The following is a 57,671-nucleotide window of genomic DNA, read 5'->3' on the forward strand; positions in this document are numbered from 1 at the left end:
ATTTTATTAAATTAAGTTCAAGTAAAAATGCCTCAATATCACTGGATGTAACGATATAGTCAAAATCCTCAATTTCAGCAACTAAGCGCTGTGTTTTCGCATTATGTGCCCCAGTAAAATAAGAGCGCACTCGATTTTTAAGCACTTTTGCCTTTCCGACGTAAATGACAATCCCTTGCCTATCCTTCATTAAGTAACAGCCAGAGTGGTCAGGCAATACAGCCAATTTTTCTTTTATACGATCATTCATGATTATCACCTTCAAAAAAACCGAATCCCTCTAGAAGGATCCGGTTTTGGAATGTAAGACTGACAAGCTTATATTAAGCGTGTTTAGCAAGTAACTCAGCAAGCGCTTCTTTTGGTTGGAAACCTACTGTTTTATCAACTGGTTCGCCATCTTTAAATACCAATAAAGTTGGGATTGACATAATGCCGAATTGAGCAGCTGTTTGTTGGTTTTGATCAACGTCTACTTTGACAATTTTCGCTTTACCAGCTAAGTCTGTATCTAGTTCTTCAAGAACTGGAGCGATCATTTTACAAGGTCCGCACCAAGTAGCCCAAAAATCTACTAATACTACGCCTTCTGCGATATCTTCTGTGAATGTTGAATCTGTTGAATGTACAATTGCCATAATTAAATTTCCTCCTTATATAAACCCTATGCTAGGATTATAGCATGTTACGTAGGTACGTGCGAAAAAAATGCCTACAGTTTTATTTTTCTTGCAAAACTTAGTCTTATCGCTATTTCTCACACTTACTTTAAACTGAAATTTCACCGCTATTTATTCTATTTTAGGTGAATTATATCTAAATTAAATAACTTCGCTGCATTTTTATAGTAAAACTTCTCTTTCACTTCTTTTTCCAATGGCCATTTTTCAATATCTTCAAGTAACTCCTTTATTGGTATACCTTTAGATAGCCAATTCGAGCCAAATAATAGCTGATCTTGAAGCGACGTATTTGCATATTGAAAAAAAAGCGCCAAACTACTAGCGGAAACATTGATATGTTGTGGTTTGAGTGCAGTAGAATCAATATATAAATTATCAAATTTTAATAATAACATAACCAAATCTTCCATCCACGGCCATCCCCCTTGACCGGCAATTATTTTTAAACATTTAAAATCCATCAATGGTGCTTCTAAATGTCTAGGATGATCAATAAAAACAGAGGTCTCTTTATAATAATTTATCGAAGAATGAATCCAAATTGGTTTTTCTAAAGCTTCGCATATTTCATAAAGAGGATAGTATCGTTTATCGTCAGCTGCTATACCATGATCATAGGGTGTAATAACGACTGCATCATACCCTTGTTTTGTTAGAGCATGCTTTACTATTTGTAAACTATTTTCTTTATGTGGATTAAAACCTGCAAAACCTATAAATTCACGCGGGTAAGTAGCTAATATGGTGGCCACTTCACTATGGTCCACCGGCTTATCATTTTTTGAACGATCACTATCTAAGTTATGAATAGCATGATATTGAATATTCGATTCTTTTAATAACATCCTAAAATTTTCGATTGAATAGATTGAATCCAATTCCTTAAATAATTGAATTAATACCGACTTTAACGAATTACTTTGTAATCGTCTTTGAAATTCAGTTGCTTCCCAGCCAGCTAATTTTGTCCAGCTTGGTATATGGCGCTGAATATAGTCGACATTTTTCATTTCAACCTCTGTAACGTCACCAAACTGCATTTGCGGCAAAGTGTTCGATACATCAATAATAAACATACTAGCACCCCTTATAAATTGGTTCTTCAATACAGGCAACTTTGTTTTATGTATATACAACGAATAATTATTGCTATCTTGATTTACTTTTAATAAAAAATAAACCAAAAGGAAGCGTGCACACTTCCTTTTGGTTTTTGTATAATTACATCGTTTACGCGTTAATTTTAAGTGCTTTAATTTCTTCAATTAACAATGGTACGACGTCGAATAGGTCGCCTACGATGCCATAGTCTGCTACTTTGAAAATATTCGCTTCTGGGTCTTTGTTGATTGCTACGATAATTTTCGAGTTAGACATACCTGCTAAGTGTTGAATTGCGCCTGAAATACCTGCTGCAATATATAAGTCTGGTGTAACAACTTTCCCTGTTTGACCAATCTGTAACGAATAGTCACAGTAATCAGCATCACAGGCTCCACGAGAAGCACCTACTGCACCACCTAATAACTTCGCTAATTCATGTAGTGGTTCGAAGCCTTCAGAACTTTTCACACCACGGCCACCAGCTACGACGACTTTTGCCTCAGATAAATCAACGCCATCCGTCGCTTTACGTACCACATTTTCTACGATTGTACGAAGGTTTGTAATATCTACTGTTAATTTTTCTGTCGAACCACCTTTACCTACTTGCTGATCTAGTGGTGCAATATTATTCGGGCGTACTGTGATGAACAATGGTTTGCTATCAGACACGACGCGTTCGAATGCTTTACCAGAATAGATTGGACGAATAAATTCTGCTGAATCACCTGAACCTTCAATTGAAGTAACATCTGAGATTAGCCCTGTATCAAGACGACTTGCAACTTTAGGGGATAAATCCTTCCCTAATGCGGTATGACCAAAGACGATTGCATCTGGATTTTCTTGCTCAACTACCGCTAGAAATGCTTGATTATAACCATCTGCAGTATAATATTTCAAATGAGGATGCTCGACGATTACGACACGATCTGCACCATATTCAAATAGTTCATCTGCCACTGCTGAAACGTCTGAACCGAATAATGCTACAACTACTTCGCCACCTTCAGAAATGGTTTTTGCCGCACCGATTGCTTCGAATGAGACATTTCTTAAAGAATTATCACGTGTTTCTGCTAATACAACAACTTTTTTAGACATATGTTATTCCTCCAATCAAATATTCGTAGTATGAGTTTTAGTACTAAATAACTTTAGCTTCAGAATGTAGTAGTGAAATTAGTTCTTTTGCTTGCTCTGCAATTTCGCCTTCTAATACGCGTCCAGCTTGTTTTTCAGCTGTTAAGAAAACTTCGACTGTTTTGATTTTCGGTTCAACATCATCTTCATCAAGATCAAGATCATCTAATTCTAACTCTTCAAGCGGTTTTTTCTTCGCCTTCATAATACCCGGTAATGATGGGTATCTTGGTTCATTCAATCCTTGTTGAGCTGTTACTAATAATGGTAGTGATGTTGTAAGCTCTTCAGAATCACCTTCCACATCGCGCACGATCTTCACATCGGTACCCGATAACTCGAAGCTTGTAATTGTTGTGACATAGTTAATGCCCAGTAGTTCAGCTAAGCGAGGCCCCACTTGACCAGACCCACCATCAATCGCTACGTTACCACCAAAAATTAAATCTACTTCCTTGTCTTTTAAATATTCAGATAAAATTTTTGCAACAGAGAATTGATCTAACGCTTCAACATCTTCTTCTGCATTAATTAATACTGCTTTATCTGCGCCCATAGCTAAAGCTGTGCGAAGTTGTTTTTCAGACTCATCATTACCAATCGTAATAACCGTCACTTCTCCACCGGCACTATCACGTACTTTAATCGCTTCTTCAATCGCATATTCATCATATGGATTGATGATGAATTCAGCACCATCTTCTTGAATTGAACCACCTGAAATTACAATTTTTTCTTCTGTGTCAAATGTTCTTTTTACTAAGACGTAGATATTCATATTTAGAGACCCCCTGAATAGTTTTATTTACCTTTAAAAATTGGTTGGCGTTTTTCGATAAAAGCTTCAATGCCTTCTTTTGCATCTGCCGATTTGAAAATCTCACCGAATGCTTGTGCTTCTGCATCGATGCCATCATAAAAGTTTTTTGCTTTTGAATAGGCCAATAGATCAATTGTTGCTTTCAAAGCTAATGGACTCTTTAATGCTATCTTTTTGGCGATTTTGAGCGTTTCAGCTAATAATTCTTCCTCTGGATATGCTGCAGTTGCTAAGCCTGCTGCAACAGCTTCTGAACCAGAGATTGCATCGCTTGTAAACATCATTTCGGCCGCTTTTGCGACACCGACATAACGTGGTAAGCGCTGCGTACCACCAAAGCCGGGAATAATGCCGAGAGAAAGCTCTGGTAAACCTAGCTTAGCTGTAGTGGAAACATAGCGAATATGACAGCTCATCGCTAGTTCCAAACCTCCACCTAATGCTGCGCCATGGATGGAAGCGATTACAGGTTTATTGGAATTTTCAAGTCTTTCAAATAGCGCCTGTGCTTTAGCTGCATGGTCTTCTATAGAAGGAACCTGTAAAAATTCTTTAATATCTGCACCTGCTGAGAAAAACCTACCCTCACCATGGATGACAACAACTCGAGTAGAATTATTGGCTTCAATACTGTTCATTGCTTCTTCGATTTCTCCGATTAAAGCTTGACTCATCGCATTAGCAGGTGGTCTATTAATCGTAATAATCGAAACCCCTTCGTCCTCTGTCACACGTAAAAACTCCATTGTTTCTCCCCCTTTGTAATCACTCTATGTAATAAAGAGTAGGGAGAAAATTACTCCCATACTCATTTTACGCTTTTATGCCATTTAATAACAATTGATATACCTTAGAAGCTTGAGAATTTAGGTCGAATTTGTGATCCTTCATTACCCATGAGGTTGTCACTTCATCAATTGTTCCAAATATTAATTGACGGGCTAATCGTATATCCATCTCTTTTGAGAAGGCGCCACTTTCTACACCTTCAACCAATATAGCATCTAGTTGATCTAAATATTCTTTAAGAATAGAGTTGATTTGTAGGCGTAAATCTTTATTGGACTGTCTCAATTCAAGCTGCGTTACGCGAGATAAAAAAGTATCATTTGATAATACTTTAAAATGATTTTCTATCATCAATCGGAGTTTTTCAGAAGGCGTCGTATCCTCTTGAATAATTTCCTGTAGGTTTTCGATAAATAATGACATTTTCTCTTGGAATACAGAAATCAAAATATCTTCTTTATTTTTAAAGTATAGATAGATTGTTCCGTCTGCCACGCCTGCTTGTTTTGCAATTTTAGATACTTGTGCTTGGTGATAACCATTATCTGCTATCACAATTACTGCTGCATCTACAATTTGTTTGTACTTTGGTTTTTCTTTTTTCACATTGTCACCACCAATAACCCTAAATATGAATGATTATTCATTCACTTATTATAATAGTATTTAAGTGTAGTAATGTCAAGTATTTTGATCATCTTTACACTTGTTGTTGTTTCTCTTTTTCTTCATCAATTAATGTTCTTCTTAATATTTTGCCGACCGCTGTTTTTGGCAGCTCATTTCTAAACTCATATATACGAGGTACTTTATATGACGCAAGACTCTTACGACTAAATGTATTCAGTTCACCTTCCGTAATCGTTGATCCTTCTTTTAAAACGATAAAAGCTTTTACGGTTTCTCCACGATATGGATCCGGTACACCAACTACTACACACTCGACAATATCTGTATGTTCATATAATACTTCTTCCACTTCTCGTGGATAAATATTAAAACCACCGGCAATGATGACATCTTTTTTACGATCAACAACATAGAAAAAACCTTCATCATCCATATAACCAAGATCCCCCGTTAATAACCAACCATCTTTTAAAGTCATCTCTGTATCTTCTGGACGATTCCAATAGCCTTTCATAACTTGTGGGCCTTTTACCGCGATTTCACCGATTTCACCGTTTGGTACTTGCTCCGTTGTACCGTCGGCAAATATTCGTGAATCTGTATCTGGCCACGGAATACCGATCGAGTTTTTACGTCGAATATCCTCATAGACAAGATTGGCATGTGTTACTGGAGAAGATTCTGTTAATCCGTACCCTTCAACGAGTTTGCCACCTGTCAACTCTTCAAATTTTTCTTGTACTTCAGCTGGTAATGAAGCTGAACCACTAATACATGCTTTAATAGAAGATAAATCGTATTTTGTAATATTCGGATTATTTATGAGACCAATATAAATAGTTGGTGCTCCAGGGAATAATGTCGGTTTTTGCTTTTCAATCGTCTTTAATACGGTCTCGCTATCAAATTTCGGTAAGAGGATCATTTTGGCATTTTTTAAGATGCTTAATAATAGCACAGTCGTCATACCATATACATGGAAAAATGGCAGTACACCCAAAATCGACTCATCATCGCCTCTAGAATCTGTCAACCATACTTCACACATTCTTACATTTGCTACGAGATTTTTATGCGTCAACATAACCCCTTTTGGAAAACCAGTCGTACCGCCAGTATATTGTAGTAATGCGACGTCCTCTTCACAATTGAAATCTAATTCAATTGGTTTTGTTGGCGATGTTTTAAGTATTTCAACAAATAAGTGATTAACGCCGCTATGCGATACTTCAACTTTAAAACCATTCTCACGTTTTTGTACAAAAGGATATAAAATATTTTTGGGGAAAGGTAAAAAATCTTTCACACTCGTCACAATAACATTTTCTAAAGTTGTCTGTTTGAATACTTTCATAATTCTTGGATAGAGCAGGTCTAAAGTTAAAATGATTTTTGCGCCAGAGTCGTTTATTTGGTACTCGATTTCACGTTCAGTATACAGAGGGTTCGTCATAACAACTACACCACCAGCATATAACACGCCAAAGTAACCAATAACAGCCTGCGGTGAATTTGGTAACATAATGGCTACCCGATCCCCTTTTTGAACACCTAATTTTTGTAAATAATTCGCAAATTTAAGCGCATCTGAGTAAACTTCTGTATAAGAAATGTCTTTCCCCATAAAATGAATAGCCGTTTTATTTGGAGTAAGCTTTGCTGCATCAGTTAAAAAATGCTGCAACGGCATTTCTTCATAATTGAGCGTTCCCGGAATATAATCTGGATAATGCTGTAACCATACTTTTTCAGTCATTTCACATCTACTCCTTCTATTGAATTATAGAAAACTAACTTTAACAATATAGTTATTTTGTGAGCGCTTCCATAAAATATATGTCCTATATGTCTGGCCTTCAAAGTTCATAGCTCCTAGGTCAACGATGTTCTACTTCTCAACAAACTACTATATACATATTACTTTACCACAAATGAATGACTATTCACATTGTAAAAGCGTATTATTTTCTATTTAAAAACATTTTTTTCTTCTATAAGTTGTTTTTTTACATAGATTGAGCGTTTGCACATTTCATTCATTTCTCCATTCCACAACCAATCTCCTTCCTTTTACTATCATTTTTCCCTTTATCCTATTATTACCAAACATATTATTTTATTAACATAAACTAATTTCTCACTACTATACACTGTTTGTTTCTCTCATTTAATTGACCTGCTTATAAAAGATTACCCTTCCTAAAAATGATTGACATAAGTAGAGGAATAAAGAACTTCTAACGATTAAAGTACCATGGCATGACGACATCATTTAGTAAAAAATATCGATCCATCATTTCAAGTTGGAATAGAAGAATGTACAAGCAATGTTTCATTGGTTTTTAACGATTTCACATGATACTATGTATAACGTAGTATCATGTGAAAGATAGTAATATTACACATATATTTTAGAGAACTTCAGCGTTTAAGGTCGGTTTAGGAGGTGATCGTATGGATGTACAATTAAAAAGAGGCCTATTAGAAGCTTGCGTATTAACAGTTCTCTCCAAAGAAGACTCTTATGGATACAAAATAATCAAAGATTTATCGGAGCATATTAAGGTTACTGAATCAACATTGTATCCAATTTTAAAACGTTTAGAGACCCAGAATTGCGTATCCGTTTATTCGATTGAACATAACGGTCGGTTGCGTAAATATTACACAATAGAGCAACAAGGTAAAGATAAAATCCAAGATTTTCTAGATGATTGGGCGTCCCTGTTAACTCTACATAAATTCGTTCAGGAAGGAGCAAATAGTGAATAAATTAGAATATTTATCCGAACTAGGGGCTAAGCTAAGAACCCTACCTCGCAGTGAACTCAACAAAGTCCTGTCATATTATTCAGAAATCATTGATGATCGTATGGAAGATGGCATGAGTGAAGTACATGCAGTATGTGGCCTTGGAGATATCGATGAGATCGCACAAGAGGCAATACTTGAAGCTACCCCTTTCTCAAACCTCATTATCCCTAGTAGATCACTTTCAACAGTAGATATTTTACTCTTAGTTATGTCGACCCCTTTAATCATTGCTTTATTTACACTGATCCTCGTTTTTTATGCAGGTATATGGTTATCAATCATCGGGCTATTTTTACTTGATCTTTCTTTTATATTGGTTGGGATAACGGGAATTATTGCTTCGATTGTCGATTTTAGTGAGAATAGTGCAATTCAGATTCTTATGTTTATTGTCAGTTTAATTGCTATTGGGATTGGCATCTTTGCCTATTCCCCAATTAAAGTGCTTTCCCAAAAAATAGTAGGGCTGACTACATGGTTCATGCGGAAGATTAAATTAAGATTATTTAGAAAGAGGGTATAAAGAATGAAAAAAATATTTAAAAAAATGCCAACAGTGATTATTATGCTTAGTTTAGTCATTAGTATTTCAGCTTGTACAACGAATTCAGATTCGCAGAAAAAATCGACTTCATTTGCAGAAAAAAATTATGCAATTGACGCGAAAAAAATTGAACAAATATCACTGTCTGCCAAAGGGCGTACAGTTGAAGTAATCGAATCGACCGACAAGAAGATTCATATCAAGTACTTTGAAAATGACAAAGAATTTTACGAAGTACATGTTACAAATAAAAATGAATTGGCGATGAAATTGGTAACAAATAAAAATTGGAAAGACTATGTGGGTTTAAATACTGAGAAAGCTCATCGTATTGTACAACTAGCTGTTCCAAATGGCATTTCTAGTGGAATAAAAATACGTACATCAAAAGGAAATATTACTTTATCTGATGTGAACTTAGATGGCGCAGTAGAAGCCATAACCTCAAATGGCATGATAGAAATTACAGATACAAAAGTGAATAAACATTTGAAATTAGAAACGAAAAATGATGACCTCGTTTTGTCCGGAGTAAGTGCAAAAAATTCCATCGATGCTACAAGTTCAAATGGTGATATACAAGTGAAAAAAGTTGCCGTTGAAGACGCCTTGAAATTAACAACGAAAAATGGTGATATCACAGGAACTATTATTGGCTCATATGATGCATTTAGTATTTCTAGTAATGCTTCTAAAGGTAAAAATAACCTTCCAGAAAATAAAAAAAATGGCGATACGAATTTAAACGTCACTACAAATAATGGTGACATACATCTTGAGCTTGTTGAATAATTTTTAAACTATTAGCGTATCTAAATAAACAGGATTCAAGATTATTGGTTTTGTTTGAGTAGTCAATCGCTCATATACTTTTAGTGGAGCCATTTCAATCAAAAAAGCTATTGTTTTGACAAATATTTTGTCAAAACAATAGCTTTTTATAGGACTACATCTTTTGTGAAATAGTTGTATTAAGGTCTACCAAAAGTGATATTTGTTTAAATAACCTCAATAAATAGGATAAAATTAAAGGCATTACCATGAATAATCCCCAAGAGGAGTACTCATAGATAATCCCTCGACTGAATTGCTTCAGTCACTTGAAATTAGAAACGACGATACATATAAACTACACCCACGATGATGAAGGCTACGCAGCATAGCAGTAAGACTTTAGATAATTTTTCCATTCGTCTTTCACCTGTGCCTCTCTTTAGGAAATACTTGCGCCAATTACAAAGGACAAACCAACTGAAATAGTCAATGATATGAATCCAACAGAGCGATTGTCTTTTTCAATTTCTTCATCAATTTTGAATGCAGGTGTTAAAAATTCATAGAGTAAGTAAGCAATAATTAATAAGACGAAACCAAACATGCCCCAACCGATCATTTCAAGTAGTGTATTATTCTTCTCTATTGAATAACGAAAAATATTACAAATACCGATTATTTTCCCACCTGTTGCAAAAGCAACTGCCATATTACCATTTTTTATTTCTTGCCAATTCTTATAGCGTGTCACCATTTCAAATAATGCCATCGCTAATACTAGGCATAATACAACAACACTAAAATAACCCGTCATTATGACTACAGGGTAGTTCCAAAAATCTGCTAGCATCCCATTTCCTCCATCATATGACTATTTTAGTTCTGCTATTGTCACACCGTAGCCGCCTTCACTTGCTTCACCAAAATTGTAGCTCTTCACGCGTGGATGGCGTTTCAATAATTCTTGAACCCCCTTACGTAAGGCCCCTGTACCTTTACCATGAATAATTGACACGCGGTGATAATTCGACAATAATGCGTCATCGATATATTTCTCTGTGCGCATGAGGGCATCTTCATAACGTTCACCACGTAAATCCAACTCAAGTTTTACAGCTTCGCGTCCACGAACACTTGAAACATTAACCGTTTGTTTTTCTTTTTCTGGTTTAATATACTGTAAATCATCTTCTTCAATCTTCATTTTTAGAATACCAATTTGTACAATCCATTCGCCATTGGATGTTTTATCGATTAGTACACCTTTTTGACCATAACTTACTACTTTTACTTCGTCACCTTTTTTAAGTTCCTGGGCTCTTTCATTTAGTTGACGTTGTTTTTTCAGTATTCTATTCTCTTTTGGTGCTGCCTCATCTAAACGTTTTCTAGCATCAATAATTTCATGCTCTTTCACGACTTTATTGGCATTGATACGCATTTTATGCAATTCATCGATGACAGCTTCAGCTTCTTGCTTCGCTGCTTCAACAATTTTCTTCGCTTTTTCTTTTGCTTTTTTATCTAATTCTTCTTTGCGATCTTCATATTCTTGTAAACGCGCATCCAAATCTGCCTGTAAGGTCTGGGCTTCAGCCAATAAACGTGCTGATTCTTCAGCGTCTTTTTCAGCAGCTCGACGAGATTCGTCCAATGAAGCAATCATCGATTCTACTTCATGCGTTTCCGTACCTACATAAGCTTTTGATGTTTCAATAATATGTTCTGGCAATCCAAGACGTTTTGAAATTTCAAAAGCGTTGGAACGTCCCGGTACACCAATGAGTAAACGGTAGGTCGGGCTCAATGTTTCCACATCAAACTCTACGCTCGCATTAATAACCGCATCACGATTATAACCATATGCTTTTAGTTCAGGGTAATGCGTTGTGGCCATAACGCGTGCACCTCGACCATGTACCTCATCTAAAATAGCAATGGCTAATGAAGCACCCTCTTGTGGGTCTGTTCCCGCCCCTAATTCATCAAATAATACAAGTGACTGATCATCGAATTTTTTCAAGATATCGACGATGTTTACCATATGACTAGAGAATGTCGATAAACTTTGCTCAATCGATTGCTCGTCACCAATATCAGAGAAAATTTGATCAAAGACAGCCATTTGTGAGCCATCAAGTGCAGGAATCGGGATACCCGCCTGTGCCATCATTGTAAAGAGACCAACTGTTTTAAGCGTAACTGTTTTACCACCTGTATTTGGCCCAGTAATGACGATTGCGGTGTATTCTTTACCAAATTCAATATCATTGGCAACCGCTGTTTCAGGATCGAGCAAAGGATGCTTCGCCTGTGTAATTTTAATATAACCGTCATCATTCATAAGCGGTTTTGAACATTTATTTGCTTGGCCAAATTTTGCTTTTGCAAAAATCATATCGATTTGTCCTAGAAGTTGTACGAGAACGAATAGTTCATGTGCGACTTCCTGTACTTTCGCAGACAATTCAGCTAAAATACGATCAATTTCTGCCTTTTCCTTCGCTTTTAAACTACTAATTTCATTGTTGGATTGTACGACTGAATCCGGTTCGATATACAAGGTTTGACCTGATGATGATTGGTCATGCACAACCCCACCATAATGACTGCGGTACTCTGCTTTTACAGGAATAACAAAGCGATCATTACGAATAGTAATAATGGTGTCTGATAACATCTTCGCCGCATTGGCCCCACGTGTTAAACTAGCCAATTTATCACGTACTCGCCCTTCTTGCATACGCAATGACTGACGAATTGAACGCAAAGCCACACTTGCAGAATCTGCAACATTGGCATTTTCATCGATACAACTATTAATTTCATTTTGTAAACCTGTCAGCATAGGAATTTCTTCCTTTTTTGCGATGAATGCAGGAATCGAAATATCTTCTAACGCAACGATATCCTCGATAAATTCTCGAAAGATACGGCTTGCACGAATCGTTGAAGAAATCTCCATTAATTCACTTGGACTTAATACACCGCCAATTTGTGCACGTTTTGATGCTGGACGTATATCAAAAATACCACCTAAAGGCACACTTCCTTTAACACGTAAGATAGATAGTGCTTCATCCATTTCGTCTAAAAGAGCGTTGACCTCTATCAACGTAACTTTGGGTTCCAATTGTTCAATGGCTACTTTGCCAAGTGTATTCGTACAATATTTTGATACTTTGTCAATTATTTTATCATATTCTAGTGTTTTCAATGCGCGTTGTGCGATCATTCAAAACACCTCCTCATCTAGTGTGTAAAAAGTCCATGAATTTCTCAAATGACCAAGTATTGACGATCATATCTTTGTGAAGCCAGGCTTTTTGTGCATATTTTGTACCAATTGTCATATAACGTAACTGCTCAATGGCGTGAGCATCTGTATTAATTGCCACGGGCACACCCGCTTCAGCTGCCATTTCAAGATGTGCAACACAGAGATCCAGACGATATGGATTGGCATTCAACTCTACTATTTTATTATATTTTTTTGCCCAAGCAAGGAGTTGTACCATATCTGGATTATAACCATCTCGTTGATGAATGACACGCCCAGTAGGATGTGCAATCATATGCACGTATGGATTTTTTAACGCATTATGCAAACGTTCCATAATTTGCTCCTGCGGTTGTGCAAAACTCGAATGAATCGATGCGATGACAAAATCTAATTCCTTCAATACATCATCAGAAAAGTCTAAGCTACCATCAGGTAGGATATCCATCTCCGTCCCTCTTAATAGATTAAATGTCGGATTGGCATGATTAAAACGTAGTATTTCTTCACGCTGTTTGGCTAGTCGCTCTGGTGTTAAACCATTCGCTACTTTCAAATACTGTGAATGATCTGTAATGACTGCATACTCATAGCCCTTTGCCATAAGTGCACGGCCCATTTCTTCCACTGTGTGCGCGCCATCCGACCATGTTGTATGCATATGAAGATCCGAACGAATATCTGCTTCTGTCACAAGCTTAGGTATCTCTGCATAACGCTCAAATTCTGCATTGCCTGCACGAACTGTTGGCGGCATAAATGGTAAATCAAAATGGTTGAAAAATGCTTCCTCTGATTCAAATGTTAATACAGAACCATCTTGCTGTTCCACACCGTATTCACTAATTTTCTCCCCGCGATCTTTGGCAATTTGACGCAAGCGGACATTATGCTCTTTTGAGCCAGTAAAATGATGCAATGCCGTAGCATATTCCTGTGGTGTTACAATGCGAAAATCAATACTCGGCCCCTCTTCACCAGGTAAAATGAAGGAAATTTTCGTATCTCCAGCGGCAACTATTTCAGCATAGGTCACTTTTTCAAGAAGCGCTTCTTTGACGGCTAATGCTGCAGTTGATGCAATCATATAATCGACATCCTTGCTTGATTCTTTCACACGACGATAACTTCCCGCAACAGAAAAACACTCAATTGCTTCAATTGTTGCTAAAATAGCATCTATATCTGCTACGACTTGCTCCAATTGCCAAACTGGATGTGTTTCTGAACGTTTGCCAAAAGTCTCTAGCTCTTTCAGAATTTTTTCCTCTGTTTTTTTTGCAAATCCAGCTAATTGTTGAACTTTTCCTTCTTCTGCTGCTTTTTTTAATGCTTCAGCAGAATCAATACCTAATTCTGCATATAATTTAGCTATTTTTTTGCCGCCCAAACCAGGTATTTTTAATAATGGTGGTAATCCAGCCGGTACTTCGGCTTGTAGTTGCTCTAATTCCGTCGATTTACCATGCTCTAAAAGTTCGGTAATGACAGCCGCTGTTCCTTTACCGATTCCTTTTAACGCTGTTACATCCTCTATTTCTTCCATGCTTCTCGCATCATTTTCAAGCGCTGCAGCTGCCTTGCGATAAGCAGATATCTTAAAGCTATTTGCACCTTGTAACTCTAAGTATGTAGCTATTTTTTCTAACACTTGTACAACTTGATTTTTGTTCATCTTCCTCATCCTTCCGAAAAAAAGAGCTACCCAACGAATTGAGTAGCTTCTTATTGATTACTTCACTTCAGTAGATCACACGGATTAATTCGTGTAGACAAACCAAATACTTTGTAAATATTTCGAAATAATCGGTGTGTACTCTAAGATTAACTTCGTTAATATTGAACTCTCAATATATTTTTGAATTGATTCGATCGGTAATAGTGCCAAAACATACAGCAAAATAAAGATCATAAAGTAGCCTTGGATAAAACCTAAAATTGCACCAAAGAAACTATTGAAAATCCCCAGTACAGGTACATGCTTTAAGAAATCAAATATAGAAGTGAAAATACTTAATGCAATTTTCACTAAAAAGAAGATCACCGCAAAAGCCAACAATTGATAAAAGCTCATACTTATATCTAAAGTGTCAGTCGCATATTTCAACACTGTATTTTCTGTAATTGCTGGGTATGGTACCCATAGTAGAAATTTTTCGGCTAATGGCTTAAAGTATATGTAGGCCACAACGAAAGCAACGATTAGTGTTACGAGATTAACAAGCTGTAAAATCAACCCTTTACGGTAACCTGATAGTAGAGCTGCTAAAAATAAAACTATTAAAATTATATCAATCATGTACGTCATCCTTTATTTTTTTCAGTTCTGCCTCTAGGGATTTGATCTTTTGTTGGAGCTTCAATGATTCATTGACAGTATTTGCTGCCGTTAAAACTGCCAACTGTGTGCTACTTAGCACAGGATTCATGAGCTTAATATTACGCATTTGCTCATCAACAGTGGCCGCAACCGCTCTCATATGTGCAGTTGACTCGGGTCCTATCATGTTGTATGTTTGACCATATATTTCAATGGAAATGCGATTTTTAGGACTCTCTTCCAAAAGTAACCCTCCCTTGAAAATCTTATTAATAATCATACCATGAAATGCTTAACAATGTGAACAACGATACGCAGAAAGGTGCTAACTAAATGTCTACTATTGTCATTCAATTACCAAGTGCTCAACAACAGAAGGTACATGAATATTATGAAGCTCAAAAATTAGATCGCAGCGGCCCTGGCATTATCTTCGCTGCAAAGAAAAATGGGACATCGATCACTTCTTACAAATCTGGCAAAGTCATGTTTCAAGGTGTCGAAGCCGAAAATGAAGCAACACGTTGGGGTTCTCCAAACACCACAACTAAAGTGACGTCATCCAAGGGTGATACGTTGCCTCCTCATTTTGCTAACAAGTCCGTTATTGGTTCAGACGAAACTGGAACAGGTGATTATTTTGGTCCGATTACAGTCGCAGCCGTCTATGTAGCAAGTGATCAAATTGAACTCGTAAAAGAATTGGGCGTAAAAGATTCTAAAATGTTAACAGACGATTTCATGCGCCAAATCGCCCCTGATTTAAAAGCTACATTAACGCATAGCTTGCTTATTTTACGAAATGATAAATATAATGAAGTGCAAGAAAAAGGCTGGTCGCAAGGTAAAATCAAAGCTATTTTACACAACCAAGCTATTCGTAAAGTTCTTGAAAAAATAGCACCAATTAAACCTGAATATATTTTGATTGATCAATTTGCAGAGCGCCCAATCTACTACCGTCATATTGCAAACGAAAAAGAAATTATTCGTGAGAATGTTTTGTTCGCAACAAAGGCTGAGCAGCTTCATCTATCAGTTGCAGCAGCCTCTATAATCGCACGTTTTGCATTTTTAGAGGAAATGGATAGACTAAGTACGGAAGTTGGTACAACGCTCCCTAAAGGCGCTGGTCAGATTGTCGACGAAAAAGCTGCTCAAATTTTACTAGCACGTGGCGAAGACTCTCTTCGTTCTATCACAAAATGGCATTTTGCTAACACAACAAAAGCATCGCGCATCGCTTCTAAAAAAAGAAAAGTATAAGATGCTTAAAACATTCGTTCATGAACTGTCACTGATACGTAGCATACCTATTAATCAGTGGCAGTTTTTTATCATTCTGATGCTTCAATCAAGGAAGAAATCATTCATATGTATGCACAACTAGGTAAAAGTATTATTTTGCATACACAAAAGCCGGTGTCGAGGGGGACACCGGCTTTGTTGATTGTTCAAAACAATCATGCCATTTTTCTATTGCTTAAAAACGAATTTTTAAAATACATGATTCATTTTTATTCTTTAATTGGCTCTTCAGCAGATAGTTCTACATCTTGTAAATTATCTGTTGAACTGTGTAAGTAATCAATATCCCAGTTTTTAACACGTTTGTTTACCGGAATTAACTCTGTACGGAAGTACATTGGAACTGTTGCTGCATTCTCAGACATAAATTGTTGCCATGTCAAAAATGCTTCTGAACGATATGCTGGGTCCAATGATTCTTTCGAGTCAATATTGCCTAACATTGTTTCAAGTTCTGGAGATGTATAACGGTTGTAGTTGAATGATGCTGCTTTAGAGTAAAGTCCGATTGGTGATGGGTCAGTACCTGTGCCCCATGCAGCCATATACATATCGATGTCTTTATCATCTGCTTTTACTTTATCGTAAAATGAGTTGAACTCGATTAAACGACCTGTAGTTAACTCAACTTTAAGACCTACATCTTTCCAGTTTTGGATATAGAATTGAGCGATTTTATTATCTTTATCAGAACCAGCCATACCTGCTAATTTAATCGTTAGTGGTTTGCCGTTTTTATCTTCGCGGAAACCGTCTTTATCTGTATCTTTATAACCAGCTTTGTCTAATAATTCTTCAGCTTTTTTCTTATCATACGAATAACCTTTTAATGAATCATCATAGTAAGCTGAGAATACTGGTGGAATTAATGAATTCGCACGTGAACGTAAACCATCATAGTAAACATCTGCTACTTGCTCGATATCCATAGCATATGCAATTGCTTGACGTAAATCTTTATCATTCATTTTCGCTTTTTCATCTACGATTACTTCTGATTTTTTAGAATCCCATTTACCAAGTTTGAAACCTAAGTAAGAATAAGCTAATTCAGGACGTCCTAGTATAGTAATATTTTTCAAATCTTTAATTGTTGCATAATCATTTGCTGGATAGTTTGGAACTGCTAAATCATATTTACCTGCTTTTAACGATGCTGCAATAGATGTTGAAGGAACAACTGAAATCACTACTTTGTCTAATTTCGGTTGACCTTTCCAATAATTTTTATTAGCAACCATTTCTACTGATTCGCCTTTAACAATTTTGTTAATTACGAATGCACCAAGAGTAGCTGGATTTTTACGAACTGCATCTGATTTTTCAAGATCTTTTACTTTAATATCTTTTAGTTGATGTGCTGGTGCTGCATAACCCCAAAGACCATCACCACCTGAGTAAATTGCTGGTGAGATTTTTTTGAATGAGATTTCGATTGTTTGATCATCCACTTTTTTAATACCTGAAATTGAATCTGCTTTGCCATCATGGTATTCTTTCGCACCAATAATATTTTGGAAATTCGTATCATAACGAACACCCGTATAATCTTTGTCACCAATGATTAAATACGGATAGATTAAATCTTCCGCAGTTAACGGCTCACCATCAGACCATTTAATATCTTTAGGAATCGTTACTGTTGCAACTTTTTTATCTTCATCAACTGCTAATTTACCGATTCCATCATCGCCGATTAAGAAATCTTCTTTAGTTGGGAAAATTGAGTTTGAAGTATAGCCCAAAATTTCAGCATCATATGCATCTTCGTATACTTCATATAAGAAAAGCCCTTTGAATGGTGCATCTGAAGATAGTGCAACTTTAAGAGTACCACCCTTAATACTCGCATCCTTATTCTCTGTTTTAAGTGGTAATGTTGATGTATTTACTTTTTCTTTTTCTTTCGTTTTGCCGCCGTCCTTGTCGCCGCCGCCACATGCTGCTAATACAAGCATGATCGCCGCAAGAACTGTCAGTAATAACCAACTTTTTTTCTTCATGTTATTTCTCCCCTATCCTATTCTCTGTTTTGAATCTGCTGCTCGACGTAATGCTTGTCCAACATAATTTATTGCCAGCATCAATATTAAGATTAATATTGACGCGGGTAACCATACCCACCAATAATTTTGTAGTACGATTGGATTGCTGGCTGCACCAACTAACGTTCCTAAACTCGGAACATCTGGCGGTAAACCAAAGCCTAAAAATGTAAGACCTGTTTCAATACCAACATTACCCGCAAAATTTAATGTAAGTTCTACGATTAGTAGTGAACTTATATTTGGTAAAATGCCTTTTAACATAATGGCAAAGTCTTTTGTACCCATCGTTTTAGAGGCGTTGACATAGTCACGTTTTCCCTCGGAGAGTACTTTACTACGGATCAGTCTAGCGGTACCTACCCAAAGGAAGGCACTCATAATCAGAATGAATGTAATAGCATTGAATTTTGGTACAATGGTTACAAAAACAATGATGATCATTAGCGTTGGAAGTGTAATATAAAAATCAATGATTCGCATAATAATCGCGTCCACTATTCCACCGAAATAACCGGCTGCAAGACCTGTAATGACACCCAGAACACCCGTAATAATAGTAATGGCAATAGCAATACCCATTGAATTTCTGGTACCTAAGATCAGCTGACCTAAAACATCACTACCACCTTGATCTGCGCCAAGTATGTAGCCATTTGTACCTGGTTCTGCAAATTCATCTAATAAACTAATCTTCATTAATGATTCTTTATCTATGAAAAATGCCCATATAAATGTAACGACAATAATAGCTACGAGTGCTATGAGCGATGTCATTGCTAACTTATCTTTTTTAAATTCACGCCATACAACTTTAAAACCAGTTGCTGGTACACCTTCCTCAGATGTTGCTACTACTTTTTCTTCTAGCTGTTGCATATTATTCACCTCTTTATCTTTGATTATTGGTTAGTCAATACGGATGCGTGGATCGACAATACTCATGACAATATCGGAAATTAAACTTCCTAATAATGATAGGAATCCAAATAATAATACGAGCGCTGTAATTACAGAGTAATCACGCTGTCCGAGTGATTGAATGAATAGTTGTCCCATACCTGGATAACCAAAGATTGTTTCGATAAAGATGGATCCACCCAATAGACCAGTAATCGTAAAGCCGATAAATGCAGCAATCGGTAATAATGAGTTCCGGAAAATATGCTTCGAATAAATTTTTTGCATCGGTACGCCTTTTGAACGTGCCGTTTTTACGTAATCCTGTGTTTTAGAGTCAATTACTTCTGAACGTAAATACTGGATTACCGTTGTCGTACCTAAAATTGCAAAGGTAACGCCCGGCAATATTAAATGATAGATTTTATCTTTATAATACGCCCATGTGCCTGGGTCATATTTAACATCGACCGTACCACTTGTTGGGAACCAACCTAATGTGTAACCAAAGAAGAATAAGAATATAAGTCCCAAGACAAAGGTCGGAATCGCATAGCTTACAAAACTATAAAACACTGTAATTTTATCGAACCAAGAATTTTGGAAACGACCTGCGAATATTCCAAGTGGGATCGCAATTAAATACAGTAAGATAACACTAAATAATGCTAACCATAATGTATTTAGTGCACGTCCCCCAATTAAGGTTGCTACGCTATCTTTAAAGGCATAACTATCACCAAAATCACCTTGTAATGCATTGGTAATCCAGTTCCAATACTGTACATACCAAGGATCATAGAAGCCTGCTAATTGACGTAGTTCTTCTTTCTATTGGCATCAGTTTGCGGTGTAATCATTCCTGTAAATGGATCACCCGGCATTAATTTTGCTAACCAAAAGATTAATAAACTTAATACGAATAGCTGAGGAATCATGATTAATACACGTCTGACAATTGTTTTCCACATATTAATTTGCCTCCGTTTCTAATGCTGACATCGCGACTCTATGCGTAGAAGACAGATTTTTTAATCCAAGTACTTTACCCTCTGCATCAAAGAATTTTGGTGCTTCAACTCGATAAGCTGCTTCGACTGCTTGACGAACTTCTTTACGTTCTTTTCGTGTGCTTGGTTCAATATTCGGAATTGCTGATAATAAACGATTTGTATAAATATGTTGTGGATTTTCGTAAATATCTTGTTTCGTACCGGTTTCTACAAAACGCCCTTTATACATGATGGAAATATGATCGCACATATGGCGTACGACACCTAAATCATGTGAAATGAATAAATAGCTCAAACCAAATTCTGTTTGGATATCTTTCATAAAGTTCAATACCTGTGCTTGTACCGATAAATCCAAAGCGGAAACTGGTTCATCTGCAATAATCATCTTCGGGTTACATGCCACTGCACGTGCGATACCTAAACGTTGTTTTTGACCGCCTGAAAATTCATGTGGATACTTAAGTAACGCCTCCTCAGACATCCCGACAATCTCCAACAATTCGATAATACGTCTCTTTTCTTCATGAGGAGATAAATTCATAAAATTACGAATCGGTTCAGCTAATACTTCTTGAATCCGCTTGCGTGGATTCATCGCTGATGTAGAGTCTTGGAAGATCATTTGAATATCTTTATTAAAACTATTATTACGATTGCGACGTTGATTTGTAACATCTTTTCCTTCATATGTAATCGTACCGGATGTGATTTTTTCTAGTCCGATAATCGCTTTACCTGTCGTTGACTTACCAGAACCAGATTCACCTACAAGACCATACGTTTTACCTTTTTCGAATTCCATTGTTACGCCATCAACTGCGTAAACATGATCAACGACTGTATTAAAAAAGCCACCGCGAATTGGGTAATGGACATTTAAATCTTTAATTTGCATGAAGCTCATGATGCAATCCCCCTTCTTCATGTTCAAAATGGAAATCCTTCCAACAAGTACAACGAACTAAATGATCCTTCGCTATTTCATGTAGTTGTGGATGATCTTCATGTTTTGATTCATCAATCCATGGAATACGTGGTGCAAAGCGGCATCCTTTACGATCCATCTTCACTAATGAAGGGACCATACCTTTAATCACTTCTAAGCGGTCATTATCACTATCAATTTGTGGAATAGAGTTTAACAACGACCGAGTATATGGGTGCTTCGGTGAAGCGAATAATTCCTCTACTGATGCCAATTCAATAATTTGTCCTGCATACATAACAGCTACGCGATCAGCTACTTCTGCCACCACGCCTAAATCATGTGTTATTAAAATAATGCCAGCATTTGTTTCTTCTTGTAAATCACCCAATAAATCTAAAATCTGTGCTTGAATTGTGACATCCAAGGCAGTTGTCGGTTCATCTGCAATCATGATTTTGGGTTTGCACGCAATCGCGATGGCGATTACGACACGCTGTCTCATACCACCCGATAATTGGTGAGGATACTGCTTAGCGATTCGTTCAGGATTATGAATACCAACTTGGTTTAACAGCTCTAACACACGAACCTGACGTTCTTTCTCTGTTTTCTTTGTATGGTATTTTAACGTTTCAGCAATTTGATCACCAATGCGCATTAACGGGTTTAATGCTGCTAGTGGGTCTTGGAAAATAAAACCGATATCATTACCACGGATTTTATTGAAGTCATCATCCTTCATATTAGCTAAGTTCAAACCGTTATACAGAATTTCACCATCGACTTTCGTATTTCCTTCTTGATGAAGTCCAACGATTGAAGTGGCTAACGTACTTTTACCGCAGCCTGATTCGCCTACAATGGCCAATATTTCATTTTCTTTTAACGTTAGATTAATATCTTCGATTGCAGCAAAGTATTGATCTTTAATGCGAAAACTCGTATGTAAGTTTTTAATGGTCAGTAATTCTTTTGATGTATTCAAAATATTTCCCCTTCCCGCTCAAGCTAGAATATTCCGACTATTCTGTAGCTATTTATACATTTTATGCATAAATTACGAATACCGAAATAAATTGTTTTTAAAAAATATAGTCCTCTACTTTTGAACCATATCTTTGTGATCGCTAAATACTCACTATTTAAATATTTTTGTTATTTTTCTTAATATAACACAATTATTAAAATAATCTATCAATTTTGTGAATATTTTTTATTTTTTTTGTAATTAATAATTGAATTATACAAATTTTGTCGTCCGGTGAAAAAAGTATAGCATATTAATTTACAGTAAAAAATCTTTTTTTAAAATAAAAATAAAAATAACCCGCAAAAAATAGCTAATTTTGCGGGTTATCAAGCATTTATTGTTTATCGTAATTCAGCATTTACTGTTTCAGTTAAAGCAGCAAGTACTTTTTCATGTACTTCTACCACTTCAACATCCGTTAATGTTTTTTCTGCATCAAAATATTTCAACGTAAAGGCCAATGATTTTTTATCATCTGGCATATTACTACCTTCATATAAATCAAAAACTTGTACTGACTTCAATAATTTCCCACCAGCATTTTTAATAACCGTTTCAATTGTCCCTGCTTCAATTGTACGATCTACTACTAACGCAATATCACGTGACATAGATGGGAAGCGTGGTACTGGTGTGTAAATAAGTGCATCAAGTGGCACTGCTGTAATTGTGGCAAAATTGATTTCGGCTACATACGTATCTTTTAAACCCAATTCTTTTTGTTCTTTTGGGTGTAATTGACCGAAGAAACCAACTCGTTTTCCATCCAATAAGATGCTTGCTGTACGTCCTGGATGTAGCCCATCAACTACTGCTGCTTCATACGAAATATGTTCACTAAGTGCTAATTTTTCTAATAAGCTCTCAATTACACCTTTTAATACATAAAAATCGACTGATTTTTGTTCACCCTGCCATGCATGATCCACCCATTTCCCTGTCATGACAAGCGATAAATGCTCCTCTTGGTGTGGTAATCCATCTTCTTCAAGACCTAAAAACACAGAACCAATCTCATACATGGCTACAGATGGTGCTTGGCGTGAAACATTATACACTGTAGAATCGATTAGATGTGGCAATAAGCTTTGGCGTAACGTGCTATGATCTTCACTCATTGGCATAAGTAGACGAGTCGTATCAGCTGTTTCTAACGCATATTTTTGTGCTAACTCTTGTGAAGTTAAAGAATACGTTAAAGCTTGATATAAACCACTACCTTCAAGATGATGACGCGTTAGACGACGTTTTGCTTGATAAGGTGTTAGACCCCCAGCTGTTGTTTCTCCCATTGGTACCGTTTTAGGTATTTCATCATAACCATAAATACGCGCAATTTCTTCCACGATATCTTCTTCGATTTTAATATCTTGGCGACGTGTTGGTGCATCAATGATCAATAGACCATTCGCTGTTTCAACATGGAAGCGAAGGCGATTTAAAATAGTAACCATTTCGTTTAATGAAATTTTCATCCCGAGACGAGCATTGATAAAATCTGGGGATACGGCGATACGAGCAGGTTTTTTATCTAGCTCATCGAATAATACCGTCCCTTCCAATACTTCACCACCGGCAAGTTCTGCCATCATTTGAGCCGCACGTTCTGCTGCTGGTAAAATACGGTTTGGATCAATTCCTTTTTCAAAGCGCGCACTTGCATCACTGCGTAAACCTAAATCCTTCGATGTATAACGAACTGATAACCCATCAAAATAAGCCGATTCAATTACGACAGTTGTCGTGTCAGCAGTCACTTCCGAATCAAGACCACCCATTACACCAGCAACAGCTACTGGCACTTTACCGTTTGTAATTACAAGATTTGTTGCTTTTAAAGAGCGCTCTTTTTGATCTAGAGTCGTTATTTTCTCCCCTTCATGTGCAAGGCGTACAACAATTTCTCCCGTACCAAGTGCATCGTAATCAAACGCATGTAAGGGTTGGCCATACTCCATTAAAATATAGTTGGTAATATCGACGATGTTGTTATGTGGACGAACACCAACTGCCATTAATGCTTGCTGTAACCACAGTGGTGACTCACCCACTTTGACATTTTGTACAACTTTTGCTGCATACATCGGATTTTGTTGCGGTGCTTCAACGGATAATGTTAAAACATCTGCTGCTTTTTTCGCTATAGTAGGTGCAACCGCTTTTGGCAAGGTAATATCACGCTCTAAAATCGCTGCAACTTCATATGCCACACCTAACATGCTCATGGCATCTGAACGGTTTGGCGTAAGACCTAGTTCTAGTACGATATCATCAAGACCCAATACTTCAACTGGATCTGCACCAACTGGTGTTTCAGCTGGTAGTATATAAATACCGTCAGCATAGGCTTTTGGTACAAGCTTACCTTCAATACCTAGTTCTTGTAATGAGCAAATCATACCATGAGAAACTTCACCACGTAATTTTGCTTTTTTAATTTTCCCACCTGGTAAATGAGCCCCTGGACGTGCCACAATTACTTTTTGACCAACGGCAACATTTGGCGCGCCGCAGACAATTTGGGATAATTCTTCTTCTCCAAAATCAACTTGACAAATATTTAATTTATCAGCTTCTGGGTGTTTTGTTTTTTCTTTAATTTCACCGACCATTAATTTTTTAAGACCAGCTGATAAGTAGTCAATACCTTCAACCTCGATACCTGAACGAGTAATTTTTTCTGCTAAATCCTGTGGCTCGATGCCTGAAATATCAACATATTTAGACAACCATTTTAACGAAACATACATATTGAGTTCCTCCTAATCTTCTGCTCTATTAAATTGTTCCAAGAAACGAATATCATTAGTGTAGAAATGACGAATATCTTCTACGCCGAATTTCAGCATTGCGATACGTTCTGCACCCATACCAAATGCGAAGCCTGACACTTTTTTCGGATCATAGCCAGCCATTTCTAACACATTTGGGTGAACCATACCGGCACCTAAAATTTCAATCCAACCTGTTTTTTTACAAACATTACAGCCAGATCCGCCGCATTTGAAACATGAGATATCCATTTCTACTGATGGTTCAGTGAATGGGAAGTAACTTGGACGCAAACGAATCTCGCGTTCGTCACCAAACATTTTCTTCGCAAAAAGATCCAATGTTCCTTTTAAATCACTCATACGAATATTTTCACCCACGACTAAACCTTCAATTTGATTGAATTGATGGGAGTGTGTGGCATCATCGCTATCACGGCGGAATACTTTACCTGGACAGATAATTTTGATTGCTTCCCCTTTTTTTGCTTCCATCGTACGTGCTTGCACGGGAGAAGTATGCGTACGTAACAGCGTTTCTTCTGAAATATAAAAAGTATCTTGCATATCGCGCGCTGGGTGACCTTTTGGTAAATTCAACGCTTCAAAGTTATAGTAATCTTTTTCAACTTCAGGACCTTCTTCAATTTGATAGCCCATACCGATGAATAGATCTTCTACTTCTTCAATTACACGTGTTAATGGATGTGCATTTCCTACTTTAACTGGACGTCCTGGAAGCGTGATATCAATCGTTTCTTTCGCCAATTGTTCTTCAACTGCCTGTTCTTCTAAAGTGACCATACGTGCTTCTAAAACACCTTGTACTTCCGCACGTACTTCATTTACTAATGCACCCATTTTAGGACGTTCTTCGGCAGGTAATTTACCCATTCCTTTTAATAAATCTGTAATCGGGCCTTTTTTCCCTAGGTAAGCAACGCGTACATCATTCAGTGCTTTGACATTGTCAGCACTTTGAATTTTTGAGAGTACCTGTTCTTTTAGCTCATTTAATTGTTCTACCATTGCCATAACTCTATTCCTCCTTTAACAATTGTTTAGGTATATCTAAACATAAAAAAACCCCGCCCCAAAAAAGGGACGAGGATTAGTCGCGATACCACCCTAGTTATTGCTTATACCATTACGCATAAACAATCACTCGATTGAATTAACGGCTCAAATACCGGCAAACCTTTACAGCCTATTTGCTGGTCCCGGTTGCTGCTCATGGGGTGAACTTCTATCGTAAGTGGATGTTAGTAGCTTTCAGTCTATGGCATACTATCCCTTGGTCATCTTTACAATATACTTTTCCCGATCAACGCATTTTTTTGAAAAATTATATGTCATACATATATAGTATAAACAATATGAAGCAATACTTCAAGAGTTACTCAGCTGTTGCAAAGTGATACATTACAATGCCTGCAGCGACAGCAACATTTAGCGACTCCGAACGCCCTAAAATTGGAATGATGACGTTTTGTGTCGTTTGCTGAAGTATTTCTGGTGAAATACCATTTCCTTCATTGCCCATAATAATAGCGAATTGCTTTGTTTTTTCCACTTTATGAAATTCAACAGAGCTGGCGTCTAGTGCTGTACCATAAACCGCGATATTTCGTTCTTTTAATATCGGAATCCACTGCATTAAATCTGCTTTAATAACTGGTAAATGAAAAATAGACCCCTGTGTAGAACGAATGGTCTTCGGATTAAATACATCTGCCGAACCTTTACCTATAATAACAGCATCTAACCCTGCCGCATCTGCAGTACGAATCATCGTACCAAGATTGCCTGGATCCTGTACCGAGTCGATTAAGAGAAATTTTCCCCACGAGTCATTCACTTCGGTAATCGGTTGCTTACATTGTGCAAAAATCCCCTGTGTATGCTCTGTTTCAGCCAGTTCTGCTGCGATTGCAGCTGTTACTTCAATCATATAAATAGTATCGATATTCCAAGAAGAAGGTATTTCTACATTTTCACGAACGATTAAGTTAATAACTTCTGTGCCATTGAGAGCTTCTTCTACTAGATGAAAGCCCTCCACTAAAAATTCACCTGTTTTATCTCGTTCTTTGCGTGTTGTCGCAAGTTTTTTCCAATATTTCACGAGTGAATTACTTGATGATTCTATACGTTTCATGCTGTTACCGCCTTTTACATCGTAATTACGATTTTTCCAAACTGCTGATTTTTCCGAAGTCGCTCCATTGCTTGCTGCGCTTGTTCTATTGGGTACACACGGTCAATGACCGGCTTCATTTTATGTGTAGTGATATGTGCTAAACATGCTCTAAACTCTACTCTACACCCTAAAGTTGTACCGTATAATGTGTATTGACCATAAAAAAAGTCGCGTAAATTGAAACTTGTCACATCTGCAGTTGTTGCACCGAATGTAACTAGTTTACCACCCTTTTTCAAAACAGCCAATGACCGATTAAAAGTTGCTGCTCCAACACTATCAATTACTGTATCAATGACTTCATCTTGCAATCGTAGCGACCAATCATCCGCCGTATTGATCGCTAAATCAGCGCCAAGTTCTTTTGCTGCAGCTAATTTATCAGCTGAGCGAGATGTGACGATCACACGCGCACCTAAGTTTTTAGCAAATTGGATGATGAAAGTAGCTACACCACTACTTGCACCAGGTATAAACAGTGTTTCACCTGCTTGAATAGCTGCTTTTGTCACAAGTGCTCGATACCCGGTCAAAGGTGCGATACCTAAGGTAGCTGCTTCTTCAAAGGTTAAATATGCCGGTTTGGGCTCTATTTGCTCTACAGAAATCGCAATTTTCTCAGCAAAAGTACCATCATCTGGTAAGCTTACTATATCAAAATCAGCTGGGGGAACTACTGATTGCTCATACCATCGCAAAGATGGATTAATAATCACTTCATCTCCTATTTTAAAATTCTTCACACCTTCTCCAAGCGCCTCGATTATACCTGCTCCATCAGAACCAAGTATGACAGCTGACGCTTTGTCGCCTAAACGCTTTGGTGTATACAAATCTCTTCTATTTAAACTTGCTGCTTTCAACTTCACAACAACCTGTCCTGCTGTTGCACTTGGTTCTGGTCTGTCAGCAATTTTTAATTGTCCATTTTCAAAAAATACTGCTTTCATAGCCTGTCACTTCCTTCATTATTTAATTGATTGTAGCATATTATTTCATTATTCAAATAAATCAAGTGTTTTTCATGATGCAAGACACGCTGATATTAAAAAACCGAGTGCATCATTTTATGGATTCTTCTTATAAATTAAAAAAGCAACCTCAGAGAAAGCCTCATAAGATTGCGATCATATATTTTTGAAAGTGACATTTCAGTTACTAACACCAGGAATTCTATACAATTATGAGTCCACACTACCAGCTCAAAAAGTGTATTCAATCCACTTGCTTAATCGTAAGAAGAGGCTAGGATATAAGTATAAAAACACCGCTATACCTGAGCAATAAAAAAGGTAGATGACGTGTTTTGTTCCAACCTCTACTATTTATAAACGTTACCTTAATCTGCTAATACAGATACTAAAACGGCTTTTTGAGCATGTAGACGATTTTCTGCTTGTTGGAAAATATACGAGTTTTCGCCATCAATTACAGCAGTAGCTACTTCTTCTTCACGGTGAGCAGGTAAACAATGCAAGAACATATAATCAGGTTTTGCGATAGCTACTAGTTCCTCCGAAATTTGGAATCCTGCGAAATCCTGTAAACGCTTAGTTGATTCCTCTTCTTGCCCCATAGATGTCCAGACGTCTGTGTAAATAACATCCGCATCTTTTGCCGCTTCAAATGGATTATTTGTAAAAGTAACTGTACTTCCATTTGTCGCTGCAATTTCAGCAGCTTTTTTCATAACATCTCCTGATGGTTCATAGTCTTGTGGCGTTGCAACAACAACATCCATTCCGACATGTGCCGCTGCTATGACTAAAGAGTGTGCGACATTATTACCATCACCAATATAAGCTAATTTTAGCCCTTTAAAATCTTTTTTCACCTCAGCAATTGTTTCTAAATCCGCTAATGCTTGACAAGGATGGGCAAGATCAGTTAAACCGTTGATTACTGGAATAGACGCATGGGCAGCCAACTCTTTCACCATTGCGTGCGAATTTGCGCGAATCATAATACCATCGACGTAGCCAGACATGACATGAGCGGTATCATGAACAGATTCACCGCGACCAATTTGTAAGTCACGTGCATTCATGAACATTCCTTCACCACCAAGTTGATGCATTCCTACTTCAAAAGAAATTCGTGTACGTGTCGAATTTTTTTCAAAAATCATCGCTAATGTTTTCCCTTCAAGTAATTTTGGACATTTCCCTGCTTTCGTAATTGTTTTTAATTGAATTGCTAGTTCCACTAATTGTTGAACTTCTTTACTTGTATAATGTGATAATGATAATAAATCCTTCCCTTTTAAGCTATCGACAATTTTAAGTTGTACCTCTTCTAATAATTTCATTTATATCATTCCTTTTCGATTATCTAATAACTTCATTATAATATTGTATATTTATTCTGTCAAATGTATTTTTATGTTTTTAAATATGATTAAAAACCAATTATATATGCACCACTAAATATTTCTATTCATTTAATATAAATTTTAGATAATTCAAAAACAGCCTATTCGTGAAATACTTACGAATAGGCTGCTACTTATTTTATTGATTTCCTGGTACATCCTCTAATGACCAACGTACTTCTGTAGAATAATCTCCTGCTTCAGAATTTGCAGTCATTTCTAAATTCAACCCTTTTTTATCATCAATCCATTTTTCAGAAATATTAAATGAACCTTTCTCTGCTACATCTTTTTCATATACTGTATACGCATCAGTAGTAGACAACGTAGCCTCATTGTAATATACCGCGTCTTTGATTACTTTATTTGTTGTATCATTTGTTAGCTCTTGATCAAGCATTGCCGTAACTCTCCATGATTGACCTGTTGTTCTTGTATCTTCAATTACTAAATCTTTATCTTTATCTGCAATATAATATTTTTGATTTGTTAATGATATGAGCTGCTCACCAAATGAAATATCTTTTGGTGCCGATGATATTTTCAACTCACCTGTATAAAGTTGCACATTAAATTTCACACTATTTGATTTTGCGTCGTCGCCATCAATTGCATAATAGGAAATTGTGTGTGGTTTTTCATCTGCTAAGAGTTTTGTCATCTCCGCTTTTGTAAATTCTTTTGACCATTTTATTTTATCATTACTTTCATCAAAAGTTTTTACTTTTGTCGGTGCTTCATCATCCACTTGCGCATATACTGTCACTGTTTCACTATCATTATCAAAAACAGTACCTTCTGTCATAAACGAATTTCCTTCTTCAACTGGATCATAGTTATACAGTTCACCATCTTGAACAGGTTTCGTTAACTCCATTACAGGCGCAATATTTGGATGTCTCACAACAGTAACTTTCGTTGCAGCTTTAAAAGTAGCATCACGATAAGTCATAGTCGTAGCTGGGTTACTATTCCCTACTGCATTATTTGTGGCTGGATGATCTGTTAAACCTTCAGCTAACCCTGCATGATCACGTAGGAAAATTTGTAAAACGTCTTCTTTCTTGATAGAACCTTCTGGAAGTTGGATTTTCCAGTCTCCTTGTGCATCTACTGTCGTATTTGCCTCAGGGAAAGCAACACCATTTTTTGTCATTGTGACATCACTATTTGCTTCACCAGTACCTTTTATCACTGTTGTATCTGGGTATATTGGTGACGTTTGTACTTTTGCTGGTTCTGGTGGTGTAATATCGATTACTTTAAATTCTGCATTTTCTTCTTGTGCTATATCCCCTTTATGTGCCTTACCTGTAACAAATTCATTTCCTTTATTAAATTTATCATTTTTAACTGTTACATAGCCATCGTTTTCTGTTGGCGTTTTTGTTGTTACACCATATGTGTCTTCAATTTCTGCAATCGCTTGTCCAGCACCTGCATAAACGGGTACATAATTTGTATTCCCTTCATCATCTATCCCTATTTCATCCGGAGCATAGCCTAAAATAATGCGACCATAGATTGATTTGTCTGCATCCGTAATCGGTTTGAATGATAATTCGGGTATTTGATTTAAACCTGAGATTCTACGCACTTTATTCGTTGGGAAGTATTGTGTAATTCCAGAATTACTTGATGACATTACCCCACCAGCTTTTTGTGTTAAATAATCGACTTGTGCACCATAATAAATGGATGGTCCAGTCACTGGATCTACTAATCTCCAGATATCAAGATCAGAATTTTTAATAGTGAATTCTTCAAAATTAGTGACAGCCACACTACTGTTGGCTGACGTAGTACTAGCACTATAATTTCGCAAGTCAATATTTTCAGGTGAATCAATAATGACGGATGTACGTCTCCCATCCGCTGTACTCGCATTAAATAATGGACTATTTGTGGCACCAATCACATATAAATTACTATTTGGTCCTACATAAAACTGTGATTTTTCAGCAGCATTTTGACCGGAATTGAAATGGATAGGTGAATTACCATTTCTAGTTGATGTTAAATTAATCGTATTATTACCATCCGCTATAAAACTACTATTATAGTAATCTGATCTAAATGCATTACCTGGCATTGTGCCATTAAATGTTGCGCCTTCTTCTAAATGCACTTTTTTATAGTATGCAAAAACGACGGGATAAGCTGTTCCTGTTCCTGGCATTTTAAAATTAGCTTTGGCATTTTTCCCTACGACAAAATCATGTGTTCCAGCACTTGTACTATTCATACCCGATTGTCCATACCAAAAAAATGATCTATTATCACTTGAATCTTGTTTTATAGCTACTACATTCGCATTATCTTCTATTTTCACGCCATCAATTACAGCCATCTCACTTGCTGTTTTCCAGTGTATATTACCAGCTAAATTTAGTTGCGCACCGGAAACAGATGCAATTCTTGTTTGATTATTTTCATTACTTTTAACATCTGTAAAATTGATTGTCCATCCAGAATTTGCGACATTGGCATCTCCAGAAGCTACAACTCCTCTAACTCTACTCGTTGTTGCAGACAACTCTTCAATATTTCGAATATCAAAAGTTGCTGTTGCACTTTGCGTCACACCAAAATAGCGAGTGCCTAGATTTAATTTATGACCTTGGCCATCAATTGTAAAATCAGTTGTTCTGTTTGTTATTAAAGCTGCATTTCCAGTATTAGCCAGATCATTTGCTAAAATAACGCCTTTATTTGTTGGTTCTTTATAGGCCGCTACTAATTCAGCAAATGTTGTAATTATTGTCAATTCATCCGCATTTGCTGCTTTTGTCATCTTTGTTGTCTTTTGATTTGTTGCTCTATTTTCCACTTTCTTTTTATCATTTTTATCTGTTTCAATATTTATTTTTTCTTTATTATTCACGACTTCATTGTCTTTTGTATTCATTTGCGCTTTTTCATCTGTCTCAATATCTGTTTCCACTTTTTTATCCACAACTTCATTGTCCTTCAGATCCATTTGCGCCTTTTCATCTGTTTCAACATTAGTTGTTTCCTCAGCCTTCACAAATTGACTATTTGAAAATGGAATCGAAAGATTCATTATTAATAATGTACTCAAAAATAGCATGAACGTCTTTTTCATCTTTTTCATTCCTCTCAACATTTTCTTCATTTATTTTAGTTATTGCAACGGTTGTTTTACTTTATAGTTATATATTACATTGTTTTCTGTCCTTTAAAGTGTCATGAATTCCCCTCGAAAAGGTATTTATTGAAATAGGTACTGTATATTAGTCAACTATCTATTTTTCAAAAGAAAAAAGACTGGGCCATATAGATGTGACTTGTGCGGAACTAGCCCAAACTGAATATCCATTTTTTTCAGATTACACGTCAAAAATCAAATGAAGTTGTGCCGAGAAAAACGGCTCTGTGTCAAATGTTGGGGTGAATGAAATTGGATTTTCAATTTCATTCACCTTTTTCATTTAGCCCAGATGTAAACCAACTTCTTTATACTTTAATATTAGTAAGATTTTCGCTCTAAATCGATCAAATCGTTTATAATCATATGCATGTCGTTTCATTGATTCATATCCATTACAACGATTTCTACTTGATTACCGAACCTTTGCAAGTACTGGTTCTTTTTTGTATGCGATCATCATGTACTTTCGAAGTAATGGACTGACAAGCTGGACAAATAGGTGAACGCTTCGGCATTTCTATAAAAAGAGCAGACTTGCCCTCGACTTCTTCAACTTTTGTGATTAAAAGAAATGGCGAGGACTCCTGCCGAAAAACAGCATTCACAAAAAAAGCAGGCAGTCATGAATTAAATTCATGACTGCCTGCTTTTTTGTGAGTGGGTTTTATTCCAGACTCTTCTTACGATTAATCAAACGTAATTTTTTCAACTACATGTTGATCTAATTTTTTAATTACCTCTATTATAAGTTTTACTGTATTTTCAAAATCATCACGATGTAATATGCCTGCATTCGTATGAATATAACGTGTGGCAATACCAATTGATAACGCCGGTACACCATTTGCTGTGATGTGAATGGAACCTGCATCTGTTCCGCCACCTGGAATTGCTTCGTATTGATACGGTATATTATTTTCTTCCGCTGTTTGCACAACAAAATCACGCAATACTTTATGACCTACCATCGAACCATCATAAATAATAATTTGTGGGCCATCACCCATTTTAGAAGCTGCTTCACTTGGAGAAATACCAGGTGTGTCGCCTGCAATCCCAACATCAACTGCAAAACCAATATTCGGTTGAATCATATGTGTCGCTGTTTTTGAACCACGTAATCCTACTTCTTCTTGAACTACACCACAGCCGTAGACGATATTAGGGTGTTTTTGATCTTTTAAACCTTTCATAACATCTATGGCAATTGCACAACCAATACGGTTATCCCATGCTTTTGCTAATAGATATTTATCATTCTTCATGACTGTAAATTCAAAATAAGGTGTAATCATATTACCTGGTAAGATTCCCCAAGACAAAGCTTCTTCTTTTGAAGTTGCCCCAATATCAATAAACATATTTTTAATCTCAAAAGCTTTTGATCGTTGCTCTGGAGCTAAAATATGTGGTGGTTTTGAACCGATGACACCAACAATTTTTTCTCCTTTAGTCGTTTCAACTTGTACACGTTGCGCAAGCATAACCTGTGACCACCAACCGCCAACTGTTTGGAATTTAATAAAGCCTTGATCATCAATTTGAGTAACCATAAAGCCTACTTCATCCAAATGTCCAGCAATCATAATTTTTGGTCCATTCGCATCTCCAACTTTTTTAGCAATCAATGAGCCTAAACCATCTGTTTCAATTGTATCTGCGTAAGGTGAGATATATTTTCTCATTACGTCACGTGCTTCTTTTTCATTTCCTGCGATAGCGCATGCATCTGTTAATTCTTTTAGCATAGATAAAGTTGGATCTAATTGTGTCATCATCATTCTCCTCATCATCTTTTATACATTAAGTATACTACAGAAATTAGTACCCTGAACGCTGGCGGTCATAATTTTTTTCGTTTTTCGAAATATACGCATCCATAATATTTTGTGCATCAAAATTCAATGCTTTTGCAATTGCCCCATAGCATAACCAAATTTCATTATAATGAGCTCTCGTCACATCATTTGAAAAAACAATAATTGCTTGCTGTGTTTGTAAAAACAACTCCGTTAAGGACTCTTCACGTTGATCCTCTGGCCATTCTTTTAAATCATTAAAACCTTTCATAATACCTAAGGATAAAAGAAAATGTATGGAATCGACAAACTCTTCTAAAATAACAGCATCTGCTGATGGTCCCTTTGTACTCCAAAATTTAAAACAGCGTGTTTCATTTGCAAGCTCACCTAATTCAACTAATAGCGCTAATGTTTTTTCTCTAAATACATCCTGTGTAATATTTTGTGTCTTCATGATAAAATCATCTAATTCTTTTTGCATATCAAATATTTTTTCTATATTCATTTTAATCATCCTTTCAGCTAGCCCTCAATATCGTACCTAAAATAGCGATAGATTTCCAGTCTTTATAAGCATATAACAAATGATACTTACGCCATCGATGATCATTAATAATAAAAAACCAATTTTGAATGACCAACGCTTTGTTTTATGGCGAAAATACACCATACCACAAAAAGAACCTGTCGCACCGCCGAGTAATGCAAGTAACCATAGTGATTTCTCTGGAATACGCCATTCGTTCTTTTTCGCCCTTTTTTTATCGACACCTATTTGAATAAATGCAAAAAGTGACAAAATCAGCATATACGTTATAACAATCATTTTAACCTCCAAAAAAAGCTTCAAGGGTTAGCCCTTGAAGCCTCACAATTATTTTTTCTGAACAAGTGTTTTATTTGCAGTAATATAGTTGCCATCTGACAATTTCAAACGGGGTGTCCCTGCTTTTGACCAACGAATACCTTCAACAGTAATCGTTTTATTTTTCGCGTATGAAACACCTGTGCGTTTTGTAAATTCAACACCCGTATAGACATTTACTTTCCCGATTGTTTTAATCACTTTAGGGTTGATGTAAATATAGTTTAGCACACCATTAATCACAGGACGATTATTGGCAATATTGGCACTTAAATACGTTCCCGAAACTGTTTTAAGTCTTGGTGTACCTCCCGCTGTATAATCAATGTCTGCAATGGTGAAAACCGTATTTTTCGCTGCGGTTGCTACTTTGTTTGCTGCCACAAAATCAACTTTATTGTATGCATTTTGTGCAACTTTTGTTACTACTTTCTTTGGTACAACAGTTAGATAATCTTCTATATTACTACGTGTTTTGACAACGTATTTTTTATTTGCTGTTACATAATTACCATTTTTCAGTTTCAAACGTGATGTACCTGATGCTGTTTTTTCAATATCTGCAATTTCTAAAACTGTATTTTTCGCAACTTTTCGTATTGTTGTTGCTGCGTTAAATGTTACTGATTTATATTCAGTAACAATTTGCTTCGTAGCGACTGTAGAAGGGTTTGTCTCGAAAAAATCATCCTTGATTGGATCTGGTTTTGGATCTGGTTTCGGATCTGGATCTGGTTCTGGTTCTGGTTTTGGCGCGGTAGGGTTCATAAAATACGACAGTGCTATGCCATTTAACTTATTTAAATCCACATATGTCGAAATACCGTTTACTTTACCTTGATCCGTAAATTGCCAAAGTTGATGTTTATATATTGGTTTCGTCGAACCATAGCGTGGAATCCATACAAAATCAGCTTTCGACATATCTAAATTATATGAAGTATAAAGGTGATTTGCTATGTATATTCCAATTTTTTTATTTGTTAATTTTCTTAATTCAGCGACGTATGAGTTAACGATTGCCTTCATTGCTGCAGTGTTTTTCCCAGTTGTTTCTTCCACATCAATAACATAGAAGTTAGCATTTTTATTGGCGCGCTTATAAAAATCACGTGCTTCTACTTTGGCATCTGCTTCATCTGTTGCAAGATGATAGGCATATACACCAAATGGTACGCCATATTTTATTGCGCCCGCTTCATATTCCTTATGCTTGCGATCTTCTAGCTGACTCCCATACTGCGTACGGATAATTGCTAAATCAATCACTTTTGATGCTTTACTCCAATCAATCGTTCCTTGGTGATGTGAAATATCCACAATAACTGGATTACTTACACTAGATGCTCTTAATTTGTTATTTGTACTCGTTGTGTCCGTAACATACGGTGTGCCTTCCCAATATGTTTTGCTATCCGGATTCGCAGGTGCTAGTTCTTCTGTATCATCTAATGTATCAGCAGCTTTTGCACTAGCGACATGAACACCTAACATGCATAATAATACGAAACTTGCAGTTAGACTCCATTTAATTAATGTTTTCATCGTCCTAGTCTCCTTCATAATAGTCGCCAATCGCATAACCCTTTTTTTCATATTCCTTCATCAATTGACTATATTAAGGATAACAAATAACTACTACCTTATGTGACATTTTTTGCATCATTTTGTTTTCAAATATTAAATTATTATTACATTTTACATTTAAGTGTAATATTTGAACTATAAATAACTAGTAAGTATTTTTTACTATACGAAAAAAGGTTGAACTAGTATAAAATAGTCCAACCTTATAAATTATTCTTGCTCATACCAAGGTATTTTTTTGAAAAGTGTTTTTTTTGTTGAAATATAATTACCATTTGCTAATTGAAAACGTGGATAACCTAATTTATTGAATACGACACCTGTAATTATCAGATTTGTACCTATTGGTACCGCTATTTTATCTGTAGCTGTCCCAAAAATTGTATCGGTATACTCGTAAATATCTTTAACTGTTTGCAAATTACCTTCCTCTTCTAAGTAATAATTCTCAATGGTCTGTGGTGCTTCAATTACCAACGCTCGATCCGCTGTAATAAAGCGACCATTTAAAATTTGAAAACGTATTTCACCTTTGCCACTATATGCGACACGCGAGACATTTAAAATTGTATATTTTGGGATGAATTTACCTATTGATTGTGAAGTATAACTTGCTGATGTATATGATTTTAAATCTGTCAGCGTAATAATTTGTTTTACTCGATCTTCCGCTGTATAAAAATTAGTATATGTCGCAGCGGATGTCTTTAATACATACTCTTTGCTAGCTGTTATAAATTTACCACTCGTTAATTCTAAATGTGGAATACCAGCTGATGATTTCGTGATTTTTTTAATTTTCACTACTTTCCCGGCTTTATAACTACTCTTTTTTTGCCCTTTATTAAAATCTTTTTTTGTATAGACATTAACCTTTTTCTTTAAAATAACATACTTAGGATTATCTAAATAATATTTTTTAGTGGAGGGCGCTGGTTTATTAGATACTTGACTTAATTTATTCGTGAAAAATTCTAACTTCACACCATTTGCCAAATAATTTAAATCGACATTGCCTTTAATACCTGGTACAGAACCTCGACTTGTATACTGCCATAAATCATGTTTATGAACTGGTGCAGTCGAACTATAGCGAGGAATCCAGACAAAATCAAAATCTGATGTCTTTAGATTAAATGAAGAATAAAGATGATTGGCCACATATAGACCTACTTTTTTATTCGTCAATTTTCGCATTTCATTTTCATAGGCTTCGATTACTGAGCGCATTGAATAACCATTCTTATTTGTTTTCACTTCAACATCTAAGACATAGAATTGTGTATTTTTACCTGCTCGACTATAAAATTTACGTGCCTCTATTCTTGCCTGTGCCGGTGTTCCAGCTCTTACAAAAGAATACACACCATATGGTAAATTGTATTTGTTTGCATTTGTTTCATAGTTCTTATGCATATAGTCTTCTGTATTTATACCATCTTGTGTTCGGATAATTACTAAATCTAAGGCTTTTCCTGCTTTTGACCAATCAATATCTCCCTGCCATTTCGAAATATCGGCAATTAGCGGATTATTCACTGACATTGGAACGAGCATAGGTTTGATATTTAATGGATATTCCCATGGTACTGTACTTTCTGGTTTTGCTGAATGATCTTGTGCTGATGCTGTCATTGTAAAACCAACTGTCAATAAACATGCGACAATTAGTGACAACACTAGATTTTGTTTCTTCATTCTGTCAATCCCTTCCATCTTTTTTAGGTTTAGTAAAAATCAGTCTATACTCTACTACACTAATAGCATCTAAAGAGAGTTGAGCGAATTCACTTTTACGTATTTTATGACATTCGAATTATAAAAAACCTTTTTATAGTATTTAATTAGTCATTTAAACATAATCCTATTGTATCATCGTCACATTGGAAATTAAACACATATTTTGAACTATCCTTGTATTTTAATAGAAAAAGTGTGCAATACGGAATCACTCCCTATTGCACACTTTATTGTCTTATTTATTAGATATTCATTGCTGGACCAAAAAATTCATAACGAATATTTTCCGCTGTCATACCTAGTGCTACTAATTCTTTGTTGATCATTTGCATAAAACCGACTGGCCCACACACATAAACGATACCATTTATGTTTACTTGTTGCGCCAAGTAAGTACGATCAATTTGTCCATCTTGAGCTGTTAATTTCGACGTATATGTCGACTGCTCACTTGAAGCAGCAATGATGCTTAAATCCTGTACAAATAGTTGATCAGTCGCATTATTCACACTATGAATCAACTTCACCGTTGCTGATGAACTATTGTCTACAGCGTTTTTAAACATACTGATAAACGGCGTAACACCAATACCGCCTGCTATAAATGTCACAGGTTTATCTGTTGTTTCAAAAGTGAACCAGCCTGCTGGTGCACTTAATGCTAGCTGATCTCCGATTTGTAGATGATCATGCAGTAAATTTGATACTTTGCCAGCTGGCGTATTTTTATTGTCACGTTTTACCGAAATACGATAGCTTTTACCATCAAATGATTTCGATAAACTATATTGTCTATTCATTGTATATTGTTCATTTGGTATTTTTACTTGTACGGTAATGTATTGACCCGGTAAATATGCTGCTAATTTACTGTCATCTGATGGCTGTAAATAGAATGACACAATTTCATCATTTTCTTGTTGTCTATCTATTATTGTAAAATCTTTAAATCCCTTGAAGCCACCCTCTTGTTGTTCAGCTTCTTCATATAATAGCTGTTCTTCAGCAATGAAAACGTCTGCAATTACACCGTATGCTTCACCCCATGCGGCAATAATATCATCTGTTGCTGCATCTCCCAATACTTCTTTAATTGCGCGCAATAAAAATTCGCCGACGATTGGGTAATGTTCTGGTAATACACCTAAACTACGGTGTTTTTGAGCAATTTGTTTTACTACGGGAATAATCGCTTCTAGTTTTTCAATATGAACAGCGGCTGCATATACTGTATTTGCTAATGCAGTTTGCTGACGACCCTTTTCTTGATTTGCATGATTAAAAATATTTAACAGGGCTGGGTGTGCCTCAAATAAGTTTTTGTAAAATGTTTTTGTAATTGTCACGCCGTGAACCTCTAGTATTGGTGCAGTTGATTTTACAATATTCATCGATTGTTGTGATAACATTTATATCATCCTCTCAAGTCTATAATCACACCATACGCCTCATTGTCACTTAAAGCAATATATAAAATACATCTTTAACAGAAAAGACATATTTAAAATACATCTTTAAATATTTTAGAGTTTTTGCTGTACATGTTATACTAATGATAGTCGGAGGCGATACAGTTGCGATTAACACTATATACTGATTATTCACTGCGTGTATTACTTTATCTCGGCGCCAAAGAACCGAATGAACTTTCTACAATCAAGGATATTTCTGATGCATATGCCATTTCAAAAAACCATCTAATGAAAGTAACACATGAACTCGGTAAAATGGGGTATATTACAACAGTTAGAGGTAGAGGTGGCGGTATTTGCTTAGCTCAAGACCCGAAAGATATTAATATTGGGGTATTAGTACGTAAAACAGAAGAAGATTTCTATTTAGTCGAATGTTTTAATCCTGATTCTCCCGGATGTATTATTTCACCGGTTTGTAGTTTAAAAGGCGCTTTAAACAAAGCTCTGCACGCCTATATAGCTGTACTAGATGACTATAATCTAGCAGATTTCCTAACATCTAAAGAAGATTTAGCAGCTATTTTATTTGATAGATAAAAAAGACACTACTCACAATATAACTGGAGTAGTGTCTTTTTTCGTATAGTATATAACTGCCATGCTACATCGAATTGCTAGGATACTAGAGGAAATAGCTGTGGGTTTTACGCTCAATAAATGCAATGACGCAGCGCTTGCTTGTCCACGACGAGAAACAACGTTTTGTTTTAACAGTGTTGCGCTTAATAGTACAATTCATCACATGAAAAAGGACTCTATGTCTAATTGTCGAGAAACTGTGCTTTTTTATGTCTATTTTAAGTATATTCATCCTAATTAAAAGAAATAGCGAAGACTCTTGCCAAAAAAACAAGTAGGAAGCTGTCATTATTTCTACATGTCTAAAATATGAATTATTTCGATCCCCTAACATATAGAAGAAAACCAAAAAAATCCAAAGTCTATACATAGACTTTGGATTTTAACACGCTAGAAGCATGTATTATTTAGCGATTGCTTGTTTAGCAGTATCTGCTAATTGAGCGAATGCTGCTTGATCATTAACTGCTAATTCAGCAAGCATTTTACGGTTAACTTCGATTTCTGCAAGTTTTAAACCGTGCATTAAACGGCTGTAAGAAAGACCGTTGATACGTGCTTGTGCATTGATACGTGTAATCCATAATTTACGGAATGTACGTTTCTTTTGACGACGGTCACGGTATGCATATTGACCAGACTTCATTACTGCTTGGTTCGCTACTTTATAAAGTGTGTGTTTTGAACCGTAATAACCTTTTGCTAATTTTAAAACCTTTTTACGACGCTTGCGCGACACTACTCCGCCTTTTACGCGTGGCATAGTTCATTACCTCCTGTTATTCGTCCTTTTCGGACAAATAATGTATGTGATTTTCTTATTATTTCATGTAAGCTAGTAAAGATTTGATGCGTTTGTAATCGCCCGATGATACCATCGATTGTTTACGTAGGTGACGTTTTGCTTTTGTAGATTTGTTAGCAAATAAGTGAGAGCCGAAAGCACGGTCACGTTTTAATTTACCAGTACCAGTTCTTTTGAAGCGTTTTGCAGCGCCACGGTGTGTTTTCATTTTTGGCATTTGGATTTCCTCCTATTACTCATAAACTTTGATAATTATTGTTTCTCGTTCTTAGGTGCTAAGATCAAGAACATACTACGACCTTCCATTTTCGCACGTTGTTCAACAGTTGCTACTTCTGTACACGCCGCTGCAAAGCGATCTAATACTTTTTGTCCGATATCTTTATGAGTGATCGCACGACCTTTAAAGCGAATAGATGCTTTGACTTTGTCTCCTTTTTCAAGGAACTTAATTCCGTTGCGTAACTTCGTTTGGAAGTCATGCTCGTCAATTGAGGGTGAAAGTCGGACTTCTTTAAGTACAATAACCTTTTGGTTTTTACGTACTTCACGATCTTTCTTTTGTTGTTCGAATTTGAATTTACCAAAATCCATAACACGAGCAACTGGTGGCTTGGCTTGTGGAGCCACAAGGACAAGATCCAAATTTGCACGTTCTGCAAGTGCTAGTGCATCGTTACGTGATTTGACACCTAGTTGTTCACCGTTGTGATCAATTACGCGTAATTCACGAGCGCGAATACCTTCATTTACGTACATGTCTTTGCTAATAACAATCCACCTCCATGTAGTATTAAAATACTGTTGTTTGGGCAAGGAGCCCATAATCGGCAGAGATTTCGTGTCCACAAAAAAAACGAGCGGACATTAGTCGAAATGTCCGCCCGCATATATGTGTACATGCAAAATCTTGCATGTTCGATTCATCAATTAACCTGTCAATTCCTAGTAATAGGATCGAACGTCAGGTGAGAAGCGGGCAGCCTCTACTTCAACCACAAACTTTGTATTTGTTAACCTCATTTATATTATCATCTTAGCCTGTTCTTGTCAATTCTATTTCAACATTATTATTGTTTATGATCTTCTTTTATTTTTATTTTGTCTTACTAAAATAAGGAGCAATAATAAAACGATGATAATGCCGACAGCTATGAGAATCCACATGGTCCAATTAATTGAATCATCTTTTGCATCTACATCGGCTTTATTCAGTTGTTTTGCTTCATCACTGGAAATGGTGAAATCTTTTTTCCAATGCCATGTTTCCCCCATTGATTTCGCTGTTACGTCCGCTGTATATGTTCCCGCCTCAAGTTGTTCACCATTTAGTGGTATTTGATAATTAAAATTTGAGTTTGGTGCCATTTGCATTTCTTTCATATTCTTTTTAAATAATTTTTCTGATTCACCTTTTTTTGTAATAAATGCATTTACCTCTAATTGATTCATTAACATCGGTTGTGTATTTTGGATATTTGCCGTAATCACTGTACGCGCATTAATCGATTGTGCTTCTACTTTATTGAGTACTAATTCAGGTTCTACTTGATCATCCGTCATTTTTAGGCTCATCGCAAGATTATACGAAAATCTATTTTTAATAGACATACCATTTTCTTTCGCACTATCTTTTTCTGCTTGATCCAATTCACTTTCTTTTTGTTGGAATGATAGACCACCTAAAATAATCCCCTTTACTTCTTTATCAGGCATTTTTAAGTGTACAGGTAATTTCACTTTTTTCTTTGGAGGTATGACTACCTTGTTTTTCACAGTAACAATATCTTCCAACGAATAATTTAGTGTTGAATCACGCTCAATTTTATTTTTGTCATATTGAGTAGTCCCATTAATATTTGTTTTTGCTTCATTTGCAGAAACCATTACTGTTACTTTTTTGTCCGTTGCATTATCTAACATCACATAAACGGTCTGCTCTTGCCCTGGTTTCATCTTCAAATCAAAATAAGATTGTTTCTTATCAATTTGATTATCTGGTAAGACAGAAGTAACTGAAAAATTAAGTTCCGCTGCTGAAGCAGATTTTGACATAAGCCCTGCTACTGTTGCACTAAAAAATAAAACACTTACAAATAAAACTGAAATTTTCTTGAAAAATGACATCTACATCACTCCAATTTCTTTCAATATTGAGAAATTTAAATATTCACGACATTATTTAATACCCTTTTAAAGAAAAATTAGTCTTTGTATTTAAAAATCATACAGATTATCTTTTTACATTAAAAAGAACTACTCGTTAAAGTAGTCTTTTTAATCATAAACGAATGAAACTAATATACATTTATTACGTTTAAACCTTAGATTAAAGTTCATTTGCTGGAGTTGAGTCAATTGACCAAACTAACTCGGTGTTATAAGTTGCTGCTTCTTTAAGTGAGCCGCCTGGTACTTTAAGCGAAATACTGTCAGCCATATTATTAATATCACCAAAACGATTAATCCAAGTACCGCCACCTTCTCCTACTTTAGCTCCCATAACTGTAGATGCTGAAGCGTTTTCTGCATCCAAAATGATTTCAGATTTCACGATTGTTGGTGCTGTTGCTTCTGATGTTTCAGCCTTTACTGCTGCCCCATTGTTAAGTGTAATTTGCGCGCCCGACAATTCAATGCCATCTTCTACATCTGCATTATCTTTTGTTGCAAATTGACCACTTTGTTTTACTGATAAAGTCCAGCCCTTTTGTCCACCACGTTTATCTGTTACTTGTACATAGTTTGGACGATCACTTGTTTCACCTTCACTATCCTTCACTTTTGTCGGTTTTGCATGATATGTTTCTGTTACAGTTGAAATACTTTGCTCACCAAAATCAAGATTTGAAGCGAAGTCAATTGATAATGGACCTGCCGTACCAGGACCTGGAGGATCTACTGGAATTACTGGGTCGGTTGGATTTACCGGATCTACTGGTGGTGTAATAGACGTATCTTGGATTAATTTAAGTGTACCTGTTGATTTATATTCTTTTGTTTCTGCATTTGCTGTTAAAGCCCCTGCCCCTAAAGATAATAATAACGCCGCTGCTGCTGTATATTTTACAACTTTCATAATTTATAAGTCTCCTTTTGAGTTAATTAATTTTAATGAATATATGTCAGAATGTAATATTATAGGTTTGACGGTGTATCAGAAAGCACCCAAGTTAATTTTGTTTTATAATCTACTGCATCCTTTGGTGTATTACCAGGGATTTCTAAAGAAATTCCTGTATTTTTCATTATTTCTTCGCCATCAATTGTTTTAGATTCAAGCGCGCCAAAAGAGTTCGTCCATGTGCCGGCGCCTGTTCTTTGTGCAGCGTCAACGATGACAGAATTTGCTTCTCCAGAAGGATCTAGTGTCACTGCATAAGTTGTTGGATGTGTAGCATTAGCTACTGCTGTATTCGTCGTGCCTTTAGCAAATTTAATTACTGCACCATCTAATGTGTTATGCACCGTGTTTTCTTCATCATTTTTGAATTGACCATTTTGCTTCACACTAAGTGACCAACCTTTGTTGGAACCACGTCTGTCCGTTACTTGTGCATAGTTTGCTCGAACTTCATCAGAATCTTTAATTGCTTGCGCATTTGCATAATATACTTCATCTTGGTTTGAAATTTCATTTGAGCCAAAATCAATACTTGAAGCGAAATCAATTGATAATGGACCTGCCGTACCTGGATTCGGTCCAGTTGGGTCAGTTGGATCTACTGGAACAACTGGTTTAGTTGGATCAGTTGGATCTACTGGATCTACTGGCGTTGTAGACGTATTCGGTACAAATGAAACTTTACCATTTGATTCATAATTTGCTCCATCTACAGCTGAAGCTTTACTCGTTCCGATTACTGGTGATGCTACTAAAGCTAAAACTGCTACTGCGGACATACCTAATTTAAACTTATTCATTATTGAAAACTCCCTATCCAAATATATTTTTTGAAACCGTATATACTTTTTAACTATTCTCATCATAACTAATTTTCAAATCATGTTGGTTTCTTTTCTTCCCTATGAGGGTGTATTTTTTGACATACCTAATTTGCTCTTTCTTTTCTTCGACGAGTCAAAATAAAATAGCTCGCGATTAATATGAGGAGTAATCCTAGATTAGAAAAGTAAGTAGACATGCCAGTTTGAGGTAAACTACCATCTACTTTTGTATTGCGCGGTAGATCGCTCGAACCACTATTCAACTGAGTTGGTCTATTCGAATCGGTAACTATTTCCTTGATTGTTTGTGTTTCATTTCCAGCCTCACTCGGCTTGATTGCATTTCCTGAATCAATTGTTTCACCACCGACACCCGTTCCCCCAGGCTCTTTTGGATCGACAGGCTCTTTTGGATCGACAGGCTCTTTTGGATCGACAGGCTCTTTTGGATCGACAGGCTCTTTCGGATCGACAGGCTCTTTCGGATCTTTCCATTCACCGTAAAAGCTAATCTTGCCGTTCGATTCATACGAACCACCATGTGTTTTACTATCAGAAACAGCTGCATTTACATACTGCCCTGAACTTATAAATGTACAGCCAAGTAGTAGAATTCCAATTAAAAAAGATTGTAGTGCTTTCAATGAACACCCCACCTTCCTTTAAAGATTCATTTATTAATTGTTTTTCTTAACTACCATAACTGTAATCTTTTTTAGGTAGTTATATTCTTCAGGTTATCCTTTCTCAAAGGTAATTTTTGAAAAGCAAAAAAACTGCCAGTTCAAACATGGCAGTTTTGATGGAGTCTATTTTAGCTTTCTTGTGTAAGCTCTATTTTTACCTCATTGATCATTAAATCAAGTTCATACAATTCATGACTAGTTGGAAAAATGGAAAAATTAATAACACGCATGCCATTTTTGACAACCACTCCTTGAATCGATGTCACTAAAATATGAAAATCATTTGTTTTTTCGATAATAATTGATAATTGCTTAAAAGAAAAAATTTCGATATCAATTCGATCTTTATAAATATATTTCAATTTATTGTAGAGAAAATCTGCATGACCCGTATGTTTATTAGATATGATGGCTACTCGTGGTTTTTTAATTGTTTGCTTTAGTTGCGGGTACAACTCCGACCATTGTGTAAACAATTGATACTTCATATAACGTTTTTGATACGTAGTATACGTATCATTTGGAAAGATATCTTCACATATTTCATCAAATATATAATTAAAATCAAAATAGTTGGCTCGAAGTTCCTTTTCAAATTCAGATAAAGGATCATGTAAAATATAGTCCTTAGAAGGTTTCATAATAACTAAATTATACATTTCCAACGCTACATCATCCGCATTTTCAAATGCAATTCCCAAGCGTTTTTTCATGTTGTTAACGAGCATTCGATAATCTTCAATTTTTCTTTTTACTAGAGAATCTTCTATAGAAATAATATTCCCATCATTAAATACATGTGTCTTATTCAAAATAATCCAAAATATAATGGCCAACTCATCTTCCGTTAATGCACGATTAAAATATAAACTATACTTCATTTTATAATCCGCATCATGTACTACCGTAAAATCAAATTCATTTGGACTCCGCATTAAACTCGGAATTAATTTCATTGTATTTTGTTGACGCCTTATAATAGAAGTAAGTACGAATAGTGTTAATTTTTGCTCTTCAAAATCATCTATAATCATCTTATTTTTTTTATAAAATGAATGAATCAATTCTTGGATGAACATAAATTGGTCAATAGGGAAAATAGATTCTCTCATCGTATATTTTTCTTTTAAAAGTGCTGAAATAAACATAATTATATGCAATTCATCACCACTATAGATAATCGGGTTCCCAGATAATTCAAAATCATGCTTCTTAAATTCACTATTCAAACGATTTAGCGTTCTTCTAATAGTAGAATCACTGACTTGATACTCCTTCGCGAGTTTTTCTATAGTCATATTTGGATAAAAAAAACAATATTCAGCGATCGAATATTCTAAGCTTTGCTCCAAAAAACAACTATAAATAAAATCAATTGAATAGTTATTGGGAATAACTAAGGAAATACCTTCACCGTTTGCGCTAATCTCAATCGGACTAAAAATATGGTTGATGGCTCGAATATCTTTTCGTATCGTTTTTTCACTTATATATAATTCCTGACTAACATCTTTAAGCAGTACTGATTGTTTATCCAGTAAAAATTCCACAATTTCTAATTGCCGTAACTGCTGATTTTGTAAAATTTTTCTCATCGATACACCACCTTAACTGTCTGTAATTTCTTTCTTATTTTAATACCCTCAGCAGAAAAATATTATACAGTTTCAGCAAAAAAATACAAAAAGATGACCAAACCTGTTGTTTTCGAGGTTTGGTCATCTGTATACAAATTATTTATTTAAAGTTAATTTCTTGAGAAATTGAAGTAATAAAATCTTCTAATGATACTGTTTCTGACTCTTGAGAGCCATAACGACGTACATTCACACTAGTCGAATCAAGCTCCTTATCTCCTAAAACAAGCATATACGGGATTTTTTGCATTTGTGCTTCACGAATTTTGTAGCCAAGCTTTTCTTCGCGATAATCTAACTCTACACGCACGCCTGCAGCGACTAATTTTTCTTCAACAAGTTTAGCATAATCGAAATGAGCTTCATTTGATACAGGAATAACCTGTACTTGAACTGGCGCTAACCAAGTTGGGAACGCTCCTTTGTATTCTTCAATTAAGAAGGCTACAAAACGTTCCATCGTTGATACGACACCACGGTGAATAACAACCGGACGATGTTGTTTACCGTCTTCCCCTACATAACCAAGATCAAATCGTTCTGGTAATAAGAAATCCAATTGGACAGTAGACAATGTTTCTTGTTTACCAATCGCTGTTTTCACTTGCACGTCAACTTTAGGGCCATAGAACGCTGCTTCACCTTCAGCCTCGAAATAATCTAGTCCCAGTTCGTCCATTGCCTCTTTTAACATAGCCTGTGCTTTTTCCCACATGGCATCATCATCATAGTATTTTTCTTTATCCGCTGGGTCACGATATGATAAGCGGAATTCATAATCAGTTAAGTTGAAATCTTTATACACTGCTTGAATTAACTGTACAACTTTTTTAAACTCTTCTTTAATTTGGTCGGGGCGTACGAATAAATGAGCATCATTTAAAGTCATGCCACGCACACGTTGTAGACCTGATACTGCACCTGACATTTCATAACGATGCATCGTACCTAATTCCGCAATACGCAAAGGTAGGTCACGATATGAACGCATCGCTGATTTGTATACCATCATATGGTGAGGACAGTTCATCGGACGTAAAACGAATGTTTCGTGATCCACTTCCATTGGTGGGAACATATCTTCTTGATAGTGATCCCAGTGACCAGAAGTTTCATAAAGTGTTTTTGAACCTAGTACTGGTGTATAGACATGTTTATAACCAAGTGATACTTCTTTATCTACGATATAACGTTCAATTGTACGACGGATTGTAGCACCATTTGGTAACCATAATGGTAAACCTTGACCTACTAATTGACTTGTTGTGAAAATTTCAAGTTCTTTACCGATTTTACGGTGGTCACGTTCCTTCGCCTCTTCTAACATTTGAAGATGGTGTTTTAAATCCTCTTTAGTGAAGAATGCAGTACCGTAAATACGTTGCAGCATTTTATTGTCTGAATTTCCTCTCCAATAAGCACCAGCAATTGATAAAAGTTTAAACTCTTTAATCTTATTTGTTGATGGTACATGTACCCCACGACAAAGATCAAAGAAATCACCCTGTTCGTAAATTGATACTTGCTCATCCGCAGGAATCGCTTCTAGTAACTCTAATTTATATTGATCGTCAATCGCTTCAAAACGACGTTGTGCTTCGTCACGTGATACATCATGACGTACCACTTCAACATTTTCAGCAATGATTTTTTTCATTTCTTTTTCAATTTTAGGGAAGTCTTCTGAAGTAATTGACTCTGGATAGTCCACATCATAGTAGAATCCGCCTTCAATTACTGGACCAATGCCTAATTTAACACCTGGGTATAGACGTTTTAAAGCTTGCGCAAGTAAATGTGCAGTAGAGTGACGAAGAATTTCTAATGCTTCATCATCTTGTGGTGTAATAATAGCGATTGTACCATCTTCTTTTAAAGGCGTTTTCGTATCTACTAAAGTACCGTTGAACTTACCAGCCAATGCTTTTTTACGAAGTCCTGGGCTGATTGCCGCTGCTACAGCATCTGTAGTAATACCCTGTTCATACTCTTTTACTGAACCATCTGGGAATGTTAATTTAATCATTTCTGACATGTCTTTTCTCTCCTTTTTTTATTTCGAGTGCTCAGGGCCAAAAGTCTGATGTTTTTCTATTAGAAAACGCAAAAAAGCACCATCCCAAAAGGGACGATGCATATGCTCGTGGTTCCACCCTTCTTCCTTCTATGCACAGTAAAATAAAGCTATGCAAAGACGAAGCTCTCGATCGGCTAACGGGCCGCTACCGTCGACAATTACTATATTTCACTGTCGCTGCTCCAAGGTGGTAAATTAATCAACGTTACTAGAATGCTCTCACCACTACATTCCTCTCTGAAAGTCGCCTAACTAATCCGTATCCTTTTCCTAGCATTTCAATATTATGTTACATAGTATAACGCTTTTAAAATGACTTTGCAATAAGCGTCTTACATATTGCGTAAATTGTACCCTTCAACGAAAACAGGTGTTGTAATAGCTTTAATTCTTTCCATGATACGCGCAGCTTTCACTGGCTCAATTTCACCTTTTGACGTCTTCGCAATGACATCTTCCAATGCGTTGTAATCCAAGTTGGATGTGATGAAAGTTGGCAATTGTTCCGCCATACGGTAATGTAAAATAGCCCCTAAAATTTCATCACGTGTCCATGGTGACAACGATTCTGCACCGAGATCATCCAACATTAAAACAGATGCTTTTTTTACGAAGTCTATTTTCTGCTCCAATTGTGGTGTACCGATAGCATTTTTTAGTTCACGTAAAAATTCTGGTACATAAACGACAACTGATTGCACTTGGATCGTTGCCAATTCATTGGCAATGGCGCCGATTAGAAATGATTTTCCTACACCAAAATCGCCATATAAATACAGCCCTTTTTGAGGTAGTTCACCAGTTGTTTTCACTTCTTCTATGAAATCTTTCGCTAATTTCAGTAAATTCGCTCGCTCATCATTATAGACACGAATATCGGCTAAAGTAGCTTTTAATACATCTTTAGGCATATGCATACTCGTAATTTTACTCGCGGTTAATCGACGTTCGTCTTCAATACGTTTTTGTTGGCAGGGCGCATACTCGATGTCAATAAGTCCTCTATTGATGAAGAGTTTTGGCACAAAACCATCGATTGTATTAACACATTTCGCTACAGACGGACATTTTGAACAGTCATGTTGCTGATTTTGAAATTCATATAATTTTCCTAATCCACGCTCCACAATTTCAGATGACATAACCGCTTCATTTTCTTGAAAGAATTTTTGAATTGCGGGATTCTCCAATAGCTCGGCCTGTATTTCATTAAAACGTTGTTGAAAGTTAGCATCCATTTGTTTATTTATTTCTGATTGAATTGGCTTCATATTCTATGGGTCTCCCTTCTATTTTCCTTGTGACTTTTTGTAGTTACGCTCCATTTCTTCTAAAGACTGTTTATCGAGCGGTTTTTTGGAAGTTTTAATCCAATCAGGCACATGCTGTGTTTTCGCTTGATTCGAGTAGGAGGTTTTACTATATTTTTGTGTTTTGACCTTTTGATAATTTTGACCATAGGCAATAGCCGCATCCATTGTTTGTATATCTTGTTTACGCCAGCCACCAGCAATTGCCTCTAGAAATGCTAGATTTAAATTACCTTCACTTGAATAATGAGCATAGTGAATTAATACATTGAGTAAACTTTTTTCAATATCATAGGATGCTGCAAATTGCGTGACTGTTTTAACATCTTTTGAAAAGGGTTCTTTACCATCCGCCAACATTTGTAACAGTTTGAGCGGTTCTGTTTTTTGCATCAATTCTTTGAATGTTTTTTCGATATCAACAATTGCTGTTTGTGCATTTTTACCTGCTTCGAAAGCATATAATTTATAGGCAGCTGCCCGTAATAATTCAAATTCTTCACGCATATTTTCTGCTTTTGCTACTTTGGGTTGGACAGGTGCTGTTTTATGATCCATAAATTCACGCGCTTCACTCATTGCTTGCTTCGCTGTTGTAATACCTTTCGCACGCCAGTCTGCTGCAATTGCTTCTACATAATTTTGATTAATACGTCCTTTGTTTTTCAAAGATACATAATGGATTAATACATTTACAACCGGAATACTTATATCATATAGCGTAACTAAGCTTTCAAATAGTTCAACATCCTTTTGGAATGGTTGCTTGCCTTCATTGACAGCGGTTAACACTTCAATTGGCTTCGCCTTTTCAAAGTACTCTATAAGCTCGAGTTGCTTACTATCCCATTCCTGTGCTTCTTCCTGCGCTTGTTCAGGTTGCAGCATACTGGAAATAGTAGGTGGTTGTTTCGAAACGGTTAATTTATAGTATTCAGAAGCCGCTTTTTTAATCGTCGACTGCGTCAGCTCATCTGGGTTTTCCATCGCCATAATGAGGACATTTTTCATTTCAATTGCTGAAAGACCATACATAAACGCTACTTTTGCAATCGTTATTTTTAATTCTGACGTAATTAGTTTATGAGGTATGAGCGCCTCTGATAGTCCAGACATTAGTAGTGGGAAATTGAAATCACGATAGAAGAAAGGAAGATCTTTTGGCTTTTCCGCTGTTATACTGTCATCCTGTGTATTTGGCATCTGCTGCTTAATCGGTTGATACACATCTGTAAATTGTCTTGAAACTTCTTGCATTCCAGCCTTCGGGTCACTTTTAGGTGAGAATCTTTGCAAGAGGTTTCTATATGTTTTTTCACCTATTTTACTAAATAAAAACATCGATAAAAGAGGATCATCAAAGAAACGTCGCGCTTCTAGAGGCGGCATTACTTCATACGCAAAGTGGCGCATATTATCCTGATCCTTTTTATAGGTTCTAATTAATCCAATCGCTTCCAATGAAATTCTTGCGTTAAAAACCGCAGAAATCGACATATCCAAACCCTTCATCAAATGATAATGAGCATAATCCTGGCCTTCAAAATCTTCACCTTCTGCCCATAATAAAAAATACAGGCTAATCGGCTCTGGTCCGATTAATGGCTGATACAATAATGTAATCAATTTTCTCTCATAACTTGAAAGCGGGAAGGGAATATGAATCGTGAAACGATCAACTGGGTGTAATTCATTAAGTAGTTGCATCTTAGAATACCCCCTTCCTTATTCATTATTCCTCTGGTTCTTCTAAATCATCATCTTGGCGTTCTATTAATTCTCGTAATTCTTCGATAAAGACATTAATGTCTTTGAACTGGCGATAAACAGATGCAAATCTCACATAGGACACTTCATCGATTTTAGCTAGATGGTCCATAACCTTCTCACCAACATCTTCAGATTTCACTTCCGCATGACCTAATCTTCTAAGCTCCTGCTCAATTGCAAAAACAACTTCTTCTAATTCATTTAGCGCAACAGGTCGTTTTTCACAAGCACGAATCAAACCACGCAGTACTTTTTCACGACTAAATTCTTCCCGTGAACCATCCTTTTTCACGACGATTAATGGCATTTCTTCAATTTTTTCAAAAGTCGTATAGCGGAAACCACATGACTCACATTCTCTTCTTCGACGAATTGCTTTACTATCATCAACTGGTCGACTATCAATAACCTTTGTTCCATTGTATTGACAAGCGGGACATCTCATATTTTCTCTCTCCTGAATGAATACTATTTAGTTCATCTATTATAACAAATAATTGAACAATAAATCGAATAATCCTACTATTTTTTACGATAGACGCTTGAATTATGGAAAATAATATGCAATTATCGATAAATATCTTGAATTTCATCATAATGATCGTCATTTCTGGCTATTAAACTAGCATAGTCTATATGTAATTGATTATAAAAAAGTACTCCTCAATCGTAGTGGAGAAGAATAAAGTAGGCTGGAAAGATATATTTTGTAGCCTTCCGATTATAGCTTTGAAACATATGAACAAGCTACTATTTTAGCGGCATGAACGCTACTATAATTTCTTACTATGACCAACTTACTACTACTGCATAAACAGTAGTTTCATACACAATAGTAAAAAAGCATAAAAGCCATCAATCGCGGCCTTTATGCTTTGTTTTATCACAAACTATGCACCAACAGTTGCTAATTTTGCTGCTACTTTTTTAGTTAAGTCAACTACGCGAGATGAATAACCCCATTCATTGTCATACCAAGCGATCACTTTTACTTTGCGCCCGCCCATAACCAATGTCGTTAAACCATCAATCGTAGCAGATGCTGGATCCGTATTATAGTCTTTGGAAACCAATGGTTCCATTGAGAAATTTAAAATTCCTTTTAAAGAGCTTTGTGATGCTTGGATGAATGCCGCATTCACCTCTTCAACCGTTACATCTTGCTGTAAATCAACTACTAAATCTACTAATGATACATTAGGCGTTGGCACGCGTAATGACATACCATGTAAGCGTCCTTTTAGTTCAGGTAATACGAGTTCTAATGCTTTTGCAGCACCTGTTGAAGTTGGAATAATTGACTCTGCACATGAACGAGCACGGCGCAAGTCTTTATGTGGGTTGTCAATGTTATTTTGGTCATTCGTATATGCGTGAACCGTTGTCATTAAACCATTTTCGATTCCGAATGTGTCGTTTAATACCTTCGCAACAGGAGCAAGGCAATTGGTAGTGCATGAAGCATTTGAGATGACATCATGTTTAGAAAGGTCTAGTTTATCATCATTGACGCCCATTACTACTGTAATATCTTCATTTTTACCTGGAGCAGTAATAATTACTTTTTTAGCTCCAGCTTCTAGATGTAAAGCTGCTTTTTCGCGCGAGTTGAATTTACCTGTAGCTTCAATAACAATGTCAACACCCATATCTTGCCATGGTAAGTTTAATGGATCACGATCATTTACTAATTGTACGCGTTTACCGTTTACAATCAATGCATTTTCTCCCGCTTCAACTGTACCTTCGAAACGGCCATGTGTCGTATCGTATTTAACTAAATGAATAAGTGTCTCCACTGGATAACTTGCATTAATAGCAACAATATTTAAATCATCTTGAAGTATCGCCTGACGGAACACCATACGTCCGATACGGCCAAATCCGTTTATAGCAATAGAAACTGTCATGAAAAATCCTCCTGTTTAAAAGAAATTCTTTTAATATGTTTATTTGTGAATTAGTATAACACATTTAACATAAAGGAGAACATTATTAACAAGTAAAATTAAAGTTTTTATTTTCTGAATAATTAATTTTATTAAAAATACGACTTTTCTTACTTTAGTTTAAGACCGCCCACTCTTTTAATATTTTTTCCAATTGTCGGCGTGTTTCCTCCACTGTACCATCATTAAAAATAACGGCATCTGCTCCTTTTTCCTTCTCAGATAATGGCAGTTGTGAAGAAATTCTAGCTTGTGCTTGTGACGCATCTAAGTTATTTCTCGCCATCAATCTTTGCAGTTGAATTTCTGGTGAAACCGATACGACTAAAATTTTATCGACCGTGCGACCTTGCGCGCTTTCAAATAGCAAGGGGATATCCATAAAAACTGTATTAAAGCCGCTACTAAGCCATTTATCTCTTTGTTTGGCCATCTCTTTTCGTATGGCAGGATGGATAATATTATTTAATTTCTGACGTTTCTCCGCATCATTAAAAATAATTTCTCCGACTTTTTGACGATCCATACTACCATCTTTTCGGATAATATCCTCACCAAATTCTGCTGCGATTTCACGTAAAGCAGGTTGGTTTGGTTCTACTACAATACGCGCAACCACATCTGCATCAACGACAGGAAATCCCAATTCTTCTATTATTTTAGCAACCGTACTTTTCCCACTTGCTATGCTACCTGTCAATCCAATAATCATCTAAACAACCTCCTATTTTTGACAATTCGGGCAGAAATATGAGTTGCGATTTGCGATCAAAATCTGCTGTGAATTAGTATGACACATTGGGCATTTTTTCATCCCATACATTTTTAAACGGTTTTGCATGCTACCAGATTCACCATTAATATTGCGGTAATCTGAGATAGATGAACCCCCAAATGCAATACTTTCGTCTAATACGTCGACAATCTTGTCAAAAAGCTGTGCCAACTGTTCTTCAGTCAAATTGGACACTTTTCGTCCCGGGTGTATTTTCATTGCGAATAACGCTTCAGTAGCATAAATATTTCCCGCTCCACAAATCGCATGAGAATCCATAATTACTTCTTTTATCGCTTTTTTAGCGTATTTGGGTTGCTGACAAACACCTAAGAAAAAAGCTTTTGCCTCTTCCTCAAAAGGTTCAGGTGCTAACTGTAAAAGTGGTGGATAATCGGCGATTTTTTTCAATAATCGTAGTTCACCAAATCGACGTATATCGGAATATATCAAGAAATGATGATCATCCAGTTGCAAGAAAACATGCGCATGTTTTCTAAATTTCGCCTCTGGTATCTGTTCGAGTGCCGCAACATGGAACCATGCACCCGACATACCTAGATGATTAACTAAAATATATTGCTCACCTTCCGTGTGTAAATAGAAATAAATATACTTTGAGCGTCTTTCGATACGCGCAATGGTCATACCTACAAGCAATTCAGCAAGCAGATTAGGATGCATCGCTTTGACGATTGCTTCCTTTCCATCATCATGCGATTTTTTTAAGATATCTGATGTTGTCACAGCGACAATTTTCCGCCCTGTAATGATCGGTTGCAATGATTTTACAACCCCTTCAACTTCTGGTAATTCTGGCATGTTATTCACTTCCTATTTCGCATCATACCAAGTGTCACCAGCTGAATAATCCGCACGCAGTGGTACATCTAACTTCACGGTATTCGCCATGACTTCTGGTACAATTTTTTCTAGTAATGTAATTTCTTCTTCTGGACATTCAAATATTAATTCATCATGTACTTGTAACAATATTCTCGCCTGAAGATTATTGTCTTTTAACGCTTGAGTCATATCAATCATTGCTTTTTTAATAATATCTGCTGCTGAACCTTGAATTGGTGTATTCATTGCTGTTCTTTCTGCAAAACTTCGCAAATTAAAATTACGGGATTTTAAATCTGGCAAATAACGACGACGATTCAATAATGTCGTAACGTAGCCTTGTTTTTTTGCCTCTTCCACGATGTCATCCATATATACTTTAACGCCTGGGAAGCTTTCTAAATAACGTTCTATAAAATCTGCTGCTTCCTTACGCGAAATATCAAGGTTTTGAGAAAGACCATAATCGCTTATACCATAAACAATCCCAAAGTTTACTGCTTTTGCAGCTCGACGCATAGTTGAATCGACTTCATCTTCTGTTACATGGAATACTTTCATCGCTGTACTTGTATGGATATCCATGCCATTTAAAAAGGCTTGAATCATATTTTCATCGCGTGACATATGTGCTAATACACGCAATTCGATTTGTGAATAATCTGCCGCAAATAGCTTCCATCCTTTTTGAGAAGGAATAAAGGCTTGGCGTATTTTACGACCTTCCTCTAAACGAATCGGTATATTTTGGAGATTTGGATCCGTAGAACTTAATCGTCCTGTTGCTGTAAGTGCTTGTTGGTAACGCGTATGGATTTTCTGATCATCTTCATGAATTTCCTTCGTTAAGCCCTCAATATACGTTGATTGTAGTTTACCCAATTGACGATATTGTAAAATATGTTCGATAATTTCATGTTCGGGTTTTAGTTTATCTAAAACATCTGCAGCTGTTGAATAACCTGTCTTCGTCTTTTTAATCACAGGTAAGCCTAGCACATCAAATAAAATTACACCAAGTTGCTTAGGTGAGTTAATATTGAATTTTTCTCCCGCCAAAGCATAAATCGTCGCTTCAATTTGCACCAGCTTCCCTTTCAATTCCACACCCATTGTATTTAAAGTATCTGCATCTACTTTAATACCGGCTGTTTCCATATCAGCCAATATTTTAGCCA

Annotated in this window: 50 protein-coding genes, 1 pseudogene and 2 other annotated features (2 of these 53 cut by a window edge); of the genes and pseudogenes, 5 read left to right on the forward strand and 46 right to left on the reverse strand. The window is 36.2% G+C overall.

Going from position 1 to position 57,671, the window contains the following annotated elements; all coding sequences use genetic code 11:
• The 8 genes from uvrC to DEX24_RS04255 form a co-directional block, all read right to left on the reverse strand.
• Window positions 1-250 carry the start of an excinuclease ABC subunit UvrC gene (uvrC, locus tag DEX24_RS04220; protein WP_109305160.1) on the reverse strand. 1,526 nt of this gene lie to the left of the window's left edge, so the window shows 250 of its 1,776 coding nt (coding positions 1-250); its start codon is at window positions 248-250; its stop codon lies off the left edge, out of view.
• A gap of 73 nt (window positions 251-323) precedes the next feature.
• Entirely contained in the window at window positions 324-638 is a 315-nt protein-coding gene (trxA, locus tag DEX24_RS04225; RefSeq protein WP_109305161.1) for a thioredoxin, read from the reverse strand.
• A gap of 158 nt (window positions 639-796) precedes the next feature.
• The gene (locus tag DEX24_RS04230) at window positions 797-1,759 is read right to left on the reverse strand and encodes an amidohydrolase family protein (RefSeq protein WP_109305162.1); all 963 of its coding nucleotides are present in this window, start codon (window positions 1,757-1,759) and stop codon (window positions 797-799) included.
• Window positions 1,760-1,913: 154 nt separating this feature from the next.
• Window positions 1,914-2,891 carry an electron transfer flavoprotein subunit alpha/FixB family protein gene (locus DEX24_RS04235; RefSeq protein WP_109305163.1) on the reverse strand — a complete coding sequence of 326 codons (978 nt, stop codon included), beginning with the start codon at window positions 2,889-2,891 and terminating at the stop codon, window positions 1,914-1,916.
• Between the two features lie 43 nt (window positions 2,892-2,934).
• Window positions 2,935-3,708 carry an electron transfer flavoprotein subunit beta/FixA family protein gene (locus DEX24_RS04240; RefSeq protein ID WP_109305164.1) on the reverse strand — a complete coding sequence of 258 codons (774 nt, stop codon included), beginning with the start codon at window positions 3,706-3,708 and terminating at the stop codon, window positions 2,935-2,937.
• 23 nt (window positions 3,709-3,731) lie between these two features.
• Window positions 3,732-4,496 (reverse strand): enoyl-CoA hydratase, encoded by a 765-nt coding sequence (locus DEX24_RS04245; RefSeq protein ID WP_109305165.1) that lies wholly within the window; start codon window positions 4,494-4,496, stop codon window positions 3,732-3,734.
• 67 nt (window positions 4,497-4,563) lie between these two features.
• Window positions 4,564-5,145 carry a fatty acid metabolism transcriptional regulator FadR gene (gene fadR / locus DEX24_RS04250; protein ID WP_109305166.1) on the reverse strand — a complete coding sequence of 194 codons (582 nt, stop codon included), beginning with the start codon at window positions 5,143-5,145 and terminating at the stop codon, window positions 4,564-4,566.
• A gap of 94 nt (window positions 5,146-5,239) precedes the next feature.
• Window positions 5,240-6,925 carry a long-chain-fatty-acid--CoA ligase gene (locus tag DEX24_RS04255; protein ID WP_109305167.1) on the reverse strand — a complete coding sequence of 562 codons (1,686 nt, stop codon included), beginning with the start codon at window positions 6,923-6,925 and terminating at the stop codon, window positions 5,240-5,242.
• 698 nt (window positions 6,926-7,623) lie between these two features.
• Here DEX24_RS04255 and DEX24_RS04260 point away from each other — a divergent pair.
• The 3 genes from DEX24_RS04260 to DEX24_RS04270 are packed head-to-tail and all read left to right on the forward strand — an operon-like array spanning window position 7,624 to window position 9,319.
• The gene (locus DEX24_RS04260; RefSeq protein ID WP_109305168.1) at window positions 7,624-7,941 is read left to right on the forward strand and encodes a PadR family transcriptional regulator; all 318 of its coding nucleotides are present in this window, start codon (window positions 7,624-7,626) and stop codon (window positions 7,939-7,941) included.
• Window positions 7,934-8,506, forward strand: a complete 573-nt coding sequence (locus DEX24_RS04265) for a DUF1700 domain-containing protein (RefSeq protein WP_170112840.1) — start codon at window positions 7,934-7,936, stop codon at window positions 8,504-8,506. The genes DEX24_RS04260 and DEX24_RS04265 overlap by 8 nt, the downstream gene beginning before the upstream one ends.
• A 3-nt stretch (window positions 8,507-8,509) precedes the next feature.
• Window positions 8,510-9,319, forward strand: coding sequence for a DUF4097 family beta strand repeat-containing protein (locus DEX24_RS04270; RefSeq protein ID WP_109305170.1), 810 nt, complete (start codon window positions 8,510-8,512; stop codon window positions 9,317-9,319).
• Window positions 9,320-9,740: 421 nt separating this feature from the next.
• On the opposite strand, the gene DEX24_RS04275 is transcribed toward DEX24_RS04270, so the two are convergent.
• From DEX24_RS04275 to zapA, 5 genes are all read right to left on the reverse strand, one after another.
• Window positions 9,741-10,151, reverse strand: a complete 411-nt coding sequence (locus DEX24_RS04275; protein ID WP_109305171.1) for a DUF350 domain-containing protein — start codon at window positions 10,149-10,151, stop codon at window positions 9,741-9,743.
• A gap of 21 nt (window positions 10,152-10,172) precedes the next feature.
• Window positions 10,173-12,536: an endonuclease MutS2 gene (locus tag DEX24_RS04280; protein ID WP_109305172.1), complete on the reverse strand. Its 2,364-nt coding sequence runs from the start codon at window positions 12,534-12,536 to the stop codon at window positions 10,173-10,175.
• 13 nt (window positions 12,537-12,549) lie between these two features.
• Window positions 12,550-14,256, reverse strand: coding sequence for a DNA polymerase/3'-5' exonuclease PolX (polX, locus tag DEX24_RS04285; protein ID WP_109305173.1), 1,707 nt, complete (start codon window positions 14,254-14,256; stop codon window positions 12,550-12,552).
• Window positions 14,257-14,340: 84 nt separating this feature from the next.
• The gene (locus DEX24_RS04290; protein WP_109305174.1) at window positions 14,341-14,880 is read right to left on the reverse strand and encodes a CvpA family protein; all 540 of its coding nucleotides are present in this window, start codon (window positions 14,878-14,880) and stop codon (window positions 14,341-14,343) included.
• Window positions 14,873-15,145 carry a cell division protein ZapA gene (gene zapA, locus DEX24_RS04295; protein WP_109305175.1) on the reverse strand — a complete coding sequence of 91 codons (273 nt, stop codon included), beginning with the start codon at window positions 15,143-15,145 and terminating at the stop codon, window positions 14,873-14,875. Before zapA ends, DEX24_RS04290 begins: the two co-directional genes overlap by 8 nt.
• 89 nt (window positions 15,146-15,234) lie before the next feature.
• Here zapA and rnhC point away from each other — a divergent pair, with 89 nt between their 5' ends.
• On the forward strand, window positions 15,235-16,167 hold the full coding sequence (rnhC, locus tag DEX24_RS04300; protein WP_109305176.1) for a ribonuclease HIII: 933 nt from the start codon (window positions 15,235-15,237) through the stop codon (window positions 16,165-16,167).
• Window positions 16,168-16,418: 251 nt separating this feature from the next.
• Here the strand turns inward: rnhC and DEX24_RS04305 are convergent, their stop codons facing one another.
• The 17 genes and pseudogenes from DEX24_RS04305 to hmpA all read right to left on the reverse strand — a co-directional run bounded on the left by DEX24_RS04305 (window position 16,419) and on the right by hmpA (window position 40,045).
• Window positions 16,419-18,212 (reverse strand): oligopeptide ABC transporter substrate-binding protein, encoded by a 1,794-nt coding sequence (locus tag DEX24_RS04305; protein ID WP_109305177.1) that lies wholly within the window; start codon window positions 18,210-18,212, stop codon window positions 16,419-16,421.
• 12 nt (window positions 18,213-18,224) lie between these two features.
• Window positions 18,225-19,133 (reverse strand): ABC transporter permease, encoded by a 909-nt coding sequence (locus DEX24_RS04310; RefSeq protein ID WP_109305178.1) that lies wholly within the window; start codon window positions 19,131-19,133, stop codon window positions 18,225-18,227.
• A 30-nt stretch (window positions 19,134-19,163) separates the two neighbouring features.
• Window positions 19,164-20,125: pseudogene (gene opp4B / locus DEX24_RS04315) on the reverse strand (oligopeptide ABC transporter permease).
• A gap of 1 nt (window position 20,126) precedes the next feature.
• Window positions 20,127-21,074 (reverse strand): ATP-binding cassette domain-containing protein, encoded by a 948-nt coding sequence (locus tag DEX24_RS04320; protein ID WP_109305179.1) that lies wholly within the window; start codon window positions 21,072-21,074, stop codon window positions 20,127-20,129.
• Window positions 21,055-22,083, reverse strand: coding sequence for an ABC transporter ATP-binding protein (locus DEX24_RS04325; protein ID WP_109305180.1), 1,029 nt, complete (start codon window positions 22,081-22,083; stop codon window positions 21,055-21,057). The genes DEX24_RS04320 and DEX24_RS04325 overlap by 20 nt, the downstream gene beginning before the upstream one ends.
• 386 nt (window positions 22,084-22,469) lie before the next feature.
• Window positions 22,470-24,878, reverse strand: coding sequence for a phenylalanine--tRNA ligase subunit beta (gene pheT / locus DEX24_RS04330; protein WP_109305181.1), 2,409 nt, complete (start codon window positions 24,876-24,878; stop codon window positions 22,470-22,472).
• Window positions 24,879-24,890: 12 nt separating this feature from the next.
• Window positions 24,891-25,928 (reverse strand): phenylalanine--tRNA ligase subunit alpha, encoded by a 1,038-nt coding sequence (gene pheS, locus DEX24_RS04335; RefSeq protein WP_109305305.1) that lies wholly within the window; start codon window positions 25,926-25,928, stop codon window positions 24,891-24,893.
• A 68-nt stretch (window positions 25,929-25,996) separates the two neighbouring features.
• Window positions 25,997-26,236 (reverse strand) — a binding site (T-box leader).
• A gap of 59 nt (window positions 26,237-26,295) precedes the next feature.
• Entirely contained in the window at window positions 26,296-27,057 is a 762-nt protein-coding gene (locus DEX24_RS04340) for a TrmH family RNA methyltransferase (protein ID WP_109305182.1), read from the reverse strand.
• A gap of 14 nt (window positions 27,058-27,071) precedes the next feature.
• Window positions 27,072-28,049, reverse strand: a complete 978-nt coding sequence (locus tag DEX24_RS04345; RefSeq protein ID WP_109305183.1) for a zinc-binding dehydrogenase — start codon at window positions 28,047-28,049, stop codon at window positions 27,072-27,074.
• Window positions 28,050-28,438: 389 nt separating this feature from the next.
• Complete coding sequence (gene argF / locus DEX24_RS04350; protein ID WP_109305184.1) at window positions 28,439-29,407, reverse strand: ornithine carbamoyltransferase; 969 nt, start codon at window positions 29,405-29,407, stop codon at window positions 28,439-28,441.
• Window positions 29,408-29,609: 202 nt separating this feature from the next.
• Window positions 29,610-32,576, reverse strand: a complete 2,967-nt coding sequence (locus DEX24_RS04355; RefSeq protein ID WP_109305185.1) for a pectate lyase-like adhesive domain-containing protein — start codon at window positions 32,574-32,576, stop codon at window positions 29,610-29,612.
• Window positions 32,577-33,328: 752 nt separating this feature from the next.
• Window positions 33,329-34,417 carry a M42 family metallopeptidase gene (locus DEX24_RS04360; protein ID WP_109305186.1) on the reverse strand — a complete coding sequence of 363 codons (1,089 nt, stop codon included), beginning with the start codon at window positions 34,415-34,417 and terminating at the stop codon, window positions 33,329-33,331.
• 46 nt (window positions 34,418-34,463) lie between these two features.
• A complete protein-coding gene (locus DEX24_RS04365; protein WP_109305187.1) occupies window positions 34,464-34,949 on the reverse strand; it encodes a dUTP diphosphatase in 486 nt (161 codons plus the stop codon).
• 36 nt (window positions 34,950-34,985) lie between these two features.
• Window positions 34,986-35,270, reverse strand: a complete 285-nt coding sequence (locus DEX24_RS04370) for a DUF1294 domain-containing protein (protein ID WP_109305188.1) — start codon at window positions 35,268-35,270, stop codon at window positions 34,986-34,988.
• Between the two features lie 48 nt (window positions 35,271-35,318).
• A complete protein-coding gene (locus DEX24_RS04375) occupies window positions 35,319-36,854 on the reverse strand; it encodes a DUF5776 domain-containing protein (RefSeq protein ID WP_170112841.1) in 1,536 nt (511 codons plus the stop codon).
• 252 nt (window positions 36,855-37,106) lie between these two features.
• Window positions 37,107-38,594: a DUF5776 domain-containing protein gene (locus DEX24_RS04380; protein ID WP_170112842.1), complete on the reverse strand. Its 1,488-nt coding sequence runs from the start codon at window positions 38,592-38,594 to the stop codon at window positions 37,107-37,109.
• A gap of 284 nt (window positions 38,595-38,878) precedes the next feature.
• Window positions 38,879-40,045 carry an NO-inducible flavohemoprotein gene (gene hmpA, locus DEX24_RS04385; RefSeq protein ID WP_109305191.1) on the reverse strand — a complete coding sequence of 389 codons (1,167 nt, stop codon included), beginning with the start codon at window positions 40,043-40,045 and terminating at the stop codon, window positions 38,879-38,881.
• A gap of 165 nt (window positions 40,046-40,210) precedes the next feature.
• Here hmpA and DEX24_RS04390 point away from each other — a divergent pair, with 165 nt between their 5' ends.
• Entirely contained in the window at window positions 40,211-40,648 is a 438-nt protein-coding gene (locus DEX24_RS04390) for an RrF2 family transcriptional regulator (protein ID WP_109305192.1), read from the forward strand.
• A gap of 445 nt (window positions 40,649-41,093) precedes the next feature.
• Here the strand turns inward: DEX24_RS04390 and rplT are convergent, their stop codons facing one another.
• The 16 genes from rplT to polA all read right to left on the reverse strand — a co-directional run.
• Window positions 41,094-41,453, reverse strand: a complete 360-nt coding sequence (gene rplT, locus DEX24_RS04395; RefSeq protein WP_109305193.1) for a 50S ribosomal protein L20 — start codon at window positions 41,451-41,453, stop codon at window positions 41,094-41,096.
• Between the two features lie 58 nt (window positions 41,454-41,511).
• Complete coding sequence (gene rpmI, locus DEX24_RS04400; RefSeq protein ID WP_109305194.1) at window positions 41,512-41,712, reverse strand: 50S ribosomal protein L35; 201 nt, start codon at window positions 41,710-41,712, stop codon at window positions 41,512-41,514.
• 35 nt (window positions 41,713-41,747) lie between these two features.
• Entirely contained in the window at window positions 41,748-42,254 is a 507-nt protein-coding gene (gene infC / locus DEX24_RS04405; protein WP_109305195.1) for a translation initiation factor IF-3, read from the reverse strand.
• A 318-nt stretch (window positions 42,255-42,572) separates the two neighbouring features.
• Complete coding sequence (locus DEX24_RS04410; RefSeq protein ID WP_109305196.1) at window positions 42,573-43,622, reverse strand: WxLIP family cell surface protein; 1,050 nt, start codon at window positions 43,620-43,622, stop codon at window positions 42,573-42,575.
• 202 nt (window positions 43,623-43,824) lie between these two features.
• The gene (locus DEX24_RS04415; protein ID WP_109305197.1) at window positions 43,825-44,574 is read right to left on the reverse strand and encodes a WxL domain-containing protein; all 750 of its coding nucleotides are present in this window, start codon (window positions 44,572-44,574) and stop codon (window positions 43,825-43,827) included.
• Between the two features lie 59 nt (window positions 44,575-44,633).
• Window positions 44,634-45,419 carry a WxL domain-containing protein gene (locus tag DEX24_RS04420; protein WP_109305198.1) on the reverse strand — a complete coding sequence of 262 codons (786 nt, stop codon included), beginning with the start codon at window positions 45,417-45,419 and terminating at the stop codon, window positions 44,634-44,636.
• A gap of 128 nt (window positions 45,420-45,547) precedes the next feature.
• Window positions 45,548-46,087 carry an LPXTG cell wall anchor domain-containing protein gene (locus DEX24_RS17120; RefSeq protein ID WP_170112843.1) on the reverse strand — a complete coding sequence of 180 codons (540 nt, stop codon included), beginning with the start codon at window positions 46,085-46,087 and terminating at the stop codon, window positions 45,548-45,550.
• Window positions 46,088-46,257: 170 nt separating this feature from the next.
• Window positions 46,258-47,724, reverse strand: coding sequence for an AcpB/EbpR/MafR family transcriptional regulator (locus tag DEX24_RS04435; RefSeq protein ID WP_109305201.1), 1,467 nt, complete (start codon window positions 47,722-47,724; stop codon window positions 46,258-46,260).
• Between the two features lie 142 nt (window positions 47,725-47,866).
• Window positions 47,867-49,801 carry a threonine--tRNA ligase gene (gene thrS / locus DEX24_RS04440; RefSeq protein ID WP_109305202.1) on the reverse strand — a complete coding sequence of 645 codons (1,935 nt, stop codon included), beginning with the start codon at window positions 49,799-49,801 and terminating at the stop codon, window positions 47,867-47,869.
• An 86-nt stretch (window positions 49,802-49,887) separates the two neighbouring features.
• Window positions 49,888-50,124 (reverse strand) — a binding site (T-box leader).
• Window positions 50,125-50,175: 51 nt separating this feature from the next.
• Window positions 50,176-51,114 (reverse strand): primosomal protein DnaI, encoded by a 939-nt coding sequence (dnaI, locus tag DEX24_RS04445; RefSeq protein WP_109305203.1) that lies wholly within the window; start codon window positions 51,112-51,114, stop codon window positions 50,176-50,178.
• 18 nt (window positions 51,115-51,132) lie between these two features.
• Window positions 51,133-52,860 (reverse strand): DnaD domain protein, encoded by a 1,728-nt coding sequence (locus DEX24_RS04450; RefSeq protein WP_109305204.1) that lies wholly within the window; start codon window positions 52,858-52,860, stop codon window positions 51,133-51,135.
• 25 nt (window positions 52,861-52,885) lie between these two features.
• Entirely contained in the window at window positions 52,886-53,368 is a 483-nt protein-coding gene (gene nrdR, locus DEX24_RS04455) for a transcriptional regulator NrdR (protein WP_109305205.1), read from the reverse strand.
• Between the two features lie 445 nt (window positions 53,369-53,813).
• Window positions 53,814-54,833, reverse strand: a complete 1,020-nt coding sequence (locus DEX24_RS04460; protein WP_109305206.1) for a glyceraldehyde-3-phosphate dehydrogenase — start codon at window positions 54,831-54,833, stop codon at window positions 53,814-53,816.
• A 154-nt stretch (window positions 54,834-54,987) separates the two neighbouring features.
• Window positions 54,988-55,584, reverse strand: a complete 597-nt coding sequence (coaE, locus tag DEX24_RS04465) for a dephospho-CoA kinase (RefSeq protein ID WP_109305207.1) — start codon at window positions 55,582-55,584, stop codon at window positions 54,988-54,990.
• A gap of 12 nt (window positions 55,585-55,596) precedes the next feature.
• Window positions 55,597-56,469 (reverse strand): bifunctional DNA-formamidopyrimidine glycosylase/DNA-(apurinic or apyrimidinic site) lyase, encoded by an 873-nt coding sequence (gene mutM / locus DEX24_RS04470; RefSeq protein WP_109305208.1) that lies wholly within the window; start codon window positions 56,467-56,469, stop codon window positions 55,597-55,599.
• A 12-nt stretch (window positions 56,470-56,481) separates the two neighbouring features.
• Window positions 56,482-57,671, reverse strand: the end of a protein-coding gene (gene polA, locus DEX24_RS04475) for a DNA polymerase I (protein ID WP_109305209.1). 1,435 nt of this gene lie beyond the right edge of the window; the window shows 1,190 of its 2,625 coding nt (coding positions 1,436-2,625); its start codon lies off the right edge, out of view; it ends in the stop codon at window positions 56,482-56,484.

Source organism: Kurthia sibirica (assembly GCF_003143975.1).
Classification (GTDB): domain Bacteria; phylum Bacillota; class Bacilli; order Bacillales_A; family Planococcaceae; genus Kurthia; species Kurthia sibirica.

Coding starts and splice junctions, on each gene's coding strand:
- trxA (WP_109305161.1), bottom strand. CDS start 638: ATGGCAATTGTACATTCAACAGATTCAACATTCACAGAAGATATCGCA.
- DEX24_RS04230 (WP_109305162.1), bottom strand. CDS start 1,759: ATGTTTATTATTGATGTATCGAACACTTTGCCGCAAATGCAGTTTGGT.
- DEX24_RS04235 (WP_109305163.1), bottom strand. CDS start 2,891: ATGTCTAAAAAAGTTGTTGTATTAGCAGAAACACGTGATAATTCTTTA.
- DEX24_RS04240 (WP_109305164.1), bottom strand. CDS start 3,708: ATGAATATCTACGTCTTAGTAAAAAGAACATTTGACACAGAAGAAAAA.
- DEX24_RS04245 (WP_109305165.1), bottom strand. CDS start 4,496: ATGGAGTTTTTACGTGTGACAGAGGACGAAGGGGTTTCGATTATTACG.
- DEX24_RS04255 (WP_109305167.1), bottom strand. CDS start 6,925: ATGACTGAAAAAGTATGGTTACAGCATTATCCAGATTATATTCCGGGA.
- DEX24_RS04260 (WP_109305168.1), top strand. CDS start 7,624: ATGGATGTACAATTAAAAAGAGGCCTATTAGAAGCTTGCGTATTAACA.
- DEX24_RS04270 (WP_109305170.1), top strand. CDS start 8,510: ATGAAAAAAATATTTAAAAAAATGCCAACAGTGATTATTATGCTTAGT.
- DEX24_RS04275 (WP_109305171.1), bottom strand. CDS start 10,151: ATGCTAGCAGATTTTTGGAACTACCCTGTAGTCATAATGACGGGTTAT.
- DEX24_RS04280 (WP_109305172.1), bottom strand. CDS start 12,536: ATGATCGCACAACGCGCATTGAAAACACTAGAATATGATAAAATAATT.
- polX (WP_109305173.1), bottom strand. CDS start 14,256: ATGAACAAAAATCAAGTTGTACAAGTGTTAGAAAAAATAGCTACATAC.
- DEX24_RS04290 (WP_109305174.1), bottom strand. CDS start 14,880: ATGATTGATATAATTTTAATAGTTTTATTTTTAGCAGCTCTACTATCA.
- rnhC (WP_109305176.1), top strand. CDS start 15,235: ATGTCTACTATTGTCATTCAATTACCAAGTGCTCAACAACAGAAGGTA.
- DEX24_RS04305 (WP_109305177.1), bottom strand. CDS start 18,212: ATGAAGAAAAAAAGTTGGTTATTACTGACAGTTCTTGCGGCGATCATG.
- DEX24_RS04310 (WP_109305178.1), bottom strand. CDS start 19,133: ATGCAACAGCTAGAAGAAAAAGTAGTAGCAACATCTGAGGAAGGTGTA.
- DEX24_RS04320 (WP_109305179.1), bottom strand. CDS start 21,074: ATGAGCTTCATGCAAATTAAAGATTTAAATGTCCATTACCCAATTCGC.
- pheT (WP_109305181.1), bottom strand. CDS start 24,878: ATGTATGTTTCGTTAAAATGGTTGTCTAAATATGTTGATATTTCAGGC.
- pheS (WP_109305305.1), bottom strand. CDS start 25,928: ATGGTAGAACAATTAAATGAGCTAAAAGAACAGGTACTCTCAAAAATT.
- DEX24_RS04340 (WP_109305182.1), bottom strand. CDS start 27,057: ATGAAACGTATAGAATCATCAAGTAATTCACTCGTGAAATATTGGAAA.
- DEX24_RS04345 (WP_109305183.1), bottom strand. CDS start 28,049: ATGAAAGCAGTATTTTTTGAAAATGGACAATTAAAAATTGCTGACAGA.
- argF (WP_109305184.1), bottom strand. CDS start 29,407: ATGAAATTATTAGAAGAGGTACAACTTAAAATTGTCGATAGCTTAAAA.
- DEX24_RS04355 (WP_109305185.1), bottom strand. CDS start 32,576: ATGAAAAAGACGTTCATGCTATTTTTGAGTACATTATTAATAATGAAT.
- DEX24_RS04360 (WP_109305186.1), bottom strand. CDS start 34,417: ATGACACAATTAGATCCAACTTTATCTATGCTAAAAGAATTAACAGAT.
- DEX24_RS04365 (WP_109305187.1), bottom strand. CDS start 34,949: ATGAATATAGAAAAAATATTTGATATGCAAAAAGAATTAGATGATTTT.
- DEX24_RS04370 (WP_109305188.1), bottom strand. CDS start 35,270: ATGATTGTTATAACGTATATGCTGATTTTGTCACTTTTTGCATTTATT.
- DEX24_RS04375 (WP_170112841.1), bottom strand. CDS start 36,854: ATGAAAACATTAATTAAATGGAGTCTAACTGCAAGTTTCGTATTATTA.
- DEX24_RS04380 (WP_170112842.1), bottom strand. CDS start 38,594: ATGAAGAAACAAAATCTAGTGTTGTCACTAATTGTCGCATGTTTATTG.
- hmpA (WP_109305191.1), bottom strand. CDS start 40,045: ATGTTATCACAACAATCGATGAATATTGTAAAATCAACTGCACCAATA.
- rplT (WP_109305193.1), bottom strand. CDS start 41,453: ATGCCACGCGTAAAAGGCGGAGTAGTGTCGCGCAAGCGTCGTAAAAAG.
- rpmI (WP_109305194.1), bottom strand. CDS start 41,712: ATGCCAAAAATGAAAACACACCGTGGCGCTGCAAAACGCTTCAAAAGA.
- infC (WP_109305195.1), bottom strand. CDS start 42,254: ATGTACGTAAATGAAGGTATTCGCGCTCGTGAATTACGCGTAATTGAT.
- DEX24_RS04410 (WP_109305196.1), bottom strand. CDS start 43,622: ATGTCATTTTTCAAGAAAATTTCAGTTTTATTTGTAAGTGTTTTATTT.
- DEX24_RS04415 (WP_109305197.1), bottom strand. CDS start 44,574: ATGAAAGTTGTAAAATATACAGCAGCAGCGGCGTTATTATTATCTTTA.
- DEX24_RS04420 (WP_109305198.1), bottom strand. CDS start 45,419: ATGAATAAGTTTAAATTAGGTATGTCCGCAGTAGCAGTTTTAGCTTTA.
- DEX24_RS04435 (WP_109305201.1), bottom strand. CDS start 47,724: ATGAGAAAAATTTTACAAAATCAGCAGTTACGGCAATTAGAAATTGTG.
- thrS (WP_109305202.1), bottom strand. CDS start 49,801: ATGTCAGAAATGATTAAATTAACATTCCCAGATGGTTCAGTAAAAGAG.
- dnaI (WP_109305203.1), bottom strand. CDS start 51,114: ATGAAGCCAATTCAATCAGAAATAAATAAACAAATGGATGCTAACTTT.
- DEX24_RS04450 (WP_109305204.1), bottom strand. CDS start 52,860: ATGCAACTACTTAATGAATTACACCCAGTTGATCGTTTCACGATTCAT.
- nrdR (WP_109305205.1), bottom strand. CDS start 53,368: ATGAGATGTCCCGCTTGTCAATACAATGGAACAAAGGTTATTGATAGT.
- DEX24_RS04460 (WP_109305206.1), bottom strand. CDS start 54,833: ATGACAGTTTCTATTGCTATAAACGGATTTGGCCGTATCGGACGTATG.
- coaE (WP_109305207.1), bottom strand. CDS start 55,584: ATGATTATTGGATTGACAGGTAGCATAGCAAGTGGGAAAAGTACGGTT.
- mutM (WP_109305208.1), bottom strand. CDS start 56,469: ATGCCAGAATTACCAGAAGTTGAAGGGGTTGTAAAATCATTGCAACCG.